Raw genomic sequence first — 57,671 nt, 5'->3', positions numbered from 1 at the left:
GTCCTTCAAGGAATGAACGTGCATAAATACCAGGAGCACAGTGCCCTTGGTAATAAATCATATCTCCGCCAAAACTATTGCTGTTTGCGCGGAAGAAATGGTTAAAACCTACGTCATATAATGTTGCACTTGATGCGAAACTCGCCAAGTGTCCACCTAAATCATCACCTGTTTTGTTCGCGCGAAGTACCATTGCTAAGGCATTCCAACGAATCAATGCACGAATACGGCGTTCCATATCTTGGTCGCCTGGCATTGCAGGTTGTTCTTCAACAGAAATTGTATTTAAGTAAGGTGTATTGAGACGTTGAATTGGAACATGCTTAGCAATTGCTTGTTGGTAAAGTTTTTCCAACAAGAATGCCGCTCGCTCAGTTCCCATATGTTGTAAAACTGAATCGAATGCATCTTGCCATTCTTGGGTTTCTTGTGCGTCGGAGTCACCGTAAAACGCCATAATTCACCTGTTCCTTGTTCTCTAATCTACTTTGTATTTTTACCACGTTTTACCCCTTTCAAGTTATTGCCTCGGGTGAATGTGAGGGGGCCCTATTATTTTCTGAATGAATAGTCATTGACCGAGCAGTAAACAAAATAACAAAAAAACGCCAATAATGGCGTTTTTTTATACAATCTTTGCGTTAAAAAAGGTTTAGCTTAGTTTTAGATTCATAAATTTAATAACCTTACCTTTTTAACTATGCTTTTATGGAAGCATCGCTAAGTAAGTAGTTGGGTTCTTACGTTGACCATCTTTTACTACTTCATAGTGCAAATGTGGACCAGTACAGCGACCTGTACACCCTACATTAGCAATATGTTCACCGGCAGATACTTGGTCGCCTACACGCACCATTAGACGTGAAGCATGAGCATAACGCGTTAAATAACCATTGCCGTGGTTAATTTCAACATATTGACCATAGCCAGTGCCCCAGCCAGATTTAGTTACAATACCTGGGCCTGTAGCATAGATTGGCGTGCCACTCGGAGCAGCCATATCTAATCCGCCATGATGTTCTGCACGACCACCCATAGTACGGCCACCAAAGTTTGAAGAAACTCGTACAGTATCAGGAAGAGGGTGAGAAACTAACCAAGAGTAAGAATTTGAAGAAGAGGCATTAAAAGAATTTTTTGCGGTTGTGTTACCGTACTTCTTTGCGAGCGACTCATTGTTGAGTTCAACTGTTTTTTGGCGTAAGGTCACTGAAACTTTCGCACTCGCCGGAAGATCTAAATCATCGGGATGAGTATATGAACCTTGAGATAATGTTTTTGATAGCTGTTCCAATCGATCTGAGTCAGTAGATTGGTTAATTGTTTGATAATCTGCAAAAGCAACTGATGCTGCCGAAGCGGCAAGTGAAAACGCTAATAAAATACGACGCGTGTGCATAAAAACCTCTTGAAACTGTTCTTACTCAAGTTCCTTATGATCTCTTCCTTGATATCGATTGAAATGAACGCTTAAGATTAAGACAAGAATTCATCCGAGAATGACCATGTCTAAACCCGATAACGTTTTTCAACAAACCGGAAAACACATAAAAACAGGAAACCTTACGTTTCTAACAACGCAAGTCGCGCAATGGCAAAGACTTACGAAAATTATCCAACCCTTATTGCCCCAACCGGAACAATGGCAGGTCGTGTGTTATCAAAATGGCTCTTTAATCATTACTGGTGAAAATCAAGCGATGATTAGTCAACTCAGTTATTTACAGAACCAATATGTATCTAAATTATCTCAGCTTGAAGGGTTAAAAGACTTACAACGAATTCAGGTCCGATTGAGAAATAAAAATATTCCAAATGCACCCTCATCTGAGCCATCTAAACCCATTCCCCCGGAAACACAAGAAATGTTACGTAGTGCAGCCGACTTCGTGAGCGACCCTAAGCTTAGCCAAGCTTTACTACGTTTGGCAAGCAATAAAAAATGACGAGCTTTCTATTTCTTAATTAGAATCATTATTATTATGTGATTATAATCACACTTTTTAATGTTACATTATAACATAGCCAAGTAAAGACAATGACTTATATCACGCTCACATATGGAATTGGACATTGACTCTCGTCATCAAATGTTACAATTTCATAATTACTCGGATCACTTTGAACATTGCGTAACAACTGATTATTTAAAGCATGTCCTGATTTATAGCCATCAAACTTGGCAATAATTTGATGACCAAGCAAATACAAATCACCAACTGCATCTAAAATCTTATGTCTAACAAATTCATCAGCGAAACGTAAACCTTCTTCGTTGACGACCCCTGTATCATCTACACCAATTGCATTATCTAAACTTGCGCCTAGTGCTAAATTATTTGCCTTCAGGTAATCCAGATCTTTCATGAAACCAAAAGTACGTGCCTCACTGACTTCATAAACAAAAGTTTCGGTCGAAAAGTCGATCGTGGCAGATTGATATTCTTTAGCAAATGCCGGGTGGTCAAAATCAATCGTGAAATTTAATTGAAAACCATTGTGAGGGCTAAAAATTGCTTTCTTATCATCGATAAGTGCTTCAACTGGTTTTAATATTCTTATGAATTTTTTCGGTGCATCCAGTTCTCGTAATCCACCTTGCATTAAAAGGTAAATAAATGGACCAGCACTACCATCCATAATTGGAACTTCAGAAGCAGATACCTCAACAATCAGGTTATCAATTCCTAAACCTGCAATCGCACTCATTACATGCTCAATTGTGCCTACTTTTATATCCCCGGTTACCAAGTTGGAGCACATAAAAGCTTCTTGGATGAGCAATGCATTAGCAGGGATATCGACTGGCGGATCCAAATCGATACGGCGAAATACAATACCTCCATCCACGGTATGTGGAATGAAATTGATCATCACTTTTTGACCGCTATGAAGACCTATTCCACTCGCTTTTACCACACGATTGAGAGTACGCTGTTTCACCATGCTTTGTAACTTCTTTTTTAAAACCGCTATACGTTAGCATATTTAGTCATTGATCAAAAATAAAAAAAGGCAGTGTTTAAACACCGCCCTTCATTAAATCTAATGATAATTTACTTACGTTGCTGATTTTTCAAGTAATCTTGAATACTCATTGGAGAAGAACGCGGAGTAGAACTTGCTGTGCTACTGACTTCATTATCGGCGTTTTGACGCTTATTAATTGCAGGAACGTCATCTTCATCAACAGATTGAACTGATTGAGACGATGCATGGCTTACCGTATTACGTTTTCTTGGTTCAGCATCTGCTGCATTACGAGTTAAACCAGTTGCAATCACTGTTACGCGTAATTCATCACGTGCATCTGGATCAAATACTGTACCGTAGAAGATTTCGCCTTCATCAAGGTCAACAATCTGGTTCACAACGTCAGTAATGATTTCAGTCTCACGTAGCGTAATATCATCACCACCCGTAATATTAATTAACACGCCCTTGGCATTAATAATATTTACGTTATCAAGTAATGGACTACGGATCGCTTGTTCAGCAGCTTGACGCGCACGATCTTCACCACGACCTAAACCAGCACCCATCATTGCGTAACCGCGAGTACTCATTGCAGTTTTCAAATCGGCGAAGTCAAGGTTAATGTGACCACGGTTAACAACTAAGTCAAAGATACTACGTACGGCATTTAACAATACATCATCAGCTTTTTTATAAGCATCTTTCATTGAAATATCGCCATATACGCTCAATAAGCGTTGGTTAGGGATAATAATCAATGAGTCGACATGTGCTTCAAGTGCTTCAATACCACGTTCAGCAGACTTTAAACGACGGCGGCCTTCAAAGTTAAATGGTGTTGTAACTACACCAACAGTCAAAATGCCCATTTCTTTGGCAACTTCAGCCACAACAGGCGCTGCACCAGTACCCGTACCACCACCCATACCAGCGGTAACGAAAACCATATCCGTACCTTCAAGGTGGTGACGGATGATTTCACGGCTTTCTTCTGCTGCAACTTGCCCTACTTCAGGGTTAGCACCAGCACCTAGACCACGTGTACTTTGCTCGCCTAACTGAATTTTGAAAGGTGCATTCATACAGTCCAGTGCTTGTTTGTCTGTATTGGCACAAACGAATTTAACACCTTGAATATCAGACTGCACCATATGTTGAACGGCATTACCGCCACCACCACCTACACCAAATACAGTGAAACGGGCTTGACCGTTGCCATCGTTTAGTTCATCTTCTATAAATTCAAATGAGGCCATGACCTTTAGGGTTCCTAATACATTATGGCAGTCACTTCAGCCCGTATACTGCCTTGATTTTCAAAAATAACTAATTTTAAGAATGCTGTGCAATACCAACCTTGTCAAGTACAGCGGTTTTCTCTTACAACTTCCTAACAATTCTACCAATAAATACATACATCCTAAAAAATGGCTTTTAACTTGCTATTAAACGCATTCCAGCCATTTACCATTCGTTCCCATACCGAACGGTCATTTGCCTCTTCAGGCTCTTCAACAGCATCTTGCAACTCACTTTGGCTAAACATGAGCAAACCAGCTGCTGTTGCATACATAGAACGACGTAAGGCTGCTTGATGTTGATCATCAGCATAAACCTGTAACGGCGGATTACCCAAATGTGCAGATACACCCAACATACGACGAGCTAAACTCACCATACCTTCTATTTGACAAGCATCCCCTGTCAATACTACACCATGGTATAAACCATGAATTGCACCGCTTTGTTCGAGTTCATCGCGAATCTGGCTAAAGATCTCTTCATAACGGGCAATAATAATTTCTGACAACTCAATTCGGCTAATTGTTTGAGGGCCATCAATTCCTTCTACTTGAATCATGTGATCTGGCTTAACAGCGCTTAAATCGACACAACCATGCAAAATTTTAATTCGTTCAGCTTCTTCTGTCGTGGTTTGCAATACAGCAGCAATATCACGTGTAACGTGTTCACCACCGCGTTGCAATGTACGTGCTAGAGCCAAACGACCATCTAGATAAACAGCAAGATTGGTAATGCCTGCGCCAATATCAACCAGACAAACACCATACTCTTTTTCATCTTTCAGCAAGCTTGCCTCAGCGGTTGCCAGACAAGACACTACCATTTTTTCAACCCCGATATTTGCACCTTTCATGGCACGATCAAGGTTTTGCATAGTCGCTATAGGCATCATCATTAACTGATAATGTCCAGTCATACTATGGGCAGTCATATTAATTGGATTCTGCACCCATTCAGCAGAATCACCTAATTCAAAGCCTAACGGCACTGCACTTGCTAAATAGTAATCAGAAGTCACATGACTTGCTTTTGCCAATTCTAACGCGCGCACGACTTCATTTGTTGTAATCACATGTGCTGGATTAGATACTGGTGTGCGACCAGAGGCATAAAAACTTTGCAACTCGGTACTCGGAATAGATACCCATGCGCTATGAATGCGACATTCGGCCATATTTTCCGCTTCAGCAACAGCATTTTTAATCGCAGCAATGACTTTATCGAGGCTTACAATTTTTCCTTTATTCATGCCTCGATTGCGAGCAGTTGCCATACCGATAACTTGAATGTTATCCGGCGCATGAATTTTTCCAATCAAAACTGAAACTTTATGCGTCCCAATGTCAATCGCAACAACTGAGGGAACAGCTTCACTCATCACTCATACCATTTCTTTGTTGTTTAATACCAGGCAAATTGCCTATTTTAAAGCCACGTATTATGGCTTTGCTTTTGTTCCACCTGCAATGCTTGTGTCATCACTCGTTACAACAAACTGACCATTCACAATTTTAGGTGGTGTTGCGTTCTTCCATTGAATAGATAATCCATTACGATATCGCAAATCAATGGCTGAGATTTTCGACCACACCGGTTTTAAGTCAGATTGTGCCAGATGACTTAAACGTTGCAACTTATTCATTGTTTGATCTTGGTCAACAATAATACGTAAACCAGAATCAAATTGCATAAACCAAGTCATTCGCTCAGTCAGATATAACTCTTTTAAGCGTAAATTAACAGGATGGAATAATTGATTAATTTCATTATAGCGTCGCATCATCATTTTTGACTGACTTACCGGCCCATGAAGCAACGGAAGCTCAGGATGATTCGTCGGCTCCGCCTCACTAAATACATCGCCTCCATCGCTTAACAAGCGACCTGTTCCCCAACGGGCGATAGCATGTCGAGGCATGACACGAACACGAATACCATTGGGCCAAGCACGAGATACGACAACTCGGTCTACCCATGAAATTTCTAATGTTTTGTCACGAATCTGTTCTAAATCAGATGTGAAATAATTTGCTTTTATAATTGGAGCAACATGTTGCATCACTTGTTGTGTTTCAACAGAAGATGCTGAACCTACAACTTCTAGTTTTGCAACTGTTGCATCTGTAATAACTTTATATAGCCCATAAATTCCGACTGCCAGCACTACAAAAGCAATAACCAACAGCACCCATCCACCAGCATTCGCAAGCTTCTGCTTACGCGTAGGCGGTTTATCATGAATAGAGGTGATGGCCGCACGTTTACGGCGCATGGAAGCCGGAAGTTGTGCCATATTTAAGCCGTACCTTCCAATGTTTGCTCAAGAATCGCAACACACAATTCATCAAAGCTATAGCCAACAGCTTTAGCAGCTTTTGGAACTAAAGAGTGACTGGTCATACCTGGAACAGTGTTTACTTCTAAAAGCCAGAAATTGCCTTGCTCATCCTGCATCGCATCAATACGGCCCCAGCCTTCTGCACCCACCGCCTGAAAAGCACGTAAACACAATGCCTGTAGGTTTTTCTCTTCAGTCTCACTCAGACCGCAAGGAATACCATACTCTACATCATTACGTTGATATTTCGCTTCATAGTCGTAGAAAGCAACATCTGCTGGTGGTTGCAAACGAATAACCGGCAAAGGCTGTCCATTGAGGAATGAAATTGTGAATTCACGACCAGTGATCCATTTTTCTGCCATCACCACAGCATCGTGCTGAGTCGCCTTTTCAATTGCAGCAGCAAAGTCTTCTGCTTTCTCAACCTTACTCATGCCGACACTCGAGCCTTCATGTACAGGTTTGATAATGACAGGTAAGCCTAAATCAGCAATCACCGCATCTAAATCTGTTTCTTTAGTAATAATACGATATGGCGCTGTAGGTAAATCGCTACCTTGCCAGATTTGCTTGGTTTTAACTTTATCCATGCCAATAGCAGAACCTTGCACGCCTGTTCCTGTATAAGGCAGATTTAACCATTCAAGCACACCTTGAATCTGGCCATCTTCACCGCCGCGACCATGCAATACAATAAATGCACGATCATAATTTACAAGTTCAGTCACACTGCGGTCTTGTGGATCAAATGCTTCAGCCTGAACACCTGAACGTAACAAAGCGTCCAAAACTGCCTGACCACTATCCAAAGACACAGCACGCTCAGCCGATTTCCCACCAAACAACACGGCAACTTTGCCGAATTTTGTAGCATTTGACACGTTTAAATCCTTAACCCGATTATTCAATACTTTTTGTTTATTTCACATACAAATTGTGTTGTGCAAGTTCTACTGAAATTGCTCCCACGTTACCCGCACCTTGTGTTAATAACAAGTCATTTGGTTGTAACACATTTTGCATGATGTTTTGCAAATTACCTTCAACCGGATCGACCAAAATCGGTTCTACTTGTCCGCGTAAACGAATACTACGCGCTAAAGTGCGGCTATCTGCACCCACAATAGGTTTTTCACCGGCAGGGTAAACTTCCAACAATAATAATTGATCGACTTGAGAGAGCACTTCAATGAAGTCATCAAAACAATCACGAGTACGAGAGTAACGATGTGGCTGGAACAACATAACTAAACGACGGTCCGGATGGCTTTGACGTGCAGCTTTAATAGTTGCTTCTACTTCTTTCGGATGGTGTCCATAGTCATCAACTAACTTAACGTTGCCATCAGCAAGTTCAAATTCACCTTGCACTTGGAAGCGGCGACCTACACCACTAAATCCTTCTAATGCACGGCTAATTGCATCATCAGAAACACCTTCATCTGTGGCAACACCAATCGCTGCCAAGGCATTTAAAACATTATGTAAGCCTGGTTGATTAATTGTTAAACGCAATGGTTCACGACCTTTACGCAACACAGTGAAGTGCGATTGCATACCATCTTGTTCAATATCAACTGCACGAATGTCATTATCTTCATTAAAACCATAAGTAATGACCGGACGGCCTACACGCGGCAGAATTTCACGAATGTTCGCATCATCACCACAAACGACAGCCAAGCCATAAAATGGTAAGTTATGAAGAAACTGTACAAACGTATCTTTTAATTTATCAAAGCTACCTTCATAGGTATCCATATGGTCAGCATCGATATTGGTTACAATCGCTGCCATTGGTTGCAAATAAAGGAAAGATGCATCTGATTCATCAGCTTCAGCTACGATAAAACGGCTTTCACCTAACGCTGCATTTACACCTGTACTGTTAAGTAAGCCGCCAATAACATAAGTTGGATCAAGGTTTTCTTCCGCCAACATTGTCGTCAAAAGACTTGTAGTTGTGGTTTTACCATGTGTACCAGCCACAGCAATACCGTGACGGTAACGCATAAGCTCACCTAGCATTTCTGCACGACGTACAATTGGAATACGCTGTTCAATTGCAGCTTTAATTTCCGGATTTTCCGGATCAATTGCTGTAGAAACTACAAGCACATTGGCATTTTTAATATTTTCCGGTTGATGGCCAATATAAACTTTGATGCCATTTTTCTCTAATTGTTCTGTAGTTTTAGACGCTTTAATGTCTGAACCGGAAATTTTATAGCCTTGGTTGCCCAAAACCTCTGCAATGCCACACATCCCAGCGCCACCGATCCCCACAAAATGAATGTGTTTGATACGGCGCATTTCAGGCACTTTAATCAGTTTTTTTGCTTGGTTCGCAGCTGTTGATGGAGACATAGTAAATCCGATTACATTTTTTGGATAAGATCAACCACATGCTGAGTCGCATTTGGTTGGGCATGTTGACGCGCTTTCACTGCCATTTCAGTAAGTAATTGGCGGTTCATCAGCGAAGTGAACAATTCATTTAAAACATCTGGTGTCATGGTCGATTGCTGGCAAATTTTCGCAGCACCGACATCCGCCAGAAATTTGGCATTTGCAGTTTGATGGTCATCAACTGCTATAGGGAGTGGTACAAAAACTGCGGCCACACCTGCTGTTGCAACTTCTGTTACCGTGAGTGCTCCAGCTCGGCAAATAATTAAATCTGCCTCGCTATAAGCTTTTGCCATATCTTCAATAAACGGCAAAACGTGTACAGTTAAATTAGCTGGTGCATCTGCATAAAGTGCTTGAGTTGCCTCAACTTGTTGCTGACCACACTGGTGAAAAATATTGAGTGGAACTTGTAATTGTTTTAATGCTGGAGGTAAGCGTTCATTGAGTGCTTTAGCACCTAAAGACCCGCCCACAATTAAAATATTTAAAGGCTTGTCCGCTTGTTCACGCTCATCATAGCGCCACTTTGGGCTTAAAATATCCGTGATTTCACGACGCACAGGGTTTCCTGTGGTTACAACTTTTCCACCAGCAGGAAAGGTATTTGGAAATGCTTCACATACGACTTTAGCAACACGAGACAACTGCGCATTGGTAAAACCAGCAACTGCATTTTGCTCGTGAATGAGAACAGGAATACCTAACAAACGTGCAGCTAAACCACCTGGACCAGCTACATAACCACCAAAGCCTGCAACCGCATCAACTTTAAGTTGTTTCATATAGCGCATTGCACTAAAAGTGGCTTTTAAAATTTTAAAAGGTGCAGCAGCTTTACGGACTAATCCATTGCCACGAACACCTTGGATATCAATTTGATATATTGGAATATTTTGATCTTTTAATAACCGATTTTCCATACCTGTTGGCGTGGCTAACCATGAAACCTGACAACCTTGTTGTTGAAGTTGTTTGGCTACGGCGAGGGCTGGAAAAACATGTCCACCTGTACCGGCAGCCATCATCATGACATGTTTGGGTTTGCTTTGCTGTGAATCGGTCACGGTCTAATTCTTCAACTCAAAAAACAATGGAAATTGTCATCTATTTTTGTAGCCGTTTATTTTAATCCTAAAGCTTCATTAACGAAAAGCTAATTTCACTCGTTTATAACAGAAAGATGTGCTTTTTTGAAAATATGCCTACAAAGCTGTGGTGTATTTAGTATTGTTATTTTATTAATTCATATATTTTCAGGTGATTTCCAATAAATACCGCTGAAAATCACCTGAAATAAATAATTAAGCTGTACGGCCAGCTTCTAATACATCAAATAGATCATCGGCAATTGATGTACCAAATTGAGCATCAATTTCGCGGATGCAGGTTGGACTAGTGACATTAATTTCAGTGACATAATTACCAATCACATCTAAGCCTACAAAAACTAAACCTTTTTCGCGCAAGAAAGGGCCAATTTTAGCTGCGATCAACTTATCATTTTCAGTAAGCGGACGCGCTTGGCCTAGACCACCTGCCGCCAAGTTGCCACGCACCTCACCATTTTGTGGAATACGAGCTAGGCAGTAAGGAATAGGTTCGCCATTTACCATTAAAATACGCTTATCCCCTTCTACAATTTCAGGAATGTAACGCTGAGCCATAATTGGACGAGTACCTAGCTCTGTAAGCATTTCTAGGGTAGAACCAATATTTACACCATCTTGATATAAACGGAAAATTCCCATACCACCCATACCATCAAGTGGCTTAACAATCACATCGCCATGTTCTTTAATAAATTCACGAATTAAACTTTGTTGAGATGTCACAAGTGTAGGCACTTGTAGTTCTGGAAACTGCGTTGCAAAGAGTTTTTCATTACAATCACGCAGTGATTGAGGCTTGTTAATAATCCAGGAGCCTTCGCGTTCAGCTTGCTCAAGCACGTAAGTCGTGTAGACAAAATTCATGTCAAATGGCGGATCTTTACGCATGAGCACAACATCGTAAGCCGCGATTGATTCCTTTTTCTTTTCGCCTAACTCATAGTAATGGTTATAATCTTCGAACACCTTTAACGGTGAAATGAGGCCGTAAGCTTTGCCTTGATCGATATATAAATCTTGTTGTAATGCATAACCTAATTCATGTCCACGACGGCTCGCCGCCCACAACATTGCCATGGTTGAATCCTTTTTAAGGTTTACGGTTTCAATCGGATCCATGACGACAAGTACACGCATGCTCAAGCTCTTCTTAAAATTTAAATTAGCATGAGTATAACTGAGATTTTTCACTGGTTTTTCTTAATTTCAGTAAAACCTTATCGGTTATTTCTTTATCTTGAATTAAGGTAAATTCAGTTAAACTATGATCATAAAATATTATTTTTAAAGGCTAAACATGAAACTTTATCGCTATTTAACTGGCCCCGATGACTCTGCTTTTTGTGCGCGAGTAACTAAAGCTCTGAATCATGGTTGGGAGTTATATGAAGCACCCACTATGACCTTTAACGGCACGCATGTCATTGTGGGACAAGCAATTTGCAAAACAATTGATGAAAATTATGATCCAGAAATGGATATTTTAGATGTTCTCAAAAATAACGCGTAATTCCAGAAGGGTGCTTTTAATCGACGAAAAGTCCCCTTTAAAACCAAATTAACAAGAAAAACTAATGAGTCAACTCATACAATTCGTTTAATTTGCTAATTAACTTAGTAAAAATCAGTTATTAAAAAATAAATATGTCATTTTTTAAGGTAATAGTTCTTTTATTCTAAACAATTAAATGATTATAATTATCATTTATACTTTTATTTTTGTTAATTGATTTTATTTTTATGTTAAGAATTTCTATACCATCTCCCCAAATGAAGCGTCTTTTCCCGCTGAGCTTACTCAGTTTAATGATCTTGAATATTCAAGGTGCCTACGCAGAGGAACCGACTGATTCAGCCGCAAAAGTGGCAGCTACCATGCCCACCATAAAAATTGAGGCAATGAGTGAGCTCGACCCAATTAAAAGTTATATCGACTATGATAAAGCCAATGTCACACGTAATGGTTTAGACAAAAAAGATATTCCTCAAACCGTTGATACGATTGATGTTCAGAAATATAAAATTTATGGATCAAATGATTTAAGCGTTATGCTGCAAGGCACCCCTGGCGTATCAACCAGTTACGATATGCGCGGTGATGGGATCACGATTCGTGGTTTTGGTGCTGATACAGGTGATATTTACCGTGATGGCATACGTGAAAGCGGACAAGTACGTCGTAGTACAGCAAATATCGAACGTATTGAAATTTTAAAAGGTCCCGCTTCTGTTTTATATGGTCGTAGTGCTGGTGGCGGGGTTGTGAATATGGTGAGTAAGTTCGCCAATTTTGACTCTAAAAGTTCAGTTGGTGCATACGCAGGTTCTTACGACAACTACGGAACAACGGCTGACATTAACCAAGTCATTAATGACAATTTAGCAATACGTTTGACTGGAGAATATGGTGAGTCAGGCAGCTTCCGCTCCGGCATTGAAAATAAAATTGAAATGTTTTCACCAAGTTTCACTTATAAAAATGATGATGGAACTCTCACTTGGACTACACAATATACCTATGACAAATTAGGTCGTGTGCCTGATCGTGGTCCAGCATATGAAAACTTGCCTGCGGGAACCTCAATTAAAATGGGGTTTGCCCAAGACGGCGATTATGTGGATGATATTTTGCAAGTAGTCCGCACCGATGTGAATTATCAATATGCGCCTGATTGGAACTTTCACTGGGCAGCAAGTTACCGACAAGCAGAACAAAACTTTGATCACTTTTACTTTGGGACTTATTGTGGGTTAGATGGAAATGACCTAAAAGGTAAAGCATGCACCACTAAAAAAGGCTATATCAATCAAATTTACTACTGGCAACAAACCAGCAATAAGACCACCACCAATACATTTGATATTAAGGGCAAGTTCAAAACAGGCAAACTTGAACACCAAATTATGTTGGGTACAGACTGGACTTATGAACAACGAGAGCCACGCTTAGCAAATGAAGCTAAAAATGGTTCTATTTACGGCTACGTCAATCCGATCACAGGGGAACGAGAGTATAGTCGTGGCAGTGGCCCACTAGTGATGAAACAGCACAACTATAATGAAGGCACAACTTACGGCGTATTTATTCAAGATTTAATTGGTCTAAATGACCAACTTAAACTCATGATGGGTGTGCGCTACGATTACTTTGACTTTTCAACCACCAACAAGCTGACAAAAGAACACCGTAATGTAAAAGATAGCAGCTTTAGCCCAAATGTTGGTTTGGTATGGCAACCGCTTCCTGAACATAGCTTTTATACGTCTTACTCTAAAAGCTTTGCACCGTTTGGTGGACAAATGGGTGTTAACCAAGTTACTGGAAACACCGATGTCACAAAAATGGATAAAGAACCTCAATATAACGAGCAATATGAAGTGGGTGTAAAAAGTGAATGGTTAGATAATCGTTTAAATACTCAATTTTCTGTCTTTGATATTCGTAAAAATAATATCCGCTATAAACCAAATCCTAATGAACAACCAGATGTATGGGCAACTGCTGGTCAGCATCAATCCCGTGGTCTTGAATTTAGTTTTATTGGTCGTGTACTTGATAATGTCTTTGTCCGTGGTGGTTATGGTTACACAGATGCAAAAGTAAAAGAAGACAAACAAAAGCCTGAACAAGAAGGTAACTATTTAGCAAATACATCTAAGAACACGGGTAATTTATTTGTTCGTTATTTACCAACTGAACAGTGGTATACCGAGGTGGGCGTGACCTATGTCGGATCTTATTATCCAAATATTAATAATCAAGTAAAAATGGAAGGCTTTAACCGTGTCGATGCAGCGATTGGCTATAGTGCAGATCCGTGGAATGTTACGCTTGCAGTGAATAATTTAACCAATAAAGAGTACTGGCGTTCAGACAGTATGCCAGGCACACCACGTAATGTGTTATTGCGTTTAAATTATCAGTTTTAAGTAAAATATTAAAAAGGCATACCCTCTTTAGAAGTATGCCTTTTTCTTTTTAGATACCATATTTTTCACGATAAGCTTGCATGTTTGCTAGCGCTTCTTTTTCGCCTTTCGCCTCTAAATAATCCATTAAATCTTTCATGGTAATCAGTGCGTGCACAGGAATTTCTAATTCTTTTTGAACTTCTTGAATTGCAGAAAGCTCACCTTGACCGCGTTCTTGACGATCTAGCGCAACCAACACACCCGCAATAGTTGCGCCAGCGTTTTTCAAAATCGTTACAACTTCACGAATCGCTGTACCTGCGGTAATTACGTCATCAATAATCCAGACCTTTTTGCCTTCAACCGCTGCACCAACTAAAACACCGCCTTCACCATGATCTTTTGCTTCTTTACGGTTAAAGCCCCATGGCACGCTTTTGTTATGGACTTGCGACAAAGCAACAGCAGTCGCCGCTACAAACGGAATGCCTTTATAAGCTGGTCCAAAAATCACATCAACATTTTCACATTGTGTTAATTTATCAGCATAGCCTTGCGCTAAAAGAGATAAAGCTTCACCATCGTTGAGTAGGCCTGCATTAAAAAAATAAGGACTCACGCGTCCAGATTTTAAAGTAAACTCACCAAATTTAAGCACACCGCGTGATAATGCGAGTTCGATAAATGCTTGCGGGTGAAATGACACAGGCGTTGTCATGAGGTGCTCCAAATTCACAATTGAGGTTAAATTTTCGCATGATACCAAAGGATCAGTATCCAAGTGATGTAAAAATTCTTCGAGTCGTTTCCATTAACGTAAATGGCTTACGTTCTTCAGTAACGAAAGGCTTACTTGAATGGTTAGAACAATCAGATGCCGATGTCGTATGCATGCAGGAAAGCCGCATTACCCATGAACAATGGACTGAAAAATTTAGACCCGAAGGATGGCATACCCATCTCTTTCCAGCAGAGCGTGCAGGTTACGCGGGGACTGCGATATATAGCCGCCTACCCTTCGTCTCAGTTAAAGATGGTTTAGGGTTTGAGCTGGCTGACAGTCAAGGCCGCTTTATTTCCGCGGAATTCGATTTAGGTTTGTCACATCCGGTACATATTGCATCATTATACTTACCTTCGGGCTCAAGTGGTGAAGAAGCGCAAGCACGTAAAGATTTATTTTTAGGTGAATACGCAAAAATTCTGAAACAATGGCGTGATGAAAACAAGTCAGTCATCATTTGTGGTGACTACAACATTGTTCATAAACGTATTGATATCAAAAACTGGTCAGGTAACCAAAAATCATCGGGTTGCTTACCACATGAACGTGCATGGCTTGACCATATTTATGATGAACTGGGCTATGTCGATACTTTCCGTGTAGTTCGTACAGAAGCAGAACTTTATTCATGGTGGTCAAATCGCGGTCAAGCGCGTGCAAAAAATGTAGGGTGGCGTATTGACTACCATGCATGCTCGCCAGACTGGAAAGCACGTACAATTAATGCCTGGGTCTATAAGGATCAATGGTTTAGCGACCATGCACCTGTTATTATCGACTATAAAATTCAAGAATAAGTGAACACTCGTTCACTTACATTGTCGTTTTCGCTTACAGCATATGTCGTTTTTGAGTATTTTTCTTACACAGCTTTAACGGCATTATAGCCCCACGGCACAGGGAAGCAGTCAGGATGACGCAAAAGGATAGGACGCCGTAGGAAGATAAAATAAACTTATGATAAGTTTATTTGCAAGGATGTGACATTGGACGTTGAAATGAGACCCGCATGATCAGGATGATTAAATGCGGGTTTTCTCTTTTCTGTCTCTTATTTTGCGCTAAGTTCTTTTAGTTTTAACTTCTTCTTATTAAGCTCATTATTACCTTGTCTTATGACAATAACATGACATTTCTCTTTCGATTAATCATTAATTTTCATTTGTTTTAAAAGTATCGGTATAAAGTAGTGCTTAAAAGCATTTTGGGTTAGGCTGTGTGCTCTCTCTTTTTGACATGGTCCGATAAAATGTTAAAAATTTATGGAATTAAAAACTGTAACTCAATGAAAAAAGCATTTGATGCCTTACAGGCTAAAGGGCTTAACTATGATTTTCATGATTATAAAAAACAAGGCATTGATGCAGATACTTTAAAAATCTGGTTAAAAGAAATTGGAAAAGATACCGTTCTCAACAAAAAAGGAACGACTTGGCGCAAGCTTTCAGAAGAAGAACAAAATCGTGCTCTAAGCAGTGAAGATCACCTGATTGAAGCACTCATTGCTCAACCAAGTTTGATTAAAAGACCTGTTTTAAAAACTTCACAGGGTTTTATTGTGGGTTTTGATGAAACCGCCTATCAAAATATTCAAGCCTAAAAAAACGAGCCATTTGGCTCGTTTTTTTATTAAAACTTTTAGTTCGCGCGAATCCACGTTTGGTTACGACCAAGTGCAGAAACGCCAATATAACCACGTAATTTAAGCTTTTTGCCGCCATCGGTTAACTCACCTTTCAGTTTGTAAGTTTTACCTGATTTTGGGTCTAAAATCGTACCGTTTTCATAACTGTTACCACCTACATTTTTTAAATTATGTACAATGGTGACACCTTTAAGCGGTTTGTTTTTGTACGGACCTTCACATTTTGTACAAGCGTTTTCTTCACCCGGTGTCAAAATGTTCTGAATGGTTGCAGTTAAGGTTCCGTCCTTCTGTTCCGTAAATTTCACTACGGCTTTTGGCTTGTTGGTCTGATCATCAATCGTTTTCCATACCGTTCCATTGAGTGAATCAGCCGCATTGGCAAATGCAGCCATACCAATGAGTCCTAAAGCTAAAGCAATCTTTTTCATTTTTGTAATATCCTTGGGTCTTTCAAGATTTTCAGTATTCAGAAGTCGCAAAGATATTGCAATTTTTGAATGTGACTGTTTCGTGTAACCTTGTAATCTTGCAAAATAAAATTTACAAGAAAACAAGAAACTAGCATAAAAATGGATGCTATATGAATATATCAAATGTTTGGAAATATTATTTTACAGAAACTTTTCTTAAAACAACAATTCGTAAGCCAAGCCAGCTAAATTTGCCGGCTACTACCTTGCGCCCTGTGCTAGATCAGATGTGTCGCGCTTTCCCACGACAAAAAAATGTATCCGTGCGCCCGATTCGACTAGCAGGTATTAAAGGTGAAGAAATCAAACCGCAAGATTCTGCGACTCAACTGATTTTTCACATTCACGGCGGCGCTTTTTTCCTTGGTAGTGTCAAAACACATCATGCTTTTATGACTGATTTAGCTGCCCGTACTCAAATGCAGATTATTCATGTGGACTATCCACTTGCACCTGAACATCCCTATCCTGAGGCAACCGAAGCTTTATATGACATCTATCAGTCTTTGGTGGTACAAGGTATTCAGCCGAAAGATATTATTTTATCGGGTGATTCATGCGGGGCAAATTTAGCGTTAGCACTTTGCTTGCGTTTGAAAGAACAACCTGAACTCATGCCGAGTGGCCTGATCTTGTTGTCTCCATTTTTGGATTTAACACTCACGAGTGAGTCTCTTCGGTTTAACAAAAAGCACGACGCCTTATTATCTATTGAAGCCCTACAAACAGGTACTCAGTACTATATAGGCAATCATATCGCAGCTGATGACCCACGTGTTTCACCTATCTTCGATGACTTGCATGGCCTACCACCAACTTTGGTTCAAGTGGGTTCTAAAGAAATCTTATTAGACGATGCCAAGCGTTTTAGAGAAAAAGCTGAAGATGCTGGCGTTAAAGTTCAATTCAAACTTTATACGGGCATGTGGCATAACTTCCAGATGTTTAATGCATGGTTTGATGAAGCTAAACAAGCATTGGCAGATATTGCTGAATTTGCCCACGAACTCGATAAAACTTAATTTATTTATAAATGATGTGAATAGGCCTCAAAACTTTTCACATCATTTTCTTTATAAAAAGTCATCATATATAAATTGAAAATCATGTTATGTTTAAAATATAAATTATTGAAACAATCCAATTTTAGGATGGTCTAACAAAGAGGCATCTATATTTAGGAGCCCTTATTTATTATGAAAAATCGTTTAATCACTTATCCCGTAAATAGAATAAAACAGGTGATAATCGATTTCATCCACAATAATCACATCATCAACTGGACGCCATTACAAAAAAGCGCACTGATGCTCACACTTGCTTGCGCAATGAATTTCAGTTGGATTTTATGGAAAGGCTATATTTTAATTACACCAAGTGTCTGGCAATGGGCAAATTTACCTTTAGTTGAATCACAAATCTGGCTCAATTTATTTACCTTATTTTTATTAGTCCTTTTGATTATTCCATGTTACCGCTACAAAAATGATGAATGGGCTCAACGAATTATTCCTTTCATTAGCGTGCAGTTCTTTGCACTTATGCTATGTCATGATGGATATTTAATTGGCAGTATCAGCCCTGCCACTATGGTCGGTTATGTGGGTACGATTGGGGTGGGTCTGGTGTTATTTGACCGTAAAATTGTTTATAGCGCTCTTGTACCTGCCACAATTATTTTAACTGTATGTACATATTTAAGTATGACAGGTGCTTTAGCGTATGCACCTTTATTTAATTTTAGAGCCATGGATCATGCCCAAACCAATTCTTTCTGGTTAGGAAGTATGGCTTTTTTTATTATGCCTATTTTATTGGCCTGTTTTGTTTTATTTGAAATATTACTCACCCAATGGCGTCAGCGAGAAACTTATATTCAACGTTTAAGCCAAATCGATCCATTAACTAATGTATTAAATAGACGTAGTTTAAACATGCATTTGGAGTCCCTACACCAACAACAATTTGATTATGCTGTGGTACTTCTTGATATCGATCATTTTAAAAAAATTAATGATATATACGGCCACCATCAAGGTGATCAAGTCTTAATTGAAATTGCTCAATGTCTTTCTGAGAATTTACGTAGCGAGGACATTATTGGTCGATTTGGTGGAGAAGAATTTATTTTATTACTCCCTCACACCGATATTATTCAAGCAGAAAAAATTGCTGAGCGTTGTCGCCAAGCCTTGCAAGAATTACCTGTTTTTACCGCTCAAAATAATCCTATTCACATTAGTGCGAGTTTTGGAATAAGCAGTTCAGCTTTTGCAGAAGACCCTTATCTGGTTATTCGGCAGGCTGACCAAGCGCTTTATGCGGTAAAAGCTTCGGGACGTAATCAGGTACGTACATTTCATCAGACCGAAACTATTGATACTTTATGATTCTTTAAATTTTGCCAAACTCGCGAGTTGCTGCAAAAGCTCTTGCTGACTAAAAGCGCCCGTTAAACGTAAAGCACGAATCTCTTTTTGCTCTGGGCTTAAAAATAAATAGGTCGGTGGCCCTAAAATATTCCACTGCTTGAGTAGCGCTTCATGCGACTGGTCATAATGGCTCAAATCAAGCTTAATTAAATAATAAGGTGCAAGAGCAGATTGAACCTCTGGTGCTTTTAAAATACGGTGCTCAATCGGTTGGCAGGCAACACACCAATCTGCGTAGATATCAACCACAATAGCTCGGTCAGTAGGTGCTGCCACTAAAATTTTCTCAAAGTCCGCTGCTGTAGTTGCAATATGCCACTCGGCCATATGATTAGAACTTTGCAAAGTTCGATTTTGAATGTGTTGATATTGGTTATAGGCTACAAAAGGTGTAACGATTAATAATAAAATCGCGTAGAGCCATTGTAGTTGCCCTTTTTTCCAGAAAAACTGATAAACAGCATAGCCTATAAAAGCAAGGCCTAATACGAGGCTAAGCACTTGCATACCCAAATCTGGCAATAAAGGACGAATAAAGTAGAGGCTTAAACCCAACATCAGAAAAGCAAAAATCACTTTAATCTGATGCATCCAGTCGCCTGCTTTAGGCAAGAATTTTGCCCCTAAAATACTTGCAAGCAGTAGTGGAATTCCCATTCCAAAACCTAGGCAGAATAAAAGCAAAGCACCTTGCCATTGGTTTTGTGTTTGAGAAATAAATAATAAAGTTCCAGCGAGAGGTGCGGTCATACAAGGACCGACCAAGAGTGCAGAAACCACACCCATGACTCCTGCACCTACTAAAGTGCCGCCTTGTTGCATTGACTGAATACGGTCAAGTCGGTTTAACCATGTCTGAGGTAAACGAAGCTCAAACAAACCAAATAAGTTCAGAGCAAAAACAATAAACAGCAAACTAAAAGCAATTAAAGTTGCTGGCTGTTGTAACCAGCGTTGGAAATTTAAGCCTGCCGAAGAAGCAATTAAACCCAAGCCTGCATAAACTAATGCCATGCTACACACAAAAGTAAGCGCAATAGTCCAAGCCTTTAAACCTTTATGTTCGCGAATGATCAGTGAAGTTAAAATAGGAAGCATCGGTAAAGAACATGGCGTAAATGCGAGCAACATGCCTAAACCTAAAAATAATAAAACTCCATACCAAAGCGAGTGTTCAATTAACTTGGCTGACCAAATCTGATCTTGCGCAATTTGAGGTGTAGTTGTATCAGCTGCCGTCTCTGTACTCTGCTCTTTTTCTAAAGATTCTGAACCAGAGGAAGTGTCAGATTGTGTATTCGCTAAATCTAGTAATCGTTTTGGCGCTGTTCCTGCTTGGTTTTGCACACCCACCAAGCCATCTGCATCAGTTTGAAACTCAATGGTTTGAGGTGGATAACAAATACGGTCTTTGGCACAGCCCTGCCAAGTCACACTATAGTGCTCTGAAGGCTTAGTCTTAATTTGGAAATTAACTTGATGGTAGTAAACCTGACTTTGCCCATAATTTTCATCATATTGGGCAACCGCTTTAGGTAACTTTAAAGTTAAAGGTTGAGTACCTTGTTGTACGGAAAATTTATGCTGATAAAGATAGTAATTTGGCTGAATCTGCCAAGACAAACTCGCAGTATGCGGCTCAGAAGATTCAACCGAAAATGAAAAAGCTTGTTCGGGTGAGAGTAGCTTATCTTGCGCATAAACCAACTGGCTAAACACACAAACAGCAACTGCTAGAAAATAAAGAATTCCCTGATGAATAAGCTTTTTCATTAACATAAATTTAAATTGCTTCGATTAGAACAAGAATGCCACGCCTAAGCCACCGTTGTAGCTCTTGTCTTGACCCTCTAAATCAACCCCGATACTTGCATCGAGCTGAGTACGATCATTTACGGCGTAGACTAAACCTGTCCCTAAACCATATTCGTAGTCTTGGCTTTCAGCTTTACGGTAAATAAACTCAGAATAACCTGACAGCTTACCTGCGATTTTATAATCAATCGTTGGAATTGCAGTTACTGCCCAGTTACTATTTTGTACTTCGTAGCGCATGGTAATGGATGTGCCGACTAAGTCATTATATTTATAAGCGACTGCTGAACTTAGGCTATAAATATCGTCATGTGCAGTAAATTCATCATTTCCAGTGGCAATGATCGCTTCAGCTAACACAGCCATTGATAAGTTTTCATCATTTAGATCAATTGCTTTTTTCAAACCGATGCTGACATCACCAAAGCCTGACGTGTCATGTTTTTTACCAGCACGTTTAGTTTGAGTCCATGCTGGACCTTGCCAACCTAATTGTAATTCCAAGCCGTCGGCTAAACCGGTACGGAATAACATATCTTCATTTACAGTTACGGTCTTTTCTTTGACGCCATCAACCGTTGACTCTGTATAAGTTGCACTTGGCAAACCTTGTTCCCAAGCCAATTTACCAACCGGAGTAATCCCTGTTCCAAAGCCAGCACCTGGGCGATCAAAAGAGAACTCTGCAGCAAAAGTACTTCCTGCGGCAACAGTGGTCAAAGCAAAAGTTAAAATTTGAAATGTTCTCATTCTATTATCCAATCAAGTAGTTAGTTCTTTTGACATTTTTGCCCCATGTTGGCGCAATAATTCTAATGTTTCACGCTCTTCTTGAAGCGCTTCTGACCAATCTATTTCATCAAAGTCACAATCAAAGAACAACTGACTGATTGAAGATAAAATAGTGAGTCCCTCTTCATCGCGTGTGTTTGGATCAACTTTTTCATTTAATAAACGTTGAACGGCTGGCGCACATGCCGAGCTTGCCGCATCCCATAAAGGTCCATAAAACTCTTCTGCATCCCAAAGGTGTACATTCGCTTTGGCTTGAATCAAAGCTTCGAGAATATCGAGGTAAACTTGTAATGATTGTTGCTTTTCTTCTTTTGATAGTGGTGTACCCGCTTCATAAGCTTCTGATACATCTTCCCACCATTTAAAAATTCCATCACATATGATTGATACAGGTGGCCCTTGTTCCGGATCAATAAAGTTCGGATCAAGTCCTTCAGCAAGTAATTTTTGCACTTGCGCGAGTTCTAATTCTTCTATGGCTTTAATTAAAGCTTGCTGCTGGGTGGTTAACATGACCATCTCTCAAAAATATATTAGGACTATTATGCCTAATCTCGTCTGAAGATTTTAGAGGTTGATTGCATCGCATTGCAAACCTAATGTTGTGAATAGTTTTATTTTTATCAAATATAAAAAAAGCCCCGAAGGGCTTTTTAGCATTTTAAATTAAACTTCATCATCAATGAATTCTGGTTGACCACCTCTCGGGTGTTCTTTTTTCTCAAAAGTATGTTCAAGGCTACGTTTTAATTTTTCAATCGCGCCATGAATCGAGGCGTCAATATTTCCTGCTTTATGATGTACTGCAACTGGTTTCAAACCTGAAGGACGCGCTTCAATCATACAGTGGATATCTTTGTCACCACCTTTGTCCCCATTTTCATCACTAAAATGAACCGAAAAATGCGTAATACGTTCGCTATGACGTTGGAATTCTTGAGTAAGTTCTGCACGTACATAAGTAATTAAACGTTCGCTGTTATGGATGTTTTTATCTGTGCGGATTTCAATATTCATAAATACCATCCTCTCTTTCTTACTGTGGATCTTTTCTATGCAAAACTTTTTTATGTTGGCATGTTTTAAGCATGCATGAACTGACTTCAATTGTACATTTTGATGGTGTAATGGTTTGTTATCTCCTGACTTAAACGTACTGCTTTTAATTTATTTTGAAGATCTTCATACCTTCAATATCAGTCCATCTATAAAAATATGCAAGCTGATTTTTTAAATTTTTATGAAAAATTGAACAAAAGGAGAGCAATCGTGTCCAAATCTTATCTATCTGGAGCAGAGCTTATTGAGCAAATCCAGAAGTCTCCTTATTCACGTGATTTAATCGGATATCACGGACAACCACCACAAGTTAAATGGCCTAATAATGCCAAGGTTGCTGTGCAATTTGTGCTTAATTATGAAGAAGGTGGCGAAAAACATATAGAGCATGGCGATGAGGGCTCCGAACAGTTTTTATCAGAGATTATTGGCGCTGCAAGTTACCCAGCTAAACATATGTCGATGGACTCTATGTACGAATATGGTTCACGTGCTGGTTTTTGGCGCATTCATAGTGAATTCCAAAAGCGCAAACTTCCAATGACCATTTTTGGGGTTGCAATGGCACTTGCTCGCAACCCTTATATTGTAGAAGCGATTAAGCAAGCTGATTATGATGTGGTTTCTCATGGTTACCGCTGGCTTCACTATCAAGATACCGATATTGAAGTCGAAAAACAGCATATGGAGCAGGCTTTAACTGTCTTAGAAAACCTGTTTGAAAATAAAGTGATAGGTTGGTACACCGGACGTGACAGCCCCAATACACGTCAGTTACTCGCAGAGTTTCCACAAATACAATATGACTCAGATTATTATGGTGATGACCTGCCTTTTTGGACAACGCTTACCAATGCTGATGGCGCATCACGTCCTCATCTGATTATTCCTTACACTTTAGAATGTAACGACATGAAGTTCTGTTCACCAGGCGGATTTAATAGTTCAGAACAGTTTTTTCAATATTTGAAAGATAGTTTTGATGTGTTGTATGCAGAGGGAGAAACTGCACCAAAAATGATGTCGATTGGAATGCATTGCCGCATTTTAGGGCGTCCGGGCCGTTTTAAAGCACTACAGAAATTTCTCGACTATATTCAAATGCACGATCGGGTCTGGATATGTCGTCGTCAGGAAATTGCTGAACATTGGTATAAAAATCACATAACTAAATAATTGATTTTTAATTTTCAAAATTCTTAAGCGAACCAAAACTCGCTATTGGCACTGTTATTGCTAAAACTCTATATCAAGACAACGAGTTTAGGAATAACAGTGTTTTTAGCCGAGTTTAATCAAGCCCCACCAGAACAACTCAAGACTTTGTTAAAAAACTGTGTCCACATTCAAGCATGGGCCGAAAAAATCATCTCAAATCGTCCCTATTCAACAAAAGCATCTCTTTTGGAATATGCAGAACAGTTAAGTCAAATGTGGTCATGGCAAGAGATACTGGCAGCATTAGCAACCCATCCAAAAATTGGTGAACGCCAAGCTAAAAAACAACTCAATGCAAAAGAGCAAGATTTTTCAAATCAGGAACAAGCTGGCATTTCTTTAGATGAACAAACCCAACAAGCTCTGCTGCAAGGTAATCTTGATTATGAACAAAAGTTTGGCTTTATTTTTTTAATTAAAGCGGCAGGCCTCAGTAGCGATGAAATTTTAAAAAAGCTACATGAACGACTACAAAACGACTTAGCTATCGAAAAAACAATTGTACATGAGCAACTCGCAGCGATTGCTCTATTACGTCTATCTCAGGAAATACAAGCATGATCAGCACTCATATTTTAGATACGAATTTAGGTAAACCGGCTGCAGACGTAGAAGTGAAGTTGTTTCATGCAGCAACCCATGAGCTGATAGCGACAGCAACCACCAATCAAGATGGTCGAGTGAGTGATTTTGGAATAACAGACTTTGCAGAGGGTGCTTATCAACTTGAATTTGAAATTGCACCTTATTTTTCATCGCAGCAAGTCAAAACTTTTTTCCCGCGTGTTTGTATCCAGTTTTTCATAGAAGACATCAATCAGCATTATCACATTCCATTACTGATCAGTCCGTTTGCTTACTCCACTTATCGCGGTAGCTAACTCAATTATAAATAGGAGAAAAATATGAATCATCAGCAAAAAAATGTGATTTCTCCAGAGCATGAATATTTAGGAATGTCCAAAAGTTTTGCTTACGGCTTACAGCATGTGCTGACCATGTATGGTGGCATTGTAGCCCCGCCCTTGATTATTGGAACGGCAGCTAGCTTAAGCTCAGCACAAATCGGAATGTTAATTGCAGCAGCCCTATTTGTAGGTGGATTGGCAACTCTGATCCAAACCATCGGAACCAAATATTTAGGCGCAAAATTACCTCTCGTACAGGGTGTATCTTTTGCGGGTGTGGCCACCATGGTCGCGATTATCACCACAGGCGGTGGTTTACCTGCTGTCTACGGTGCGGTCATTGCAGCCTCTTTAATTGGGCTATGCCTTGCACCTTACTTTTCAAAAATTATTCGTTTTTTCCCACCTGTTGTGACGGGATGCGTTATCACGATTATTGGTCTATCTTTGTTACCCGTTGCGATTCGCTGGATGATGGGTGGCAACAACAAAGCGCCCGACTGGGGTAGCGTAGAAAATATCTCTTTGGCTCTGCTGACCTTAGGCATTGTGATCGTTCTAAATATGCTGCCGCAAGCAAGCATTCGCCGCTTATCAATTTTGTTGGCTATTGTGGTTGGTACCACCCTCGCCTACTTTATGGGTTTTGGTGATTTTAGTCAGGTGAGTTCAGGCGCATGGCTGCAATTTCCCCACCTATTTGCATTCGGTTTACCGACTTTCGAGCTAAGTGCAATTTTATCGATGCTAATCGTTACCTTAGTGATTATGACGGAAACCACAGCCGATATTATTGCTGTCGGAGACATTGTAGGAACTGAAGTCGATTCAAAACGTATCGCCAATGGTGTTCGTGCAGATATGTTCTCAAGTGCTTTTGCGCCTATCTTTGGTTCTTTCATGCAAAGCGCTTTTGCCCAAAATGTTGGACTGGTGGCGATTACAGGCATCAAAAGCCGCTTTGTAGTCGCAGCAGGTGGTGTCATTCTCATTATTTTAGGTTTACTACCTATTATGGGTCGTTTGATTGCAGCGATTCCAATGCCCGTACTTGGTGGTGCAGGTTTGGTCTTGTTTGGGTCGGTTGCAGCAAGTGGAATTCGTACTTTGGCAAAGATAGATTATAACGATCAGAAAAATTTGATTATTGTCGCAACCGCTTTATCAGCTGGGATGATCCCAATTATTAACCATGAGTTTTATGCTCATTTCCCAGTTTGGGTACAAACTTTGTTCCATTCGGGCATTAGTTCAACTTGTATCTTTGCTATCTTATTGAATTTATTATTTAATCATTTACCTTCATTTCGTAGCTCGCGCACCCCACATTTAAGCCAAACAATAAACACAAGAAATACTCATTAAAGATTTAGTTTTTAGCGCCCCACTTCGGTGGGCTTTTTTTTAACCGTTGATCAAATTTGGCTTCATTTTTGCTTAAGACCCTGTATCCTTAGCGTGCTTTATTTGGGGGGAGATCATTTAAATGCAATTAAAGCAACTTGCGGCGACTTGTGCCTTGTTATCTGCAACTGCCATGGTTCAGGCGAAACCAATCTGGCAAGATTTTAGTGTGACTGGACTTTATGGTGAAAACTATGAAGTTGTAGATGACAAAGAAACCACGATTACTTTGGAATATGCAGCAAAAGTTAAATACGCTGATGTGTTTTTCTTTATGGACCGCATGCGTGGTGAAAATGACCACAAGAGTACTTACTTTGAGTTATCACCACGTCTAAGTTTAGGCGAAGTGTCTGGTAAAAAACTGTCGTATGGCCCAATCAAAGATGTACTCATTAGTACTACTTGGGAAGGTAACAGTGAAGACGGCAACAACTTCGACAACTTCCTTTATGGTTTTGCAGTTGATTTAGATATCCCATATTTCCAATATGCAAATTTAAACTTCTACCGTGCAAATAATGAGAACACTGACGACGATTATCAAATGACATTCGTTTATGGTATTCCATTAAAATTAGGATCTGAAGATTTCTTGGTAGATGGTTTCCTTGACTGGTCAACTGCTGAAGGCGACCATGCGAGCGAGTTGAACTGGACAACTCAGTGGAAATGGAATGTAGGTAAACACATTTCTCCTGATACACGCCTATACCTAGGTATCGAGCACTCAGTGTGGAATAATAAATTTGGCCTTCAAGGTCGAGACGAAAATAACGTTAGTGCATTGGTTAAATACCACTTCTAAAATCCAAATTTAGAAGATAAACAGCAAGGAAAATTCCTTGCTGTTTTTGTTTTTAATCAAGTGGATTACCCACAATATTACTAATAATCCCCTGCATAATATGTCCACCTTGTTCACGGCGTAATTCTTCATACCATGCTTGTGTAACAGCTTCATCTTTCATATGTGTCACATCACAACGTTTGCGTGCGCGAAGCACCAACTCATTGGCACGTTCATTGCGCTTGTTTTGATAACGTCGCAAAGCATCTTCTAGCCCCAAAGTATTAATTTGCAGAGAACGCGCTAAATAAATCGCGTCTTCCATGGCTTGGCAACCGCCTTGCCCAATATCAGGTGTCGTGCTGTGTGCAGCATCACCCAAAATCACCACGCGACCTTTATAAAATTGAGTGAACGGTTCAATATCATGTATTTCTACCCGATTGGTCTTTTGCGGGTCTAAGCGTTCAATAAGCTGCTGTACGGGTTGGCACCAATCAACAAAATATTGTTTTAAAAGTTTTTTATATTCATCTCGATTATTATCTAATCCTGCTGGTAAAGGCACATCTAAAAAGAAATAGAACTTTCCATCTGCAACTGGCATTAAAGAAGCACGCTTGCCTTCGCCCACATAAGTCGTCCATTGCTGGGCCGGAGCCAAATCTTCAGAGATCTCAACCAAGCCATTCCAGTTCACATAACCCGCATAACGGCGCTGTACTTGCTGACCTAACACATAGGTACGGGTTAGTGAGTGAGTACCATCCGCCCCAATCAATAAGTCAGCCTGCGTTGAACTACCATCTGCAAAATGCACCTCGACAGAATCGGTCTTGTCTTCAAGGCTCACCATTTTTTTGCCTAGATAAATTTGGTCTCGTCCAAACTCATCCATCAGCATATTTTGTAAATCGGCACGTGCAACTGGATAAGGTCTTTGGCCTACTTCTTCAATTAATGGTAGTAAACTGAATTGTGTCATCACATCTCCAGTTAAACCGTCCACATAGGCCAAATCATCCATTTGTCCACCAAGTTTGGCGATTTTGTCAGTTAATCCCAGATAGTTCAGACATTTCACACCATTCGACCACAGCGAAATTGCCGCGCCGACAGGAAGAATTTTTTCAGTTTGCTCAAAAATTCGAACTTGGTGACCAAATTTCTTTAATGCAATGCCTGTGGTTAGACCTCCCATTCCTGCACCAATAATCACCACATTCATAACACTCTCCTATAGATATTCACCTATAGGGTGCTTATGCTAAAAACATGCCATCGTTCAAAATTTATTTAGCTTTTCCACAAAACTGGCATGCACCATGCTTATATATTTATGTATAAAACTCGACTTGGCACGCTCCGTGTTAGCGCAGTTTTAAATGAAAAATCATGTTTTTAACAAGAAATACGGATACTCCACTATGGCAACATTGCACGCTCCAGCTTTTGAACTTCCTGAGATTTTGAATACTAAAACCAATTTGGCAGATGCCCGAATTGGTGCACAAGTCATTGAGTATTCAGATGATTTCTTTGCTGAAGCAAAACGTATGCTGCAATTTGATGCACCTATTTTTGTTGAAGATAAATTTGATGACAACGGCAAATGGATGGACGGATGGGAAACGCGTCGTAAACGTCACGCAGGCTATGATTGGTGTATCGTGAAGCTTGGTGTAAGCGGAAAAATCACTGCTCTTGATATTGATACCAGCTTTTTTACAGGAAATTATCCTGCATCTGCATCATTAGAAGCATGTTATGCACCAAATGGGGACCTGACAGGGGCAAAATGGGAGAATGTTTTAGAAAATACTGAACTAGGCCCGAGCCAGCATCATATTTTTATGGTCAATAATGATGCACTTTTCACTCATATACGCCTTAATATTTTCCCAGATGGTGGTATTGCCCGTTTACGTGTCTATGGCGATGTTCATATTCAGGTAACTGATAGCGAACAAACTCTCGATTTATTGGCTCTCGAAAATGGTGGCCGTGTAGTTGCCTATAGTGATGCTCATTTTGGACACCCGCGTAATTTGATTAACCCAGGTCGCGGAGTCAATATGGGCGATGGATGGGAAACCAAACGCCGCCGTGCACCGGGTTATGACTGGTGTATTCTTGCGTTGGGTAAAAGCGGAAAAATTGAAAAGCTTGAAATTGATACAGCTCATTTTAAAGGGAACTTCCCTGCCCAAGTATCTATTCAGGCGGTTTACCTTGAAAACGCAACCGATGCACAATTAATTCCTCAAAGTATGTTCTGGTCTTACTTACTAGAAGCCCAACCGATGCAAATGGATCATATTCATGAATATGTGAATGAGATTTTACAGCATGAAAAAATCTCTCATATTCGTATTAACATGATTCCAGATGGTGGTATTAGTCGTGTTCGTTTATGGGGAAAAATTGCCAAGTCATGATCATGAAGAATGTTCAAATTCAGCCCTTAACAATTGAAAACTTTCAGCCCTTCGGAGAGGTCATCTGTTGCGACGGACATGACTTTTTTCATATTAACGATGCCCACACTGAGCGCTACCATGCGCTCGTTGAAACTGAAGTTGAAGGTGAAGCAAAGGCAGGAATTAGTATTTTCCGTAATATTAAGGCCAGCGTGCTGCCTCTGGAAATTTCAATGCTAGAGCGTCACCCCAAAGGCTCTCAGGCATTTATTCCACTACAGCAACAAAAGTTTTTAATTATTGTGGCACCCGCTTTGGACGAAAATACTCCTGATATTTCAAAGTTATGTGCTTTTATTTCAAATGGAAAGCAAAGTATTAATTATCGGGCGGGCACATGGCATCATCCTTTGCTTACCTTCGAAGCACCAAGTGATTTTGCAGTGGTAGATCGAATTGGATGCGGAGCAAATTGCGATGTTTTTCAATTTCCACAGGTTATAAAAATTACGACCTAAATTAAAATATACAGATCTGTCTATTTTAATTTAATGGTAGAAATCGTTGTGGTGATTTCCAACAATTTAGATTTACATAAAAAAATCCCGCCAATTGAGCGGGGATTTTTTACGCCTTTTTAGACAGTGATATCAGCTAAGTTACCTTTCTGCTCAAGCCACTGCTTACGATCTGCCGAACGTTTTTTTGCAAGTAACTTGTCGAGTAAACCTGCCGTTAGATGCACATCATCTAGATCGAGCTGAACTAAACGACGCGTGTTCGGATCCATCGTGGTTTCACGTAGTTGAATCGCGTTCATCTCACCCAATCCCTTGAATCGGGTAATTTGCGGATTACGATTACCTTTAATATTTTTCAAAATAGTTTCAAGTTCATCATCATCAAGCGCGTAATGAACATCTTTACCAATGTCGATACGGAACAATGGTGGCATTGCCACATACAAATGTCCTTCTTCAACCAATGCTGGGAAGTGTTTAACGAATAAAGCACAAAGCAAAGTCGCAATGTGTAAACCGTCCGAGTCAGCATCGGCCAAAATACAGATTTTACCGTAACGGAGTTCAGATAAATCATCACTGCCCGGATCTACACCAATCGCAATCGCAATGTCGTGGACCTCTTGAGAAGCCAATACTTCATCTGAAGAAACTTCCCACGTATTTAAGATTTTTCCACGAATCGGCATGATCGCCTGAAAGTTTTTATCGCGCGCTTGCTTGGCACTACCGCCAGCAGAGTCGCCCTCGACAATAAATAACTCACTGTCTTCACGTGTTTGACCAACACAATCTGCCAATTTACCCGGCAATGCAGGGCCGGAAACAATTTTTTTACGCTCGACTTTCTTTGCTGCTTTTAAACGGCGACCTGCTTTAGAAATTGCCATTTCTGCCAGCTGCATGGCAATTTCAGCATGTTGGTTGAGCCAGAGTGCGAAAGCATCTTTAGCAATATTTAAAACAATATTTGATGCTTCTCGACTCGAAAGACGCTCTTTGGTTTGACCTGAAAACTGCGGTTCTTGGAACTTGAGCGACAATATATAGTTCACGCCATCCCAAACATCTTCTGCCGAAAGTTTGAGGTTTCGTGGTAGCAAATTACGTAACTCACAGAACTCGCGCAATGCCTCGGTAACACCTGAACGTAAACCGTTCACATGAGTACCGCCTTGTGCAGTTGGAATTAAGTTGACGTAACTTTCTTGAACCTGTTCACCGCCTTCCACATTCCAACAAATCGCAAATTCACATGCCGCACGGTCTGCCTGACCGCTGCTTACAAATGCAGGGTTTGGCAAAATTTCGCGGTCTTGCAATTCATCCATCAAATAATCGACGAGGCCATTTTCAAATTGCCATTCGATTTTTTCATCATTAATTTGATCGATATAAGTAATTTTTAAACCAGCCGCTAAAACAGCTTTGGCTTTTAAATTGTGTTTGAGTGCTTTTAACGCAAATTTTGGACTATCAAAATATTTAGCTTCTGGCCAAAAATGTACCGTTGTACCTGTCGCACGTTTCGGTGCTTTACCTTCTAAGACCGCTAAAGGAGCAACGGGTTCCCCTTGCTCAAAGGCCATCTGGTATAAATTACCCTGACGTTGTACTTCGACTTCAACACGTGTTGATAAAGCATTTACAACCGAAATCCCCACACCATGTAAACCACCTGAAAATTGGTAGTTATCGGTACTGAATTTACCACCAGCATGGAGCTTGGTCAGAATGATTTCGATACCACTTTGGCCATATTCAGGATGAATATCGACCGGCATACCGCGGCCATTATCTTCAACCGACAACGAACCATCTTTATAAACTGTGACACAGATTTTGTCGGCATGACCAGCTAATGCTTCATCGACAGCATTATCAATAACTTCTTGGGCTAAATGGTTAGGTCGAGTCGTATCGGTATACATCCCCGGACGACGGCGTACAGGGTCTAAACCAGAAAGAACTTCAAGCGATTGAGCCGTATATTGTGTCACGTTGTACGTTTTCCTTATTTGATGGTGTGCGCAAAGAATTCGATCACTAACGGTAATTTTTCTTCAAAATCTTCCATAGCATGATTGCCATGAGCATCCGTCAAAATCAATGAGGATGGCGTTGCAGCACTATAATAGCGTTGTGCTTGACGATAATCCAAAATTTCGTCGCCTTGTTGTAATAAGACGAGTATTTTGTCGGCATTTTCAGGTTGATTCAGTTCCAGTTGTTGTAACTGCCGTAACTGAATATGGTCAATTGACCATTGATCATTCACCACATAGGGCATACTTTCAACTTGAAATAACTCATCAAACAGCTTCCATGGTTGCATAGCAGGGTTAATCAGTACAGCTGGAACATTATATTTCGCGACAAAATATGTCGCAAAAAACCCGCCAAGGCTACTACCGACTAAGGCTACATCTTGTAAAGACTCTATCAGCTCTGAAACTTGCTCAACCACTAGATCAGGAGATCTATTTAAGTCTGGCAAATGCACATTTATGCCCAATTCGCTACAATACTGCTTAAGGCTCAGCCCTTTAATTGAAAGAGAGCTACTATTAAAGCCATGGAGGTAGATAATATTCATATATTTTCCCTCTAAATTGAGAATAAACTCACATTTTTGTTCTCAGTTTGTATATAAAAACACTATTGTCAGACAAGAAAAACCACTCAACTAACCATTCATCAGTATTTTAAAAACATGTGTTATTTAAACTACTAAGATGGAAACGTTAGCTGCCGTTGATAAAAAGTACAGCTTAAAACGTCGGTTATAACGTATATGGGGAAAAGATATGCCGAGCTTAACACCACTACATGAAACTTATTGTAAATGGGATCGTACGCCACCTAGTCAGGCAGACGTATTAGAAGGTTTAGCTCAACTGTTCAGTACCAGCTTAAATGGTGTACATGAATTAATTCAAGTTATTAATATTGAAGTATTAAAAAATGCTTTTGGTGTGAGTACACAAAATGCTAAAAACTTTCAAAAACGACCATTTGTACAAAAGGCATATCAGTTTTCTTATGGCGCTTTACAAAAATACGGTAGTTGTTTTTTAGCGCCAAGCTTACGTCATATTATTGAAAAATATCCCACACTTCACGAAAAACCGCTCACCCCAAGCCTTCATTTTTTAGTCGGCATTTTGAATGGGATTTTTGGAGATTATCTACTTAAACAGCATAGTCCCCTCGCCTTACCTATGGTGCTATACGATCACTACGGTGCAATACAGCAAGGGGAACTTGCAGGCCGCATAGTGATTTTAGCTCATGGTTTGTGTATGAATCATCTGACTTGGTCAAATGCACACTATGGCGGCATTGGTGAGCGCCTGTTAGCGCAGCGTGACCATAACACCATGTTGTATTTAAATTACAATACAGGCCGACGCATTTCAGCCAATGGGCGCAGTTTTTCAAACTTATTAGAAGATTTGGTACAACGTAATCCAAGGATTACCAGTATTGATATCATTGGCCATAGTATGGGCGGACTAGTATCTCGTAGTGCTTTATTTTATGGCAAACAAAATATGTATCAATGGATTCATATGGTCGAGAACCTTGTCTGTATTGGTTCCCCACACCATGGTGCAGTACTTGAGCGCTTTGGCTTTGCTATACAAGATAAACTTGGGGCATTCCCTTTTGTGGGTTTACTCGGTCAACTGGTTAATATTCGTAGTAATGGTATTTTAGACCTACGCCACGGTAGCGTTCGTGATGATGATTGGGAACATATGGATGCCCGTATTGGTATGATGGATGATAACCGCGCCCCTGCTCCGTTACCTTCCCATATCAACACCTTTTTAGTGGCAGGGACCTTAGAATTTGAAAAGGTCCGCAATAAAGCGTTGACCGTAATTGGCGACTACTTAGTGAGTGTAAAAAGCGCGCTAGGCGAACACCCTAATCCACGTTTTCAGCTTAAAGTTCCAGACTCACATAAAGCCGTGTTTTATGGTTTAAATCATTTTGAAATTCAGTATCACTCGAGTGTTGCCGAACAGATCACTCGCTGGTTATATCCTCATGCTAATGATTACGTTCAAGAGGGTATTCAAACCCATATTATTGATATGCCGAACTATAAGCTCGAAGATTTAGAAGGAATTGTAGAGACGTAAAAAAAGCCAACTTATGTTGGGCTTTTTTATAGAATCTAAAATATTTTAAAAAGAGCTCTATAACTATTGTTTATCTTTAAAAAATAAGTTGTCTTTACTATCTAAAACTTCATCGGAATAAAGATAATATTTTCCTTTCTTAAAGATCACTTTTCCTAACTTTTCACCACTTTGAACTTTAAAGAAATATAGCTCGTTATTTTTCTCTTTCACTTTGCATATATAAGATTTATCAACCTGAAAGCCAGCAATAGAATACTCACACTTTTTGGGTGTTAGTGTTAAAATAAATTCTATTGTCACAACATTTCCACCTGGTAGTTCTTCTGAACTATAATAATGATAAGTACCATTCCACTTATCTGTATTTGCAAATGTGTTAACCGAAAAAGCCAGCAATAATAAACAAAATTTTTTCATTTAATTAATTTATAAACAATCAAGTTAAACTATTATAATCATATGACAATATAATAAAATATTTTATTATTTTATAAATCAACCCTTAAAAATAATTTTTGAAAATTAATTCTTATCACTATTACCAAATATAGAGAAATATATGAAAGAAATTGTTGTTTTTGACTTGGATGGGACATTACTATCGGGTGACTCTACAAAGGCATGGCTAACAGATAAATTAAAATCCAATATTTTTAGATTTATCGCTGCACTTATTGTTACGCCCATCGCTTTGCCTCTTATGAAATTTAAGAAATATAAATCTAAAGGTGCTTCATTGTATTTATGGATTGCAACGTATGGCTTGAACGAAGAAAAATTAGAATACAGCTTTAAGAATTTCTCTAAGAATATCAAAAACAATTCTTTCAATTCATTATATTGGTTTGAGCAAGGTATAAACGAAGTTAAAGATCATTTAGCCAATAGAAGAATTGTGTTTATTGCTACGGCTGCACCAGAAAAGTTAGCGAATGTTTTACTCGATTCTATCAATCTAGATGTACGAATTATTGGTACTCCTCTACAAAACAAGCTGGGAGGATGGATAAGTGGGATACATTGCAGGTCTGAAGAAAAAGTAAGAAGATTGAATAAGCTTGATATTAAACAACCTTGGTTTGCAACATACAGTGATGATATTGAGGATGACTTACCTATTTTGATGGGCGCCAAAAGCCCTACTTAATTAATAGTGACAACAACAAAATTAAAAATATTAAAATCAAAAACTTAAAGCTATTAAATTGGTTTTAAAGTTATGATATGAGTATTGTTTAAATAAGCTTTCTAACGACTAAATAACGATAATATAGGCACTTTTATTACTAAAAGTGTCTATACTATCTTTATTAAATTTTCCTTTATTGTAAATATTATCAGATACTTTTCATTAATTTTCTCTATATTTATTTTTCAAATCCAACAAACCTTTACTATATATTTTTTCATTTTCAGTACATGAGGCTTGTAAGTTCATATCTAGGTAAGTATAACGATGTAACAATTTTTCTTCATTATTACGCCCTCCCAAAATATTAAAATGCGCACCTTCACTTGAAAAACATTCAGCCATAATATTAGGAATTCCATCCCCTATCAAATCAATTCCTCTAATTTTATTATTTTTATATAGAATCTGATCCTTATTTAATTCAAAACCATAACCATGAACTAACTCCTTACTTCTTTTATTAATATTATAAAAATAATTAGGCTCATCTGTAACAAAAGCTAATTCTGAAACACAATCACTACTATCTTTTTTCAATATTGGATTCACAATATCATATTTAAATTTTTCGTCATCTTTATAGATAATTACTATATTCTTATTAAGAGGTTTTTCACTTACTATACAGCCCTCATCAGAATCTAATAATAAATAAATTTTATTATCTAAACCCTTTTTTATTTTTCTAATTTTTTCAGCAGATTCAATGGATTGATTATTATTTACTTTCTGTATTTCAAAAGAATTTGCATAAGCTCCTTCAATTACATATTGAATATGAATAGTAGATAAGCTTAAACCTACTAAACATACAAAAACTAATTTTTTATAAATCACTTTTATTTTCTCGCATCACTAATGAAATTAATATTTATAGCCGCTCATGACTTTACTATTTGAATTTTATCAAAAATCAACTTTCCAATCCTTATTAGAAACTAATTTCCCATTCTTTACATTTAAAATGATATTGTAAGCTGCTGCACCACCATTATTAAAAGTATTTAAAATAAAAATATTATTATTTAAGTAATATATTTTAAAAATCAGCAAGCTCGTTCTTATCACCATCTATACCATTTTTAGGGAAGGAATATTGCTCGAGTTCAGTTCTACTGATTTCTATTCTGTTATCTGTTTCTTTAACAATAATTTTATCAAGTTATAAAAAATTATTTTCAGGTAGACTACCATCAGTACCAAAGAATATATTACCATTAAAATACTTATACTCTCCTTTACAAAATTTAGGATCTAAAATAGTATTTTTTGCATATACTTCTACTATTAGTTTTTTATCACTAAAAACAACCTTTTCTATAGAATATTGCGATAACTTTATAGAAGTGTAACCAGTAAAATTATTTATTCTATTTTTATAAACAAATCCAGATACACCATTGCTTGCATTAACTAAACAAAAATTATTCGCTTCTTCATCCATCACACATGAAACAACTTCATTATTATTTAATTTGGATGTAATTTTAGAATTTAAACTTGAACTTTCTCGCACATTAACATATCCATCCTTATCTTGAATAAAACCAAAGTCAGTATATGAAGCTCCTACAGGACCAATCATAAAAACAGTAAAAATTACAAACTTAAGTTTTCCTTCATTTAGGATAAGTTCCATTTTGAATTTTAATAAAATAGTAATATTATTTTTTAGATAATATTACTATTATCAAATACAATCAAAGTTTTAATAATTTAGAATTATTCCTCATAATCATTACAATCAATTTTCTTGTTTTTTAAATTCGTATCAGTTGTATAGCCAATTTTAAAATTTAAATTTAATAAGTCTTCTTTTCTAAAAACCTTAGGAACAATATTCCAAACATTTTTTCCATTAGTTACAAACACCAAATTAAACTCTGGGACTTTATTATTATTAGTATCAATTTGATACTCTACAGAAAATTCATCTTTTTTCTTACCAACAATATTATATATACGTGGTTCATTTAATTTTTGATCACAAGCTTGATATATATAAATCTTATTTTTTAAAATCTTAATTGTACTTTCACTACAATAACACCCGCCTACTTCTAATTCTTTTATAACACCATCTTTATAATTAAATGGCTTTATTAAGTTCCCTTCTAAACTATCAAAGTCTAGGTATGATATTCTTAAATCTTTAATTTTAGAGTTATTAAAATCACTCAGACATTTATAATTTTCATTATTTGCTTCTTTCCCATTAAAATTACATTTTAAATTTCTATTTCTCAACCAAGAACGTTGAGTATCAATAAGATACTTAACTTCGTTTTTATTATCACTAATATAGCTTTTTACATCAGAATATGTATTATTCAGATCATGCTCACTATTTTTATATACTGTTTTCTCATCTAAATGTTGTGGCTTATAATCTGCAGCATTTGAGCAGGCACTCAAACTAAAGACTAATAGCACACTAAAAAAATTAAGATTAATGCCTTGCATCGTACGTTCCTTTAATAAACAATTGATATTCACTATTACGCCTTTTCGTCAAACCGAGATCTGGAACTTTTTTCCCATTTACAGTTATTTTATTTATATCTAACATTTCTTTAGGCCCATCTTTATAATTACTTTCATTAATAAGCTTACATAAATTTGGGGCTTTACTAGCAATATTCCCGATATTGAATGCTAACGATACTAAAGCATCAAATTCATATTGATATAGAGGAACTTTAATAGCTTTTTTGACATAAGCTTCATGTTTCAAAACATCTTCTTCAAAATAAGTTTTAGCCTGAGATATTGAGATAAAATCTTTTAAAGCTTTTTTACCTAAAGCTTTACATGATGATTGACCTACGAGATGTCCCCATCCAACTGTACAATATCCTTTAGAATCATCGTAATAGTATGTTCCTTGCCCATCAGGAGTTAAATATTTTCCTTCCCATTCTTGAACAAATAATCTTGCATTTGCACTTGTTGTTAAATTGCTTATAGGTATTCTATTTCCAATTGATTTCTGAGAAGTAGTTTGAGGCAACTGTAAATCAAAACTATTTCTATATCCTTCTAACAATATTGCTAAAGGATCAGCTATATCATCACGTCTCGAATAAAGTCCATGTTCTTTTATTGTAAGATTTGACGCATCATCTAATGAAAAACCATTGCCTGTAAAATATTCAAAATGTAGCATTGAAACATTATGTGCTGTTTTTCCAGCAATAGGTATAGCAGCTGGTCCATTCTTATTTTTCATTACACCTGTTTTGCCTAATATTTGGCCTTGCTTAACGGGATCCCCCACTTTTAATGTTATTGATTTTGGATCTAATTCACCATACCTAATTACAAACTCTCTACCATCATCAGTTTTATGCCTAATACTTACTTGATTAGTTTGTAGATAGAATCCTTGCGAAGCTATTACTTTACCGGGTGCTATAGCAACTACTTCAAAGCCACTTTCTGCTTTGCTAACAGGTTTACAATTACTATATAAATCTCTTCCCGCATGCTTTCTATTACCACTTCTATTTCTTCCAAAGATTGCCATTGAAGCATTAGTATCATTGAGTTTAGCTCCCCAATAATAATTTGATAGTTCTCCACCAATATCATTGATAGGTTTTACTTTAAAAGGGAAAATAATACTTGGTTTATAATTAGATATATTCTGTTTTGGATTTCCAGTATCTTGACTTTCAGCATTCATATTTTTTAATTCTGGTGCAGTACTATTAAGAATCTGATCTTTAATATGATTATAGATCTTATCTGCACTAATATCTGGCATCCAATCCGGAGCTTTCGCTAATGTACCAAACCAATGGTCATCTTTATCATCATGATTATCCTTTTTAGCGACTCCATTATTAATATTAGAACTATTATTTATTTTCTTTGGTTCTCCATTATTTCCTTTGTTTAAAGGTAGCTTTAGTATTTGTCCTTCCGAAATCTTATTTGCATCATTAATTTTATTTATTCTTTGAATTTCTTCAATTTTACAATTCATATCTTTTGAAATTTTTAATAAAGTATCACCCTTTTTCACTTTATATGTTTTTCTACTATATTGACCAGTTTTCCCTTTCTCTCTCAGCTGAGTTTTTATTAAAACTGATGGACTATATAACTTGACGATAGCATGACTTTTTTCAAGACAAACTCTGCTGATAAGTTGCATCTGATTTAAAATATTTTGGAAATAAACATCAAGTACAACTCCTTTATCTCTACTTATATCAACAATCGCTCCTTTAGAATTTGTTAATCCTTCAGCAATGAGATTATTACCATTTTTTATTTGATATTTAGCATTTTTAATGGGATGCCCTAGTAAGTCTAATAAAATAAAGGTTACTAAACACTTATTTTTCATTATTTTTTACTCCTAAAAGAAAATCCTCATTATCCCATTCATCAACAATTACATCCCACAGCTCTTGCTCTTTTCCAACTAAAACTTTTATATTAAACGGGTCTTCTTTTGTAATTTTCCCAGTTCGCCCATGTTCATCTAAGGCTCCTGAGATAAATGAATTTGTTTCTTGAATAAAAGCTTTATATGTAAACTGACTAAAATCGCTCTCCCAAAATAAATCATAAACATCTAACTTATTACTATACATAGCAGTATTTGGAAGCTGTGGAACCTCATAAGAAACCTTAGCTCCACTCGTAAACAAATGCTGCCCAGCTTTACTTTCAAACTTGCCACCTGTTGTTGAAAATACGCCATCTGCATTAATTTTGAGCTGAGATCCACCTGCCGTTAATACAATTTCTTTTGGACTGGTAAGCTCGATTTTTTCTTCAGTAGAAATGAGCTTGATGACCTTCTTGGCAATTGCTTCAATGGCATCGTCTTGTGCTTGTAGTTCGAGCTTTCCTTTTGCTGCATAAGCACGCAAACCCTTTTGCGCGGCAAACAAACTGATCTTGTCTTGCGCATGCCCAATGATATTTTTCTGTGCACTTAAGTTAATTGAGCCACTAGCACTTTCTGCAATATCTTGCGAAGCTTGCAAAATGATATTTTCAGGTGTCGTCAATGCAATGCCATTTGGCGATGCTAATAACATCAAGGCCTGTCTAAAAATTTTGCCTTGTTCTTGCTGTTTAGTATCGGAACTACTTTCTAAACCTTGGGTATAACCTTCCATAAAGCCTTGCAAAGAACTTAATGCTTTAGAAGGTGATACTTCCAATTTACTGCCTTTACTAAACGTTCCACATACACTCATCATGTCAAAGTCTTTAGTCTCGACATTCGCTAAGACTTTTCCGACCTCTTGAATACTTTCAAATGGATTTTTATGAATGCGGTCTTTAATACTGGCAAGTTTTCCTTTAACGATGTCAGCACCATGCTCTTCAACATTTTCAATAAATGCTTTTAAGTTTTCTACCGCATCTTTGGCATCGCTAAAAAAAGAATTAAATTCGTCTACAACGCCTTTTGCATTTCCCCCTAGCGCACCAATATCTTGAATAAAGCCACCACAGTCTTTTAAAGCGTGAATAGGATCGTTATTAATCCCTTCTTTAAATAGGTTCACCGTACTATCTAATGCCTGTCCTGTAGTTTTTAGCTCAAGTGACTGGATGAACTTGGGTAAGCGATTAATCACGTTCAAAGCATCAGTCTGTTGCTTTGCTGCAACTTCACTGAGCATTTTCATGCTTTCATAACCTTGTGAAAGTAAGGATTGTGCTTGTGCAGCCTCTAGATGGTCTGCAATCGCTTGCTCTTGTGCATAGGTACTGATGAGCATGCCTTTACCTGCACGCACAGCTCCCCAAGCATCTGTTCTAAGCTCAAAGCCCTCTCCACGACCCTGACTCGTCGCTTGTTCTTTCGGATGGCTTAAATTACCCAAATTCAGCTGTGTCGCTGCATGGCTACTTTGTAATTGGGTACTAATTTGCCCCGTTGTGTCATCAAAGCGTAATTGGTTAAAACCACTACCACTGACTTCCTGACTGCGAATTCCGCTCAGTTTTTTAGTATCAGGAAGCTGCCCTTTCACATCGAACTTGGTTGGTGAGCGTTGCGCTTCATGGATGCGCCCAGTCACAAATGGACGATCAATATTGCCATCAAAGAAGTCAATGACTACCACTTCACCAATACGTGGCAAGAAACGTGCTCCATAGCCCTCGCCTGCCCAAGAAGTCAGTACATCCACCCAAGCTGAGTCGGTATCATTGTCATTGCTACCCGCGCCACCGTCATGGCCATGATCATCACTACGGGTGAATAGAAAACGCACCTTAATGCGCCCCCATTCATCAACATGGATAGTTTCTCCCTCTGGCCCCACGACTTTGGCTCTTTGCGGGTAAGCAATCGGGCGATGCTGTTCTGGATTATATTCAGGTGCCGTCTTGATCTGACGGCGTATTAGGGTCAGCTCATTACCTTGGCGCTCAATATCATCATAACCATGTTTATCCCAACGACTTTGGGTTAACAACTGGCTCACTTGCTGATGTAAATCTTTTGGTAAGTTATTTTGATTATAGAAGTTTTTAGCAATAATCAGGAACTCTTGATCAGCCCCTTCATGCTGATCAATTTCAGGATGCTCCTGTAGATTAAACCAATAACCAACTTGGCTATCACGGACACTACTATAGGCCTTAAAGTATTTGGCCCGACTCGCGTACATATCCGTAAATTGCTGATTCAATTTCTCTAGCTGATTACTACTTGAAGCTGTGGCCTGATCTTCCCCTTTTAAATCTTGCATCCAAGCTGGACTCATATGCCATGCTTGTTCAAGGCTTAAACTCGCTGAATCAAACTGCTCTGAATGTAGGTGTGTAGTAATAACTGAACCTACACCTTCTTCGTTTGCCAGAGCATCGGGTTGCCAACGCTGCACATGTACAGCAGTCGGCTGTAAAGACCGCACCGCAACAAAACCTGTAATGCTATCTTGATATTCTGTTGCACTACTTCTGTGATAGCGAATGCTGCGACGTGCTAAAGCTTGGTACTGGCTATTGTCATCAATGAGTCTTAGTTTTTGAGGTTGTATAGGTGCAGTAAAGTGAGGAACAAAAAGCTCTGCTTCATCAATGAGCCAACTAACGCATTCACTTCGCCATAAGCGTGTAAGAAAGTCATAATCAGATTCATTGTGCTGCATGATAAATGGGCGAATATCATAACTCTGACTTAACCCACTAAGGTCGAGACTTAAACTTGTCGCAAAAAGTGGACTTCTTTCTTGCCATTCTTTAAATAAAACTTCAGTGACTTCAATAATGCTTTTATTCATAAAAACACGACTATTACGGCGCTTGTGCCATAAGTTTGTCGCGTCTTTTAAGGTCAATTTATAAAGCGTTAAAGCACCGTCACTCTGGCCATAACTCGCTTCTGTCACAATTCCTGTAGTTCGAAATAATTGTCCAGAATCAGTGACCTGATCAACGGCAACTTGCACACCTATAAACTGCTTCAATGCAATTTGGGCACTCGTTGAAAGGCAGATCAACTCAGCGTCCAATCCCCCATTTAGCTGATGTTGGCCTTCTATACGTTGTAAAAAAACTTGGCTATTGAGTAGTTCATTAGAAAATTGCACATGGACGGCACGTTTCTGCGCACTTAACCCTATTTTTTCCAAAACATTAAAGATATTAAAAAGCATTTTTTTATAATCATAAGGATATATAAACGGCTGCACTTTATAAAAAACAGAACTATCTGTCTACATGATTATGCTTTTTTTTAATTCGTTTTTTTATATTTTGACCTATTCCCAAGCAATAAAAAGCCCAACATAGTGTTGGGCTTTTTTAAAGAGCTTTAAGCTCTTTTTTTGGTTGTCTTAAATACTGGATAAAAACGGAATAACTGCCATAAACAGACCAGTAATAGTAAGAGGAAATAGACCAATGACCAAACTGGTAAAGATTGACCTAAAAAGGTCCAATCAATTGCTGCACATTCACCTGAACCCGACAATACTTCTTGTAAAACTGTTTTCATTGGTAAGGCATCAATTAAATAGTTTAAACCCGGGCCACAGCTTGGTACTTGATCTGGTGGTAAATGTTGCAACCAGACATGACGTCCTGCCACACCCACTGACCATAAAATTGCAATGCCTGCTAAAAATGCATAAAAACGTTTAACCGCATTTGAAACTGGGTTATGCAAAAAGGCTATGAGTGCTACAAGGCCCATTGCCATTAAGCCAACACGTTGAAAAATACAGAGCGGACATGGCTCTAAACCTTTTACATGTTCCAGATACAACGCAAAAGACATGCCGACTATACTTGCTAAAACAAGTAGTCCACTCACCAAACGGTAACTTAATCGCATGTAAAACCTCGTTTTATTATCGATATTGTTCAAGATATTGATCAAAACTGATCTTGGTATCTTGCTCAAGTTTTTCTTGCTGCTGTAAAGATTGCGCAGCCAACTGTTCAAAATGTTTCAAAGTTTCCACACTAAGCTCATGCTGTTCATAACTTTCAGTATGTAACTGAGCCATGTGGCTACCAAAACTCCAAGTTCCACCATGCTTTAACGTATCATCAATGACATGGGCAGATAAAGTTTCATCAACTTCATCAATTCGTGCTTGCATGACAGCCAAAGCTGAACCATACAAGTCCGTTGCATAGGTCTGATCGAGTAGCTGTGCACAATCTTGCATTTTTGCAATATATAAACGTGCCCAATCTTCGATGTGATACGACCCAGTTAAATCTGTAATGGTTGCGTTTGGCGCTCGACCTCGGTTGACCACCTCTGTTTGATTTTTCTCAACCAAGTCTTGCTCAGAACATAACAAGTCTGGGCTATCACTTAACAAACAATAAAGTGCTAACACTTCAAGAAAGCCTGCTGTCGTTTCATCAACGCCAATTGCCGAGTATGGATTTACATCTACAGCACGTAACTCCACATAGCCCACGCCTCGATTTTTTAAAGCTTGAGACGGTGTTTCACCTGCTTGAGGCACCTGTTTTGGACGTACTAGACTGTAATATTCATTCTCAATCTGCAAAACATGATCATTAATTTGCAACGGCTCACCAGATGCATCATTTAACCCTAAACGGCTAAATGGTGGGTAAGGAGAATGAACGGCTTTTTGTAAACCATCCAGATAGCCAGACAAATTGTTGTAATGAATACCTAAGCTTTTTTGGGCTGAGTTTTGATAGCCCAATCGTCCCATACGGAGTGCTGTAGCATACGGTAAATAGTATGAACCTTTGATTAAAGGCAACAAATGATGTTTGTGTCCGGTCAAGAAACAACGACATACTGTTGGACTCGCGCCCACCAAGAACATGACCAATGGTGTTAAACGAATAAAATTACGAATAAGGCCAAAATAACGATGGCTACGGTAATCCTGCAAACTTAATGATTTTAATTGTTCGTCAGTTTCATGAGCTTGTAGCTCAGCAAAAAGTGTATCTGGGAAAGATAAGTTGTAATGCACCCCTGAAATGGTCTGCATACGACGACCATATCGAATTCCTAACCCACGGCGATATAGTGTTTTAAAACGACCAATATTAGAGGTGCCGTACTGCGCTAGACGAATGCGTTCTTCATTGTCGTCTAACATACATGGCATAGACAGCGGCCAGAGTTTTTCACCATTTTCTAAATGATGATGCACAACCGCATGAATATCGGTGAGCTCGTGCAGAGCTTCTTCAATGGTTGCCTTAGGTGAAGTAATAAACTCCATCAACGCTTCTGAATAATCAGTCGTAATTTTTGGATGTGTTAACGCCGAACCTAGTGCCTTCGGATGTAACTCTTGTGATAAGAACCCATTACTTTGCATACGTAGGCTTTCACGCTCTATTCCACGTAACATGCCTTGTAGTAGCGACGAATCCACCCAAGCAGGAATAACTGATTGAGATGGTGTAGTGGGTTGACTCATGCATTTGCTCGCTTATTAAAGATCACTATATACAAAATCGTGAGATGATACGGTTACTTATATAATCACATCATTCCAGTTTGGCAATTTTTATCACAATCTTGTTATTTAAGACACGAAAGAATTGTGATTTTATTGAAGAATAATTGCTAAAGAGTTGTCAATATCATGAACGAACAAGACATTTTAAACTTCTGGTTTTCTCCTGAACACCGTTCACTTTGGTTTGCAAAAAGTGATGATTTTGACAAAAAAATCCGTGAAAATTTTTCTGATGTTCATCGACAGGCAACTCAAGCAGAACTCTGGTCTTGGCGAAAAACAGCAGAAGGTCGTTTGGCAGAGATTATTGTACTAGACCAGTTTTCTCGCAACATCTATCGTGATCAGCCCCAATCTTTTGCCTATGACAGCTTGGCATTAGCTTTGGCACAAGAAGCAATTAGTTTGCAACTCGATGCACAGCTTAATCCAGAGCAACGCTCTTTTTTATATATGCCGTTTATGCATAGTGAATCAAAATTGATCCATGAATTTGCCTTGAAACTATTTCAACGTCTTGGCAATGAAATTAACTTAAGCTTTGAGAAAAAGCATAAAGTCATTATTGATCGCTTTGGACGCTATCCTCATCGCAATACCATTCTCGGACGTGTTTCTACTCCAGAGGAAACCGAATTTTTATTAGAACCGAACAGTAGTTTTTAAAGCTTCTTAATTTTTAATGCTGAGTCATCTTTGTTTTAATGCTCAGCTGGGAGTTCACCATGAAATATCTCTCTCTTTGTTTAGCCTTAGGCACTGCCTTAACCTTAACTGCTTGTGCAACGACTCCAAGTAAACCAAAAACCTTTGATCAACTTGGTCAGTTTTCCGCATACCCTTTAAATGCGCAAACGTTTCGTATTAGTTTTCAAGCCGATCCGAATATGAGTTACGGTGCAGCTGAAGAAATCACTTTGGTAAAATCAGCGCAAACGACCGTACAAAAAGGTTTCCGCTTTTTTAAAGTACTGAATGACCCAAGTAACCAAAGTCAGAAACCACCACGTCAGGCTGTGGTTTATCCATCTGCTCCAAGCTTTTATCCTTATGGCTATGGTCGTCGCTATCCGGGTTTCTGGCATGATCCGTTCTATGATTTCCCACAAGTGGTCAATATCGACCCTGTTCAAGTGTCGTATACTATTGAATGTTATCGGGATCAAAAGCAAGCTCCTCAAGACGCTTTTGATGCAACCTTGATCTTGAAATCAATCGGACAAAAATATGGATTGAGTCCGACAGGAGCGCTGTTGCCACCACCCGAGCCTCCAGTAAAACAAAAATGAATAGGATAAATTTATGAGCATGGCAGAAGAAGTTCACCACGTGCCCAGTCTTAAACGTAGTAAATATTTTGCTACCCTAGCGCTGATCATCGTCGTTGTGCTGTGGATTGCACTGATGGTAGCCGACCGTTTTCTGCCAGAGTACACAGGTTTTATTCATATTTTGATGCTAGGGGCCGAAGCAGGTGTAGTTGGCGGTCTAGCCGATTGGTACGCGATTACAGTTCTGTTTCGGAACCCTTTTGGTAAGTTACCGATTCCTAAGTTTTTACGGGACCATACCGAGATTATTCCGCGTAACAAGGCACGCATTGCCGAGTCAATGGGCCGTTTTGTACAGGAAAATTTTCTTTCGCCTCAAATAGTCGAAAAAAGCCTAGAAAAAACAGACTTAAGCCTCGCAATCGGTCAATGGTTGGCAAGTCCGCAAAACAATACGCAAGTGGTACAACTCATTCAGCAAACTGTACCGAAAATTTTTGAATTTGTGAGCCAAGAGCAAATTGCTAATTTCGTGCAAAACAACAGTGTGCAATGGGTACGTAATACCCAAGTCAACAAACTCGCCAGTGAAATGCTACGTGCAGTCTTGGAAAATGATTTCCACCAAGATGTTTTACAACGTGGTCTAGATATTGCCCATGAGTGGGTGGTACAAAACCCAGATAAAACCTGTGAATTAACCCGAAAAATGTTTAAAGCACTGGGTGTCTGGTCACTTGCAAGAGGCGCAAGCTGGATTGGAATTGATGTTCAACAACGTACAATCGACTCATTGGTTGAAAAAGTAGAATCAATGCTGGCCGACCATGAACACCCATGGCGACAAGAAATTGAAACAATTGCACATTCACTCATGCTAGAGCTAGCGAAACCCGATAGTGTTGCCAGTCAACGCCTTAACAGCGGTAAAGATGCTCTCCTTGATAGTCCTCAAGTTCTAAATTTTATTAGTGGTGCTGTCACTATTTTGTGTGATGCCATTAAAGAAGATTTAATGAAAGAAGACTCTGGCATTGCAATGAACCTGCGAGCTGCGATTCAGCAGTTGGGTGAAAATCTCGTTCAAAATGTAAAAGTACGTGAAGTTCTCAACAAAGAAATGACAGGACTTGCCATGAATTTTACGGATCAATATAGCCATAAAATCATACGCTATGTGAGTGAACGCATTCATGAATGGGATTCACGTGAAATGATCGGGAAAATTGAAAATGAAGTCGGTGGCGACTTGCACATGATCCGAGTAAATGGTGTTGTAGTGGGTGCATTTATTGGTTTGACACTTGGTGTAATTCGGGCAGTGTTTGAGTCAATTTTATAACTTTAAATATTTTTAATAAGAGAACAATATGCTTCAGCTACAGTCAAAATTGGCCACTCAAGGCGTGACTATTTTTAGTACCATGACGGCACTGGCACATCGTCTAGGTGCACTCAACCTGTCACAAGGATTTCCAGATTTTCCGGCGCCACAAGCCTTACTTGAAGCCTTATCTCAAGCGACTTTAGCTGGACATAATCAGTACCCGCCTGGCGATGGTATTCTCGGTTTACGGGAGCAACTCGCTTTACAATTTCAGCAGCGTGATCAACTTCAACTTGACCCTGTCACTCAAATCACGATTACTCCTGGCGCAACCATTGCAATTTTTTGTGCCATACAAGCCTGCATCAATGCAGGTGATGAAGTCATTATTTTTGACCCAAGTTATGATAGCTATGGCCCTTCTGTCGAGTTAGCAGGCGGCAAAGCGGTTCATATTGCCCTGCAAGCACCTGACTTTAAGGTGAACTGGCAACAAGTTAAAGATTTGATTAATGACAAAACCCGTATGATTGTGGTGAATACGCCCCATAATCCAACCGGTACGATCTGGGCAAAACAAGACTGGTTAGAACTCATTGAACTGATTCAAGATAAAAATATTCTGGTTTTATCCGATGAGGTCTATGAACACTTAGTTTTTGATGGTCAACAACACTTTAGCGCATTGCATTTTCCAGAGCTCAGAGAGCGTAGTTTTGTGATTGGTTCTTTTGGAAAAACCTTTCATGTGACGGGATGGAAAACGGGTTACTGCGTCGCTTCACCTGAGCTGATGCGTTTATTCCGCCAGATTTATCAATATGCGAATTTCTGTGGTACGACCCCTTGTCAGATTGCTCTAGCGCAATATATGGAGCAACATCCAGAACATATTCAAGAGCTTTCTCAGTTTTACCAAACGAAAAGAGATCGATTTAATCAGGCAATTCTCAATAGTCGTTTTTTACTTAAACCTTCTCAAAGTACTTATTTCCAAAATCTTGATTATAGTCAAATTCGTCCCGACTTAAACGATGTGGAAATGTGCCAGTTTCTTGCCGAGCAACACAAGATTGTGGCAATTCCAGTTTCGGTTTTCTACCAGCAAGCGCCTGAGTCTTTACGCTTGATTCGATTCTGCTTTGCTAAAAATGATGAGACTCTGCAAAAAGCAGGAGAAATTCTGAATCAATGTTAATAAATTTAGCCACTTAGCACTGTAAAAATACTACAAGTCATTCACTCCAAATATGCTAAGTTGAATATCCGCCCAACTCAACAAAGAGATGGGCGATGGAGAATACATGCCACCAAGACAGTCCTTAATTCAACAGCAAAATCTATGGAAAACATTTTTTGTTTTCTTGCTACCCTTGATTGCAACCAATATTTTGCAGAACTTGTCGGGAACTATTAACACCATCTTTGTTGGTCAAATGATGGGAGTAGATGCAATTGCGGCAGTTTCTGTATATTTCCCTATCTTATTTTTGCTACTCGCTTTTATTATTGGGATTTCAACGGGTACTACTGTTTTAGTAGGGCAAGCATGGGGTGCGCAAAATATAGAGAAAGTCCAAAGTGTGGTCGGTTCTACCCTGTTTATGACCATCATTGGTGGAATTATTACCGCGATTCTTGGTGTGTTTTTCGCCCATGATATTTTGGAGCTTTTAGGTACAGACCCCAAGGTAATGCATCTTGCTTTGCCTTATGTACAATGGATGTTGGCGGGTAGTCCACTTCTGTTCGTTTATATTATCTATACCTCAATTTTACGTGGTGTGGGAGACAGTACGACCCCTTTACTGGCTCTAGCTTTAACCAGTGTCATCGGTGTAATTATTACACCAATTCTTCTCAAAGGTTATTTTGGCTTTCCTGCCCTAGGGATTATTGCTCCTGCTATAGCATCAATTATTAGTTATATCGCAATATTAATTTTTCTCGCGATTTATCTTAACAAGAAAAATCATTCACTTCGGCCGAATCGTCAACTTCTGCAACATATCCGTCATAATCCAGAACTAAGCAAAATTATTTTACGCTTAGGCGTCCCAACGGGTATTCAAATGATTACGACCTCAATGGCGGGTTTAGTTATTGTTGGGTTGGTTAACCATTATGGTTCACATGCTACAGCAGCGTATGGTGCAGTGAATCAGGTACTCAACTACATTCAGTTTCCAGCGATTTCGATCTCCATAGCAGCCTCAATTTTTGCAGCGCAAGCGATTGGTGCGGGTAAATCAGATCTATTAGCGCGAGTAACCCGTACGGCTCTGGGAATGAACTTTTTATTTACAGGTGCCTTAATTGCACTTGGTTATCTATTTTCAAAATATTTAATGGCTTTGTTTATTACCGACCCAACTGTGGTGGTGTTAGGTCAACAGCTTTTATTTATTGTACTTTGGGCGATTTTATTCTTTGGCGCAGGTGCCATTTTTGCCTCTATCATGCGTGCGAGCGGCACCGTGACTGTTCCAATGCTGATTAATATCTCTGCCATTTTATTTATTGAAATTCCATGCGCTTACTGGTTTAGCTCAATGTGGGGACTTAAAGGCATTTGGGTTGCCTATGCCTTGGCATTTGTGAGTTTATGTATTATTCAAGGCTTGTATTATCAATTTATCTGGAAGAAAAAGACGATCAAAGTTCTTATTTAGAACCATCCAAGCCACATAAAAAAAGCCATCATTTGATGGCTTTTTTTAATTTAAATCTTATTTCATCCATTTGGTCACAACAGTTGAAGCACGTTGATATCCTGTTGGGAACAAACGCTGCAATGCATCAAGAAATTTTGCATCACTACCAATCAATAAACGGCGTTTATTTTTCAAAACGGCATCCAAGATTTGACGAGCCGCTTCTTCTGGTGGAGTACGTAGAAACTTATCAAAGTTTTGAATCGATTTAGCTGGGTCCATACCTAAACTACTCAAGCTATCACTCATTTTTGCAGCTTTAGCAATATTGGTACGAATTCCCCCCGGATGTACGCACAAAGAACTCACGCCACTTTTTTCAATATCCAACTCTTGGCGTAACGATTCGGTAAAGCCACGCACAGCAAATTTAGTTGCGTTATAACCGGATTGAGTCGGTTGAGCAGTCAGACCAAATAAGCTAGAGATGTTAATAATGTGCCCATCTTGAGTTTGCTTAATGAACGGTAAAAATTCTTTAGTACCGTATACGACACCCCAGAAGTTAATCCCAACAATCCACTCTAAATCTTCGTAGGTCGCGCCTTCGACAGTCGAACCTAACGCAACACCAGCATTGTTAAAAATCAGGTTAACAGAGCCGTGATCTTGTACTGTTTCTTGCGCCCACTGCTTTACCGCTTCACGGTCAGACACATCAAGCTTTTTGGTGGTAACAGTAATATTGCTGTACGGCTTTAAAAGCTCGACAGTTTGTTGTAATCCTTTTTCATTAATATCACTCAACGAAAGATGGCAGCCCTGTTTTGCCAAAAGAATTGCTAACTGTTGCCCAATGCCAGAACCCGCGCCCGTAATTGCAGCGACTTTGTTTTTAAAATTTTTCATTGTCCATCCTTTGTTTTTCGATTTGCACAATCGGTTCATTGCATGTGCACTTTAGACACCTTTAATATAATTTTGACAATACACATTGTCAATATAGTACACTGTAATTTCAGATAGAATGGCACAATTCTGCTGAGGGCTTTATCATAGTGAGCATATTTGGCTAAAACCTATAAATTAGGAAACCATTCTTTAGGAAACAATTTATTTATGGCGACTAACGACTCAACCAGTAAAAAGAAAACAAAAAGTGTGAGTAAAGAACGTCAGTTCAAAGGGTTATCTCTATCTGAACGTAAAGAGGCACGCCGTGAAAAGCTGATTGAAGCGGGTATTGCAACCTATGGAACCCTTGGTTTTTTTTCAGTGACGGTAAAAGATGTCTGCCAAGAGGCAAAACTCACCGAACGTTATTTTTATGAATCATTTAAAAAGAGTGAAGATTTATTTCAAACCATCTTTTTAAAAATGATTGAAGAATTACAGCAAAATCTGATGCAAGCCGTAATTAAAGCTGCTCCCGATCCAGAAAAAATGGTCGATGCGGGTTTAAGAGCACTGCTGACGACATTAAAAGATGACCCGAGATTAGCTCGTATTGTCTATGTCGATGCTGTTCTGGTACAAGAATTACATAATCAAGCCACCATTCAAGAAACACTTGCGCAATTTGATCGCATGATTCAGGCCTTTGTTATGCTGACCATGCCCCAAATTCAGCACCATGAAAATGAGCTCTCTTTAATCGCAACGGGTTTGAATGGATATGTCACACAAATTGCGATTCGATGGGTGATGGGAGGGTTTGAGCAGTCTCTTGAGCAGGTTTTAACTGCATGCCGTATCGTTTTCTTATCTTTATTAGCTCAAGTTTCAAAATAATATTAAAGTTTTTTGACAGCTAAAAATGTGAAAAAATAGCGAAGCAATTAAGGTGATAACCTATTGAATGATTTTAGAAAGTTTGAGGCTGAGATGTCATAATTTGGTCATACCTTTGCCTTAGTTTTGTCACAAATTATTGCTAAATTCATTTTTATAGACTTTTCTGCAATGAAATTGTCATAATTAATCTTTGTAATAAGCCTGTCATAACTACAAAACGGTTCACCGTTAAATCTATAGGATATTGCGTTGTGAAAGATGACTATATTTTAATTGTCGATGATGAGCTTCCTATTCGTGAAATGATCCATACTTCTTTGGACATGGCAGGCTTTCAGTGTTTACAGGCAGAAGATGCCAAACAAGCTCATCAAATTATCGTCGACCAACGTCCGGCGCTTATCTTGCTTGATTGGATGTTACCTGGAGGCGTAAGTGGTGTCGATTTATGTCGCCGCTTAAAACGCGATGAGAACCTAGCAGAAATTCCAGTGATTATGCTGACCGCTCGGGGAGAAGAAGACCATAAAGTACAAGGTCTTGATGCGGGTGCAGATGATTACATGACAAAGCCTTTCTCAACACGTGAACTGGTTTCACGTATTAAGGCAGTTCTGCGCCGCGCGAATGCATTAAGTGGTGAAAAAACTATTGATGCCAATGGTTTAATTCTTGATCCTGTAAGCCAACGTGTTAGCTTTGGCAACAGCATTTTAGATATGGGCCCAACTGAATATCGCTTACTTGCGTTTTTTATGACCCATCCAGAACGTGCATATACGCGTGCCCAGTTGCTCGATCAGGTATGGGGCGGTAATGTATATATTGAAGACCGCACTATCGATGTGCATATCCGTCGTTTACGTAAAGTGTTAGAACCTTTTGGTGTTGACCGATTTGTTCAGACTGTACGTGGAACTGGCTACCGTTTCTCAACACGTGCAGATTTAGCCGCAGGTTAACCAAGATTTATGTATGAACCCTACCCCGTCCCTGAACAGGTACGTGAACAAAAGCTTTCTCGCTACAGTAGTTTATGGACGTTTGCCAAACAAGATTTACGGCTTTTATTATTTTTTCTAATTATTGCCGGTTTAGTCGGTTTCGGTATTGGGTATTTCTGGAGCTGTATTTTTATCGCCTTCGTGGTGTTTTTTACACTCCAGTTGCGTTCTTTATATCTGGTCAATGACTGGATTGCCAATAAACCTTATGACGTTCCTCCAAACCTTAACGGGATTTGGGGGGCATTATTATTTAATGTTTACCGTGCTCAGCGTCAGGAACGAATTGTTCAGGCCGAAATGGTCGGTTTAATTGACCGAGCTCAGTCTTCATTAGTTGCTCTTGCTGAAGCGGTTGTACTCATTGATGACCAACATCAAATCGAGTGGTGGAACCCTGCTGCCGAACGTTTGTTAGGAATCAGTCCTCTCGACCGTGGCCGCAACTTATTAACCATTTTACGTCAGCCTACTTTTATTGAATATTTTAACAATATTGATCAGGCACCCGACGGGATTAAGCTGCATTCCAACTTTGATGATGACCGCTATGTGCAGGTTAAGCTCACAAGATTTGGTGGAGAAAGTCGTTTATTAGTGGCTTACGACGTGACTCGTATGCATAACCTTGAGCAAATGCGTAAAGACTTTGTCGATAATATTTCACATGAACTTCGTACCCCATTAACCGTACTGAGTGGTTATATCGAGACATTTACCGATCAGGAAGATATTAGCCCACGCTGGAAACGTGCATTTGATCAGATGCAATCACAAACCAAGCGTATGAATGCTTTGGTCAATGATTTACTGTTGTTATCAAATTTAGAAAATAACAAGAAAATCGCAAAAAACCAGATTATTGAAATGCCGAGCTTAATGAATCAACTGTTTGATGATGCTCAGGCCTATAATGCCGATTATGGACACACGCTCAATTTACATATTGATAGCCACTGCGACCTGATTGGTTCCGACATGGAAATTGCCAGCGCGTTTAGTAACTTAATTACGAATGCCATCAAGTACACACCAAAAGGCGGAACCATTACCATCGGTTGGCATGATGATGGTGAACATGCTTACTTTAGTGTGCAAGACACGGGCATCGGAATTAACCCTAAACATTTACCGCGACTGACCGAACGCTTCTATCGTGTGGACAGCGACCGTAGTCGTCAAACAGGTGGTACAGGTTTAGGCTTAGCGATTGTAAAACATGTGCTGATGCAACACGGCGCTTATTTAGATGTGCAGTCTAAAGAAAACGAAGGATCAACATTTACCGCAGTTTTTCCGAAAGAAAGACTATATAACATGACCTAAAGTTGCCCTCTCACATTTAAAAAGCCGACTCATGAAAAGTCGGCTTTTTTGTATTATTTAAACCAATTTACTTAAAATTAGAGCAATACGATTTTGTCTGGTTTTTTTCTATGACATTTAAAAAGTGAGTGGCAAAAGTATTACTTTGACGCAGTGCATCACGATGATCGCCACCATCAATCGTTTGATAAATAGTTGGTTTTTTTAATTTACATAGCTGTTGGTAATAAGCAGATGTCCCTCTAGGGTCGACTAAATGATCTTTAGAACCCTGAACAATCATTAACGGTACGGTAGGCACCATATTTTCAATAGACTGCTGTTTTAAATAAGCCAAAAGAGGTTTTAAATCTGCATTAGGGCGAAATATGCTAGAAGGAGACTTCTTCAAATCAGATTGAAGTTCAGATAAACAGCGGCTACGTGCTTGAGTTAGCACCGTATTCATTTCTGGACTGACTAAGTTTTCAGGAACAATGCTTGGTTCTGCTGCTTGTGCTCCCAATAAAACAATTGGGAAAAAAGCAGCCACACTAGGTTCTGGGTTCGGATTAGTTTTCACATATTCTGCAATGCCTTCATATTGATAACCGCCTGGCGCAAGAGCGATTGCCCCTTTTAAATCTAGTTCGGGAGCATCTTTTTGACCATAAGCCGCCACTGTAATAGCAGCAGCCCCGCCTTGACTATGCCCCATCACCAACCACTGTTTATTAAAGCTCTTGGGCTTAAGCATATGTAATGCACGCACTGCATCAACCACTGTATGCAGTTGGCTTTTTGCATTCATATAGGGATGTGCACCTAATGTGCCTAAGCCTTGATAGTCAGGTGCGACAACTGCATAGCCACGTGCAAGCCAACCATCTAAAGCTTTGGAAGCAACTTCTTGATATGAGTGAACTGGTCCACCCACATAGTCGCCCGAAGGTGCACAAGTATCAGCAACTCCAGTCGTACCATGCGCCCAAGCAAGTATCGGCCAGCCATTTTTGGGTGGCGTTCCTTTTGGTAATAAAATAAAAGCCGATGCAACAATAGGTTCGCCCTGAATACCTCGACTACGATAATTTACTAATAAGCGCTGATTTGCATGAGGAAACAAATCCGTCACAGCTTGCTGTTCTAGCGACAATATTGAACCCGGTTTTTCGCTCACAATTTGCTTACCCAAATCTGTAATTGGAGCAGCCATAGCAGAACCAGATGCCAAACAAATACTGCTGAATAAAATTTTTAAAAAAGAATTACTTTTTCTAATCAAGGGATTACTCCTCTATTATTTAAATTACATCTAATTAAATAATTAATTTATAAAATATAAATTACCATAGAATCTTCTATATTTATATTCAACTCAAAATAATTTACATTTATATAGTCTCTTAAAATCTCATTAAATATATTTTAAAGGAATGTATTATAAATATCGTTGCAAAAATTAATCCAATTTCAATAATAAAAAATATATGCTGATATTTTCTTAATTACGATAGCGATTAAAATGCCAAAACAAAAATTTATACCCTACCTGATTTTTCTTATTCTCGGTTCTCTATCCATCCATAGCTTTGCAGACGTACAAGTATATGGTCCGGGTGGCCCAGCACCCGCTATGAAAGAAGCAGCCAAACAATTCACCAATAAAACGGGCATAGCAGTTCATGTGACTTCTGGACCTACTGCTCAATGGTCTGAAAAAGTGAAACTAGATGCAGATGTTATCTATAGTGGCTCCGAAGCCATGATGTCTGATTTTGAAAATGCTTTTTCTGAACAAATTATAAAAGACTCGGTAGAACCTTTATATTTACGCCCCGCAGCCATTTTAGTACGCAAAGGAAATCCTAAAAATATTAAAGGATTTAAAGACCTAGCTAAATCTGGTGTTAAGGTTTTAGTTACACATGGTGCAGGTCAAGTCGGTATGTGGGAAGATATTGCTGGCAGAACCGGAAATATCCAATTAACAAAAGCTTTTCGAAAGAATATTGTTACCTATGCAGCCAACACAGGGATTGCCAAGAAAAACTGGGAAGAAAATAGCAGCTATGATGCTTGGTTAGTCTTTAATATTTGGGGAGTTAGTAACCCAAATGTTGGACAAATTATTCCCATCGAACCGGAGCTAGTTGTCTATCGCGACACAGGTGTAGCCTTGACTAAACATAGTTTAAAAGATGCCGACGCTAAACGTTTTGTAGAGTTTCTATCTTCACAGCAAGGCAATAGTATTTTCAAAAAATATGGCTGGACTAAATAAGTAAAAAAGGGAGCGCAGCTCCCTTTTATTTTTTAAAATTATTCACTCTAGTTCACCTAGAATATATTCATTTCAAATTAAATATACGCCTGTGGCATATAAAGCGCCGAGTATTAAACAAAAGGCTGAGCTGACATACCAAAATAAATCACGGCAGAGTAAAACTTGAAGTGCGACATAAACCACCTAATTAATTTAAAGGGTTTATGGAGTATATAAAATTGTCATACCATCATCTTAACTTTGAAGATCGTACTGCATTAATGCTTGAGTCAAGAAAAGAAGGCTTTTCAGCCAGAAAATTTGCTGAACTTATTAAAAGACATCCTAGTACGATCTATCGTGAGCTTAAAAGAAATAGCATCAATGACGTTTATCAAGCTCGATATGCTTCTGATAACACTTTTGCTAGAC

The 57,671-nt window shown here is 38.9% G+C and carries 53 protein-coding genes and 2 pseudogenes (1 of these 55 cut by a window edge); 26 read left to right on the top strand and 29 right to left on the bottom strand.

All coding sequences use genetic code 11. The annotated features are described in order from the left end of the window. Both aceE and HMPREF0013_RS19495 read right to left on the bottom strand, forming a co-directional pair. On the bottom strand, positions 1-457 hold the beginning of the coding sequence (aceE, locus tag HMPREF0013_RS19500) for a pyruvate dehydrogenase (acetyl-transferring), homodimeric type (protein WP_005804432.1). The gene continues 2,261 nt to the left of window position 1, outside the view; the window shows 457 of its 2,718 coding nt (coding positions 1-457); its start codon is at positions 455-457; the stop codon falls past the left edge of the window. Positions 458-706: 249 nt separating this feature from the next. Further along, complete coding sequence (locus HMPREF0013_RS19495) at positions 707-1,399, bottom strand: M23 family metallopeptidase (protein WP_002121983.1); 693 nt, start codon at positions 1,397-1,399, stop codon at positions 707-709. 100 nt (positions 1,400-1,499) lie between these two features. On the opposite strand from HMPREF0013_RS19495, the gene HMPREF0013_RS19490 reads away from it, so the two are divergent. Continuing rightward, a complete protein-coding gene (locus HMPREF0013_RS19490) occupies positions 1,500-1,946 on the top strand; it encodes a DciA family protein (RefSeq protein WP_005804431.1) in 447 nt (148 codons plus the stop codon). Positions 1,947-2,043: 97 nt separating this feature from the next. On the opposite strand, the gene lpxC is transcribed toward HMPREF0013_RS19490, so the two are convergent. The 8 genes from lpxC to gshB form a co-directional block, all read right to left on the bottom strand. Then, positions 2,044-2,946 carry a UDP-3-O-acyl-N-acetylglucosamine deacetylase gene (gene lpxC / locus HMPREF0013_RS19485; RefSeq protein ID WP_005804430.1) on the bottom strand — a complete coding sequence of 301 codons (903 nt, stop codon included), beginning with the start codon at positions 2,944-2,946 and terminating at the stop codon, positions 2,044-2,046. A gap of 110 nt (positions 2,947-3,056) precedes the next feature. Continuing rightward, the gene (ftsZ, locus tag HMPREF0013_RS19480; RefSeq protein WP_005804428.1) at positions 3,057-4,232 is read right to left on the bottom strand and encodes a cell division protein FtsZ; all 1,176 of its coding nucleotides are present in this window, start codon (positions 4,230-4,232) and stop codon (positions 3,057-3,059) included. 164 nt (positions 4,233-4,396) lie between these two features. Next, the gene (gene ftsA / locus HMPREF0013_RS19475; RefSeq protein WP_002122057.1) at positions 4,397-5,659 is read right to left on the bottom strand and encodes a cell division protein FtsA; all 1,263 of its coding nucleotides are present in this window, start codon (positions 5,657-5,659) and stop codon (positions 4,397-4,399) included. Between the two features lie 60 nt (positions 5,660-5,719). After that, a complete protein-coding gene (locus HMPREF0013_RS19470) occupies positions 5,720-6,574 on the bottom strand; it encodes a cell division protein FtsQ/DivIB (protein WP_002122049.1) in 855 nt (284 codons plus the stop codon). Between the two features lie 2 nt (positions 6,575-6,576). Next, positions 6,577-7,503: a D-alanine--D-alanine ligase gene (locus HMPREF0013_RS19465; RefSeq protein ID WP_005804424.1), complete on the bottom strand. Its 927-nt coding sequence runs from the start codon at positions 7,501-7,503 to the stop codon at positions 6,577-6,579. A gap of 37 nt (positions 7,504-7,540) precedes the next feature. Continuing rightward, complete coding sequence (gene murC, locus HMPREF0013_RS19460; protein ID WP_005804422.1) at positions 7,541-8,989, bottom strand: UDP-N-acetylmuramate--L-alanine ligase; 1,449 nt, start codon at positions 8,987-8,989, stop codon at positions 7,541-7,543. A gap of 11 nt (positions 8,990-9,000) precedes the next feature. Beyond that, on the bottom strand, positions 9,001-10,098 hold the full coding sequence (gene murG / locus HMPREF0013_RS19455) for an undecaprenyldiphospho-muramoylpentapeptide beta-N-acetylglucosaminyltransferase (protein WP_005804420.1): 1,098 nt from the start codon (positions 10,096-10,098) through the stop codon (positions 9,001-9,003). Between the two features lie 237 nt (positions 10,099-10,335). After that, a complete protein-coding gene (gene gshB / locus HMPREF0013_RS19450) occupies positions 10,336-11,280 on the bottom strand; it encodes a glutathione synthase (RefSeq protein ID WP_019767377.1) in 945 nt (314 codons plus the stop codon). Between the two features lie 160 nt (positions 11,281-11,440). Here gshB and HMPREF0013_RS19445 point away from each other — a divergent pair, with 160 nt between their 5' ends. Together HMPREF0013_RS19445 and HMPREF0013_RS19440 are read left to right on the top strand one after the other, a co-directional pair. Beyond that, positions 11,441-11,653 (top strand): DUF1737 domain-containing protein, encoded by a 213-nt coding sequence (locus HMPREF0013_RS19445; RefSeq protein ID WP_002122004.1) that lies wholly within the window; start codon positions 11,441-11,443, stop codon positions 11,651-11,653. Positions 11,654-11,883: 230 nt separating this feature from the next. Beyond that, positions 11,884-14,073 (top strand): TonB-dependent receptor, encoded by a 2,190-nt coding sequence (locus tag HMPREF0013_RS19440; RefSeq protein ID WP_005804416.1) that lies wholly within the window; start codon positions 11,884-11,886, stop codon positions 14,071-14,073. A 49-nt stretch (positions 14,074-14,122) separates the two neighbouring features. On the opposite strand, the gene pyrE is transcribed toward HMPREF0013_RS19440, so the two are convergent. Further along, on the bottom strand, positions 14,123-14,773 hold the full coding sequence (pyrE, locus tag HMPREF0013_RS19435; protein ID WP_000211305.1) for an orotate phosphoribosyltransferase: 651 nt from the start codon (positions 14,771-14,773) through the stop codon (positions 14,123-14,125). Positions 14,774-14,811: 38 nt separating this feature from the next. On the opposite strand from pyrE, the gene HMPREF0013_RS19430 reads away from it, so the two are divergent. Both HMPREF0013_RS19430 and HMPREF0013_RS19425 read left to right on the top strand, forming a co-directional pair. Next, on the top strand, positions 14,812-15,636 hold the full coding sequence (locus HMPREF0013_RS19430) for an exodeoxyribonuclease III (RefSeq protein ID WP_002122009.1): 825 nt from the start codon (positions 14,812-14,814) through the stop codon (positions 15,634-15,636). Positions 15,637-16,088: 452 nt separating this feature from the next. Beyond that, complete coding sequence (locus HMPREF0013_RS19425) at positions 16,089-16,439, top strand: arsenate reductase (protein ID WP_002121996.1); 351 nt, start codon at positions 16,089-16,091, stop codon at positions 16,437-16,439. Between the two features lie 38 nt (positions 16,440-16,477). Here HMPREF0013_RS19425 and HMPREF0013_RS19420 read toward each other — a convergent pair whose 3' ends face one another. Next, a complete protein-coding gene (locus HMPREF0013_RS19420; RefSeq protein WP_002121971.1) occupies positions 16,478-16,915 on the bottom strand; it encodes a DUF2147 domain-containing protein in 438 nt (145 codons plus the stop codon). A 152-nt stretch (positions 16,916-17,067) separates the two neighbouring features. On the opposite strand from HMPREF0013_RS19420, the gene HMPREF0013_RS19415 reads away from it, so the two are divergent. Together HMPREF0013_RS19415 and HMPREF0013_RS19410 are read left to right on the top strand one after the other, a co-directional pair. Further along, positions 17,068-17,979, top strand: coding sequence for an alpha/beta hydrolase (locus tag HMPREF0013_RS19415; protein WP_005804413.1), 912 nt, complete (start codon positions 17,068-17,070; stop codon positions 17,977-17,979). A 174-nt stretch (positions 17,980-18,153) separates the two neighbouring features. Beyond that, positions 18,154-19,347: a GGDEF domain-containing protein gene (locus HMPREF0013_RS19410; protein ID WP_005804412.1), complete on the top strand. Its 1,194-nt coding sequence runs from the start codon at positions 18,154-18,156 to the stop codon at positions 19,345-19,347. Here HMPREF0013_RS19410 and dsbD read toward each other — a convergent pair. The 4 genes from dsbD to HMPREF0013_RS19390 form a co-directional block, all read right to left on the bottom strand. Then, positions 19,342-21,168 carry a protein-disulfide reductase DsbD gene (gene dsbD, locus HMPREF0013_RS19405; protein ID WP_005804411.1) on the bottom strand — a complete coding sequence of 609 codons (1,827 nt, stop codon included), beginning with the start codon at positions 21,166-21,168 and terminating at the stop codon, positions 19,342-19,344. The two genes, HMPREF0013_RS19410 and dsbD, sit on opposite strands and share 6 nt — an antisense overlap. An 18-nt stretch (positions 21,169-21,186) precedes the next feature. Beyond that, entirely contained in the window at positions 21,187-21,954 is a 768-nt protein-coding gene (locus tag HMPREF0013_RS19400; protein ID WP_014207941.1) for a transporter, read from the bottom strand. Between the two features lie 12 nt (positions 21,955-21,966). After that, complete coding sequence (locus HMPREF0013_RS19395) at positions 21,967-22,512, bottom strand: ankyrin repeat domain-containing protein (protein ID WP_005066773.1); 546 nt, start codon at positions 22,510-22,512, stop codon at positions 21,967-21,969. A 153-nt stretch (positions 22,513-22,665) separates the two neighbouring features. Then, entirely contained in the window at positions 22,666-23,016 is a 351-nt protein-coding gene (locus HMPREF0013_RS19390) for an HPF/RaiA family ribosome-associated protein (RefSeq protein ID WP_001019316.1), read from the bottom strand. Positions 23,017-23,268: 252 nt separating this feature from the next. Between HMPREF0013_RS19390 and puuE the strand changes: the two genes are divergently transcribed. The 5 genes from puuE (at position 23,269) to HMPREF0013_RS19365 (ending at position 27,396) form a co-directional block, all read left to right on the top strand. Next, positions 23,269-24,234, top strand: a complete 966-nt coding sequence (puuE, locus tag HMPREF0013_RS19385) for an allantoinase PuuE (protein ID WP_005804409.1) — start codon at positions 23,269-23,271, stop codon at positions 24,232-24,234. Between the two features lie 99 nt (positions 24,235-24,333). Continuing rightward, entirely contained in the window at positions 24,334-24,837 is a 504-nt protein-coding gene (uraD, locus tag HMPREF0013_RS19380; protein ID WP_025464161.1) for a 2-oxo-4-hydroxy-4-carboxy-5-ureidoimidazoline decarboxylase, read from the top strand. After that, positions 24,834-25,157, top strand: coding sequence for a hydroxyisourate hydrolase (gene uraH / locus HMPREF0013_RS19375; protein ID WP_005066767.1), 324 nt, complete (start codon positions 24,834-24,836; stop codon positions 25,155-25,157). The genes uraD and uraH overlap by 4 nt, the downstream gene beginning before the upstream one ends. A gap of 24 nt (positions 25,158-25,181) precedes the next feature. Continuing rightward, positions 25,182-26,549 carry a nucleobase:cation symporter-2 family protein gene (locus tag HMPREF0013_RS19370; protein ID WP_005804407.1) on the top strand — a complete coding sequence of 456 codons (1,368 nt, stop codon included), beginning with the start codon at positions 25,182-25,184 and terminating at the stop codon, positions 26,547-26,549. A gap of 121 nt (positions 26,550-26,670) precedes the next feature. Beyond that, the gene (locus HMPREF0013_RS19365) at positions 26,671-27,396 is read left to right on the top strand and encodes an outer membrane protein OmpK (RefSeq protein WP_005804406.1); all 726 of its coding nucleotides are present in this window, start codon (positions 26,671-26,673) and stop codon (positions 27,394-27,396) included. Positions 27,397-27,448: 52 nt separating this feature from the next. On the opposite strand, the gene hpxO is transcribed toward HMPREF0013_RS19365, so the two are convergent. Further along, positions 27,449-28,606 carry an FAD-dependent urate hydroxylase HpxO gene (gene hpxO / locus HMPREF0013_RS19360; RefSeq protein ID WP_005804405.1) on the bottom strand — a complete coding sequence of 386 codons (1,158 nt, stop codon included), beginning with the start codon at positions 28,604-28,606 and terminating at the stop codon, positions 27,449-27,451. Between the two features lie 199 nt (positions 28,607-28,805). Between hpxO and alc the strand changes: the two genes are divergently transcribed. Together alc and HMPREF0013_RS19350 are read left to right on the top strand one after the other, a co-directional pair. Next, the gene (gene alc / locus HMPREF0013_RS19355) at positions 28,806-29,816 is read left to right on the top strand and encodes an allantoicase (protein WP_005804404.1); all 1,011 of its coding nucleotides are present in this window, start codon (positions 28,806-28,808) and stop codon (positions 29,814-29,816) included. Further along, entirely contained in the window at positions 29,813-30,316 is a 504-nt protein-coding gene (locus HMPREF0013_RS19350; protein WP_025464160.1) for an ureidoglycolate lyase, read from the top strand. The genes alc and HMPREF0013_RS19350 overlap by 4 nt, the downstream gene beginning before the upstream one ends. Before the next feature lie 119 nt (positions 30,317-30,435). On the opposite strand, the gene parE is transcribed toward HMPREF0013_RS19350, so the two are convergent. Next, on the bottom strand, positions 30,436-32,319 hold the full coding sequence (parE, locus tag HMPREF0013_RS19345) for a DNA topoisomerase IV subunit B (RefSeq protein WP_005804402.1): 1,884 nt from the start codon (positions 32,317-32,319) through the stop codon (positions 30,436-30,438). A 14-nt stretch (positions 32,320-32,333) separates the two neighbouring features. After that, positions 32,334-32,915 (bottom strand): YqiA/YcfP family alpha/beta fold hydrolase, encoded by a 582-nt coding sequence (locus HMPREF0013_RS19340; protein WP_005804401.1) that lies wholly within the window; start codon positions 32,913-32,915, stop codon positions 32,334-32,336. Positions 32,916-33,126: 211 nt separating this feature from the next. On the opposite strand from HMPREF0013_RS19340, the gene HMPREF0013_RS19335 reads away from it, so the two are divergent. Further along, positions 33,127-34,470 (top strand): hypothetical protein, encoded by a 1,344-nt coding sequence (locus HMPREF0013_RS19335; RefSeq protein WP_005804400.1) that lies wholly within the window; start codon positions 33,127-33,129, stop codon positions 34,468-34,470. Between the two features lie 63 nt (positions 34,471-34,533). Here HMPREF0013_RS19335 and HMPREF0013_RS19330 read toward each other — a convergent pair whose 3' ends face one another. After that, positions 34,534-34,890 carry a DUF5991 domain-containing protein gene (locus HMPREF0013_RS19330; RefSeq protein ID WP_005804399.1) on the bottom strand — a complete coding sequence of 119 codons (357 nt, stop codon included), beginning with the start codon at positions 34,888-34,890 and terminating at the stop codon, positions 34,534-34,536. 142 nt (positions 34,891-35,032) lie between these two features. Here HMPREF0013_RS19330 and HMPREF0013_RS19325 point away from each other — a divergent pair. Continuing rightward, positions 35,033-35,688, top strand: a pseudogene (locus HMPREF0013_RS19325) (haloacid dehalogenase-like hydrolase). 136 nt (positions 35,689-35,824) lie between these two features. Here HMPREF0013_RS19325 and HMPREF0013_RS24725 read toward each other — a convergent pair. The 7 genes and pseudogenes from HMPREF0013_RS24725 to gshA form a co-directional block, all read right to left on the bottom strand. After that, positions 35,825-36,502 (bottom strand): hypothetical protein, encoded by a 678-nt coding sequence (locus tag HMPREF0013_RS24725; RefSeq protein ID WP_005804397.1) that lies wholly within the window; start codon positions 36,500-36,502, stop codon positions 35,825-35,827. A gap of 69 nt (positions 36,503-36,571) precedes the next feature. Further along, positions 36,572-37,304 (bottom strand): annotated as a pseudogene (locus HMPREF0013_RS19320) (SH3 domain-containing protein). 83 nt (positions 37,305-37,387) lie between these two features. Next, positions 37,388-38,128, bottom strand: a complete 741-nt coding sequence (locus tag HMPREF0013_RS19315) for a lysozyme inhibitor LprI family protein (RefSeq protein WP_025464159.1) — start codon at positions 38,126-38,128, stop codon at positions 37,388-37,390. Continuing rightward, positions 38,115-40,019: a glycoside hydrolase family protein gene (locus HMPREF0013_RS19310; protein WP_005804395.1), complete on the bottom strand. Its 1,905-nt coding sequence runs from the start codon at positions 40,017-40,019 to the stop codon at positions 38,115-38,117. Before HMPREF0013_RS19310 ends, HMPREF0013_RS19315 begins: the two co-directional genes overlap by 14 nt. Next, positions 40,009-43,302, bottom strand: a complete 3,294-nt coding sequence (locus tag HMPREF0013_RS19305; protein WP_005804393.1) for a type VI secretion system Vgr family protein — start codon at positions 43,300-43,302, stop codon at positions 40,009-40,011. The genes HMPREF0013_RS19310 and HMPREF0013_RS19305 overlap by 11 nt, the downstream gene beginning before the upstream one ends. A 158-nt stretch (positions 43,303-43,460) precedes the next feature. Continuing rightward, complete coding sequence (locus HMPREF0013_RS19300; RefSeq protein ID WP_002121896.1) at positions 43,461-43,982, bottom strand: disulfide bond formation protein B; 522 nt, start codon at positions 43,980-43,982, stop codon at positions 43,461-43,463. Between the two features lie 16 nt (positions 43,983-43,998). After that, positions 43,999-45,576, bottom strand: coding sequence for a glutamate--cysteine ligase (gene gshA / locus HMPREF0013_RS19295; protein WP_005804391.1), 1,578 nt, complete (start codon positions 45,574-45,576; stop codon positions 43,999-44,001). Between the two features lie 168 nt (positions 45,577-45,744). Here gshA and HMPREF0013_RS19290 point away from each other — a divergent pair, with 168 nt between their 5' ends. The 5 genes from HMPREF0013_RS19290 to HMPREF0013_RS19270 all read left to right on the top strand — a co-directional run bounded on the left by HMPREF0013_RS19290 (position 45,745) and on the right by HMPREF0013_RS19270 (position 50,888). Beyond that, complete coding sequence (locus HMPREF0013_RS19290) at positions 45,745-46,284, top strand: DUF924 family protein (protein WP_002121850.1); 540 nt, start codon at positions 45,745-45,747, stop codon at positions 46,282-46,284. Positions 46,285-46,343: 59 nt separating this feature from the next. After that, entirely contained in the window at positions 46,344-46,907 is a 564-nt protein-coding gene (locus tag HMPREF0013_RS19285) for a CC0125/CC1285 family lipoprotein (protein WP_002122008.1), read from the top strand. 13 nt (positions 46,908-46,920) lie between these two features. Continuing rightward, the gene (locus HMPREF0013_RS19280) at positions 46,921-48,231 is read left to right on the top strand and encodes a DUF445 domain-containing protein (RefSeq protein ID WP_005804389.1); all 1,311 of its coding nucleotides are present in this window, start codon (positions 46,921-46,923) and stop codon (positions 48,229-48,231) included. Positions 48,232-48,259: 28 nt separating this feature from the next. Then, positions 48,260-49,414, top strand: a complete 1,155-nt coding sequence (locus HMPREF0013_RS19275) for a pyridoxal phosphate-dependent aminotransferase (protein WP_005804388.1) — start codon at positions 48,260-48,262, stop codon at positions 49,412-49,414. 106 nt (positions 49,415-49,520) lie between these two features. Beyond that, positions 49,521-50,888 carry an MATE family efflux transporter gene (locus HMPREF0013_RS19270; protein ID WP_017387596.1) on the top strand — a complete coding sequence of 456 codons (1,368 nt, stop codon included), beginning with the start codon at positions 49,521-49,523 and terminating at the stop codon, positions 50,886-50,888. Positions 50,889-50,945: 57 nt separating this feature from the next. Here HMPREF0013_RS19270 and HMPREF0013_RS19265 read toward each other — a convergent pair whose 3' ends face one another. Then, positions 50,946-51,779, bottom strand: coding sequence for an SDR family NAD(P)-dependent oxidoreductase (locus HMPREF0013_RS19265; RefSeq protein WP_000787760.1), 834 nt, complete (start codon positions 51,777-51,779; stop codon positions 50,946-50,948). A gap of 210 nt (positions 51,780-51,989) precedes the next feature. Here HMPREF0013_RS19265 and HMPREF0013_RS19260 point away from each other — a divergent pair, with 210 nt between their 5' ends. The 3 genes from HMPREF0013_RS19260 (at position 51,990) to phoR (ending at position 54,994) form a co-directional block, all read left to right on the top strand. Next, positions 51,990-52,661 (top strand): TetR/AcrR family transcriptional regulator, encoded by a 672-nt coding sequence (locus tag HMPREF0013_RS19260; protein WP_000224580.1) that lies wholly within the window; start codon positions 51,990-51,992, stop codon positions 52,659-52,661. A gap of 254 nt (positions 52,662-52,915) precedes the next feature. Beyond that, positions 52,916-53,626, top strand: coding sequence for a phosphate regulon transcriptional regulator PhoB (gene phoB / locus HMPREF0013_RS19255; protein WP_000650776.1), 711 nt, complete (start codon positions 52,916-52,918; stop codon positions 53,624-53,626). 9 nt (positions 53,627-53,635) lie between these two features. Further along, on the top strand, positions 53,636-54,994 hold the full coding sequence (phoR, locus tag HMPREF0013_RS19250; RefSeq protein ID WP_002121907.1) for a phosphate regulon sensor histidine kinase PhoR: 1,359 nt from the start codon (positions 53,636-53,638) through the stop codon (positions 54,992-54,994). A 67-nt stretch (positions 54,995-55,061) separates the two neighbouring features. Here the strand turns inward: phoR and HMPREF0013_RS19245 are convergent, their stop codons facing one another. Next, positions 55,062-56,258: an alpha/beta fold hydrolase gene (locus HMPREF0013_RS19245; protein WP_005804384.1), complete on the bottom strand. Its 1,197-nt coding sequence runs from the start codon at positions 56,256-56,258 to the stop codon at positions 55,062-55,064. 240 nt (positions 56,259-56,498) lie between these two features. On the opposite strand from HMPREF0013_RS19245, the gene HMPREF0013_RS19240 reads away from it, so the two are divergent. Together HMPREF0013_RS19240 and HMPREF0013_RS19235 are read left to right on the top strand one after the other, a co-directional pair. After that, positions 56,499-57,257 (top strand): AcfC family putative adhesin, encoded by a 759-nt coding sequence (locus HMPREF0013_RS19240; protein ID WP_005804382.1) that lies wholly within the window; start codon positions 56,499-56,501, stop codon positions 57,255-57,257. 263 nt (positions 57,258-57,520) lie between these two features. Further along, positions 57,521-57,671, top strand: a 151-nt coding sequence (locus HMPREF0013_RS19235; protein ID WP_240490963.1) for a helix-turn-helix domain-containing protein, incomplete at its 3' end; no start/stop codon positions are given.

The organism is Acinetobacter sp. SH024 (genome assembly GCF_000163635.1).
In the GTDB taxonomy this organism is placed as follows: domain Bacteria; phylum Pseudomonadota; class Gammaproteobacteria; order Pseudomonadales; family Moraxellaceae; genus Acinetobacter; species Acinetobacter pittii.
Note: the sequence above shows the minus strand (reverse complement) of the source record. Positions and strands in the feature narration are given on the sequence as shown.

What these genes read in the sequence shown, in the direction of transcription:
- HMPREF0013_RS19495 (WP_002121983.1), bottom strand. Translation starts at nt 1,399, where the DNA reads ATGCACACGCGTCGTATTTTATTAGCGTTTTCACTTGCCGCTTCGGCA.
- HMPREF0013_RS19490 (WP_005804431.1), top strand. Translation starts at nt 1,500, where the DNA reads ATGACCATGTCTAAACCCGATAACGTTTTTCAACAAACCGGAAAACAC.
- lpxC (WP_005804430.1), bottom strand. Translation starts at nt 2,946, where the DNA reads ATGGTGAAACAGCGTACTCTCAATCGTGTGGTAAAAGCGAGTGGAATA.
- ftsZ (WP_005804428.1), bottom strand. Translation starts at nt 4,232, where the DNA reads ATGGCCTCATTTGAATTTATAGAAGATGAACTAAACGATGGCAACGGT.
- ftsA (WP_002122057.1), bottom strand. Translation starts at nt 5,659, where the DNA reads ATGAGTGAAGCTGTTCCCTCAGTTGTTGCGATTGACATTGGGACGCAT.
- HMPREF0013_RS19470 (WP_002122049.1), bottom strand. Translation starts at nt 6,574, where the DNA reads ATGGCACAACTTCCGGCTTCCATGCGCCGTAAACGTGCGGCCATCACC.
- murC (WP_005804422.1), bottom strand. Translation starts at nt 8,989, where the DNA reads ATGTCTCCATCAACAGCTGCGAACCAAGCAAAAAAACTGATTAAAGTG.
- gshB (WP_019767377.1), bottom strand. Translation starts at nt 11,280, where the DNA reads ATGCGTGTACTTGTCGTCATGGATCCGATTGAAACCGTAAACCTTAAA.
- HMPREF0013_RS19445 (WP_002122004.1), top strand. Translation starts at nt 11,441, where the DNA reads ATGAAACTTTATCGCTATTTAACTGGCCCCGATGACTCTGCTTTTTGT.
- HMPREF0013_RS19440 (WP_005804416.1), top strand. Translation starts at nt 11,884, where the DNA reads ATGTTAAGAATTTCTATACCATCTCCCCAAATGAAGCGTCTTTTCCCG.
- pyrE (WP_000211305.1), bottom strand. Translation starts at nt 14,773, where the DNA reads ATGACAACGCCTGTGTCATTTCACCCGCAAGCATTTATCGAACTCGCA.
- HMPREF0013_RS19430 (WP_002122009.1), top strand. Translation starts at nt 14,812, where the DNA reads ATGATACCAAAGGATCAGTATCCAAGTGATGTAAAAATTCTTCGAGTC.
- HMPREF0013_RS19425 (WP_002121996.1), top strand. Translation starts at nt 16,089, where the DNA reads ATGTTAAAAATTTATGGAATTAAAAACTGTAACTCAATGAAAAAAGCA.
- HMPREF0013_RS19420 (WP_002121971.1), bottom strand. Translation starts at nt 16,915, where the DNA reads ATGAAAAAGATTGCTTTAGCTTTAGGACTCATTGGTATGGCTGCATTT.
- HMPREF0013_RS19415 (WP_005804413.1), top strand. Translation starts at nt 17,068, where the DNA reads ATGAATATATCAAATGTTTGGAAATATTATTTTACAGAAACTTTTCTT.
- HMPREF0013_RS19410 (WP_005804412.1), top strand. Translation starts at nt 18,154, where the DNA reads ATGAAAAATCGTTTAATCACTTATCCCGTAAATAGAATAAAACAGGTG.
- dsbD (WP_005804411.1), bottom strand. Translation starts at nt 21,168, where the DNA reads ATGTTAATGAAAAAGCTTATTCATCAGGGAATTCTTTATTTTCTAGCA.
- HMPREF0013_RS19400 (WP_014207941.1), bottom strand. Translation starts at nt 21,954, where the DNA reads ATGAGAACATTTCAAATTTTAACTTTTGCTTTGACCACTGTTGCCGCA.
- HMPREF0013_RS19395 (WP_005066773.1), bottom strand. Translation starts at nt 22,512, where the DNA reads ATGTTAACCACCCAGCAGCAAGCTTTAATTAAAGCCATAGAAGAATTA.
- HMPREF0013_RS19390 (WP_001019316.1), bottom strand. Translation starts at nt 23,016, where the DNA reads ATGAATATTGAAATCCGCACAGATAAAAACATCCATAACAGCGAACGT.
- uraH (WP_005066767.1), top strand. Translation starts at nt 24,834, where the DNA reads ATGATCAGCACTCATATTTTAGATACGAATTTAGGTAAACCGGCTGCA.
- HMPREF0013_RS19370 (WP_005804407.1), top strand. Translation starts at nt 25,182, where the DNA reads ATGAATCATCAGCAAAAAAATGTGATTTCTCCAGAGCATGAATATTTA.
- HMPREF0013_RS19365 (WP_005804406.1), top strand. Translation starts at nt 26,671, where the DNA reads ATGCAATTAAAGCAACTTGCGGCGACTTGTGCCTTGTTATCTGCAACT.
- hpxO (WP_005804405.1), bottom strand. Translation starts at nt 28,606, where the DNA reads ATGAATGTGGTGATTATTGGTGCAGGAATGGGAGGTCTAACCACAGGC.
- alc (WP_005804404.1), top strand. Translation starts at nt 28,806, where the DNA reads ATGGCAACATTGCACGCTCCAGCTTTTGAACTTCCTGAGATTTTGAAT.
- HMPREF0013_RS19350 (WP_025464160.1), top strand. Translation starts at nt 29,813, where the DNA reads ATGATCATGAAGAATGTTCAAATTCAGCCCTTAACAATTGAAAACTTT.
- HMPREF0013_RS19340 (WP_005804401.1), bottom strand. Translation starts at nt 32,915, where the DNA reads ATGAATATTATCTACCTCCATGGCTTTAATAGTAGCTCTCTTTCAATT.
- HMPREF0013_RS19335 (WP_005804400.1), top strand. Translation starts at nt 33,127, where the DNA reads ATGCCGAGCTTAACACCACTACATGAAACTTATTGTAAATGGGATCGT.
- HMPREF0013_RS19330 (WP_005804399.1), bottom strand. Translation starts at nt 34,890, where the DNA reads ATGAAAAAATTTTGTTTATTATTGCTGGCTTTTTCGGTTAACACATTT.
- HMPREF0013_RS19315 (WP_025464159.1), bottom strand. Translation starts at nt 38,128, where the DNA reads ATGCAAGGCATTAATCTTAATTTTTTTAGTGTGCTATTAGTCTTTAGT.
- HMPREF0013_RS19310 (WP_005804395.1), bottom strand. Translation starts at nt 40,019, where the DNA reads ATGAAAAATAAGTGTTTAGTAACCTTTATTTTATTAGACTTACTAGGG.
- HMPREF0013_RS19305 (WP_005804393.1), bottom strand. Translation starts at nt 43,302, where the DNA reads ATGCTTTTTAATATCTTTAATGTTTTGGAAAAAATAGGGTTAAGTGCG.
- HMPREF0013_RS19300 (WP_002121896.1), bottom strand. Translation starts at nt 43,982, where the DNA reads ATGCGATTAAGTTACCGTTTGGTGAGTGGACTACTTGTTTTAGCAAGT.
- gshA (WP_005804391.1), bottom strand. Translation starts at nt 45,576, where the DNA reads ATGAGTCAACCCACTACACCATCTCAATCAGTTATTCCTGCTTGGGTG.
- HMPREF0013_RS19290 (WP_002121850.1), top strand. Translation starts at nt 45,745, where the DNA reads ATGAACGAACAAGACATTTTAAACTTCTGGTTTTCTCCTGAACACCGT.
- HMPREF0013_RS19285 (WP_002122008.1), top strand. Translation starts at nt 46,344, where the DNA reads ATGAAATATCTCTCTCTTTGTTTAGCCTTAGGCACTGCCTTAACCTTA.
- HMPREF0013_RS19280 (WP_005804389.1), top strand. Translation starts at nt 46,921, where the DNA reads ATGAGCATGGCAGAAGAAGTTCACCACGTGCCCAGTCTTAAACGTAGT.
- HMPREF0013_RS19275 (WP_005804388.1), top strand. Translation starts at nt 48,260, where the DNA reads ATGCTTCAGCTACAGTCAAAATTGGCCACTCAAGGCGTGACTATTTTT.
- HMPREF0013_RS19270 (WP_017387596.1), top strand. Translation starts at nt 49,521, where the DNA reads ATGCCACCAAGACAGTCCTTAATTCAACAGCAAAATCTATGGAAAACA.
- HMPREF0013_RS19265 (WP_000787760.1), bottom strand. Translation starts at nt 51,779, where the DNA reads ATGAAAAATTTTAAAAACAAAGTCGCTGCAATTACGGGCGCGGGTTCT.
- HMPREF0013_RS19260 (WP_000224580.1), top strand. Translation starts at nt 51,990, where the DNA reads ATGGCGACTAACGACTCAACCAGTAAAAAGAAAACAAAAAGTGTGAGT.
- phoR (WP_002121907.1), top strand. Translation starts at nt 53,636, where the DNA reads ATGTATGAACCCTACCCCGTCCCTGAACAGGTACGTGAACAAAAGCTT.
- HMPREF0013_RS19240 (WP_005804382.1), top strand. Translation starts at nt 56,499, where the DNA reads ATGCCAAAACAAAAATTTATACCCTACCTGATTTTTCTTATTCTCGGT.